A 47,569-nucleotide genomic window follows, 5' to 3' on the forward strand; every position below is an offset into this window, starting at 1 on the left:
CCGGACACCCGTCCCCACGTCCGCCACCAACACCCTGAGCACGGAACAGGCATCAGCGCGCCCGCGTTTCCTGTGATTTTCCGGCCAGAGGCCCTTCCGCCATGCCTCAACACCGCTCAACTCACCCGAGCCAGCTCCCTGTTCGAACCACACCGAGCACGCAGGCGGATAGAGAACGGGCAGTTAGACCTTGATGACGGTGATGCGAGAGCCGCACAGGGCGGTTAGATCCTCGGGGTCTGAGCTGAGAATCGTCGTCGGACCGGTGGCGGCGAGGGCGGTGGCGCCGAGCATAGCGTCGATGGCGTATTTGTGGCCGTGCAGACCGGCGTCCGCGAGGAGGGCGGCGGCGTGGCGGGCGATAGGTTCGGTGACCGGTTCGATGACGAGGCGGGAGAGGGTCCACTCCAGGGCCGGGCGGTTGATCCGAGGGTGGACCACTTCCACGAGGGTGGCTGCGGAAGTCATCACCCGCAGGTCGTCGGCGCGAGCGAGGGCGAGCCAGCCGGTGACGGTGCGGTCGCGAAGGATGGCCTTGGCCAGCCCTTCACTGTCGAGGACCAGAGTGCCGCCGGGGGTAGCGGGGGAGGGGCGGGTCACGCGGCGTTCGCCCCGCCTTGCGTCTGCTGGTGGCGGGCCTGCTGGAGCTGGTCGCGCAGGGCCTGGATCTCTTCGTCGATGACGGGCCCGTGCTCGGCCTCGGCGACCTGGATGAGCTCGTTGAGATTGTCCCGCTCGATCTGGCGCGCGACGGCGGCGGCGACATAGGCAGACAGGCCCGACGGGCCGCTGCGGGCCTTGGCGGCTTCGGCGATGTCGCGCGGCATGGTGATTGAGTACTTGCCGGTAGGGTCACTCATGCTACTCATCCTACCCCCGATCCTACCTGTGAGCGGGGGCGGCGCAGTGAACCGTCGAGTCGCTCGCTGCGCATGGCTGCATCCATGTCTGGGGCGCGCAGAGGGGACTGCGGCGCCGTCGTTGCTGGTGGGGCTTGACGTAGGCGTCCAGGACGTTCACCTGAACAGAAAGGCCGTGGACATCGTAAGGAATTCGCCATCTCAGGAGCGCGGCGTCCCCGGGAGGAGACGCGGCCGAAGGACCGTGGTTGGCCGACGTGCAGGGGGTGATACGGAAGTAAGGGCGCTGGCCGATGGCCTTGGTGCCGCGCTCCTCCGTGTTGCAAGCCGCCTACGGGGGCCAGCTGTGGTTCGCCGCGGGCGCGCGCGGCCGGGATCAGCTGGTACGCCTTTGCCCTGGAGCACACGGAGATGAGGTGGCCCCTGATCGCGGCGAAGACCCGGGACGAGATCAATGACGCACTGTGTGCGATCACCCGGGCGATGATCCGGGATGTGCGGGGCCATCCGAGCGATGAGCTGCTGCGACGGGCGATGCGGGGCTGGGCGTTCGTCGTCCCGCGCCCGGAGCCGCGTGAGATGCCGGCCGATGTCCGGTTGGCTCTGCGCTGGGCGGCCGGAACCTCACGCCCGTTGGCCGATCTGATGGATCCGGCCGCGATGCGGTCTGTGCTGACAGCCCTGCGGTTCAAGCAGAGTGGCGTGGTCGCAGCGGCCGAGACGCAGCGGCGCAAGCACAAGGTCCTGGTCAACGCAGTGCGGTACGCCGTCGAGCAGCACAGGTTGCCCGCCGACCCGCTTGCTCCCATCAAGTGGAGCGTGGCTGAGACTGTCGACCAAGTGGACCCGCGGGTGGTCGCCAACCCCAGTCCGGCGGGTTCCCTGCTGTGCGCGGTCTCCTACATTGGCGGTTTCCGGCGGGCGCGCGGACGGAGGCTGGTGGGCTGTTCGCCGGGATGTACTACGCCGGACTTCGGCGCGCCGAAGCGGTAGCGGTGGCCTTGCCCAACTGGGTGCTGCCTGCCGAGGGCTGGGGCCAGGTGACCCTGCACCGCACACTGCCGCAGGCGGGCAGGCGGTGGACCGACACCGGAAGAGCCCACGACGAGCGCGGTCTCAAGAGCCGTCCAGCCGACGACACCCGCCCCGTACCGTTGCCGCCCGAGCTAGTGTCGCTCTGGCGGGAGACCATCGACGCCTTCGGCACCGCGGACGACGGGCGGCTGTTCTTCAACGAGCGCGGCGGCATCGTCGGGTCTAGCGCCTACGATCGCGTCTGGCGCGAGGCCCGTGAACTTGCCCTCTCACCCGACCTGGTGCGCTCGCTGCTGGCAGGCCGTCCTTATGACCTGCGGCACTCGGCTTTGTCCACCTGGCTCAACGCCGGCGTCGATCCCACCGAGGTCGCCGAACGCGCAGGCAACAGCGTCGAGGTCCTTATGACCAGCTACGCCAAGTGCTTGTATGGACGCCAGGCGATCGCCAACCAGCGCATCGACAGGCTGTTGTGCGAGTACGAATAGGCCTGCAAGCCTGCTTCGGGTGGCATTTCGGATGTCGTCGGCGGTAGCGAAGTGCTTATGTGTCTTCGAACCGTGGGGTGCCGACGCATCCGACTTGCCGCAGAATTGGAGCCTGCAGGGTGTTCCATACTCAGTCAGGAGCCTGACCATCCGTCGCGAATCAGGCCCCTGACCTGCTATTTACCTAGTCGATTTCGGTGAAAAGTTCGACCTCGTAGGCCCGTTGAGCTGTCGGACGAACCGGCTTCCAAAGCCGACCGCCCGTTGTAGCCGAGGTCGGCTCGGGAGCGGGCTGTGGCGTCGGGCGGGGCCTCCGACGGCGGCGGGGTGGCACCGTTGCTTTGACCCTTTGCCTTGATGAGGGGCGGCTGGTGCCGCGCTGGCGGTGCGGCCGATGCGTGGACTTCATGGCTTTCTCCTGGGGTTTCGTTACCTAATGGGTCGTTTTACGCCCTTAGGGTGCCTTTGGGAATCGGGCTTCATCATGCCCTGCTGCACAAACCTCGAAGCATTCCGACGATCCATCGGAATGGCTGGGGAGGATGATTGCAGCGTGGCAGATCGGCCGAGCAATCGCCAAGCGGTATGCGTTAGTCGAACGTTAATGGGTGTCCGATGCTCCGTGGCATGCTTTCTCGTGTCGGCCGATGTGGCCGATCGTGGCGTGAGTCGTGGGGAAACAAGGGTTGACGATCATGGAATTTCGAGTACTGGGACCGGTGGTTGCGCTGCGGGCGGGGCTGCCGGTCAAGGTGAAGTCGGCGAAGGCTCTCGAACTCCTCGCTGTTCTACTCGTGGCGCCCGGTCATCGCGCCTCGCACGCTAGCGTTATGCGCCATCTGTGGCCGAGCGAGGAGGCGAACGCTAATCGAATTCGCCAGTGTTTTCATCAATTGCGGCAATCGTTGCCAGATATCGCCCAGCAGAACGAGCGAGGGTGCTGCCAGATTCAGGCTGATCCGTTGAGTGTCGACTACGTTCGCTTCCATGAATTCTGCCGCGCTGCAGATACCGCAGGGAGCGCGTCTGCACGTCTCGGGGCGCTCAGATCGGCTCTTGGCGAATGGCGGGGAACGCCCCTGGAAGACATGCCGGAAGAAGGATTTGGACGAAAGCGCGGCGAACTCATCACCGAGCTGAAGGAGGCGGTGGTTGCATGTGTCCTCGCCGAACTGGAGTGCGGTCAGGTGACTGCCGCGCTCGACCGGGCCAGCTCCGCGCTGACCCGCTGGCCGGAGAGCGAGACGCTACTCGAACTCAAGGTGCGTGCCCTGCGCACGCTTAGCAGGCATGACCAGATCGAGCCGCTGCTTGCCCGCTGGGAGCGCCAGTTTGGTCGGCCCACCGTTCACTTGCTGCTCGCTGGCGAGGCAGAAGAAGCAGGGTCGGCAGCGACTGGAAACCCATCGGCGTCGACCCGTGCGAAGCCCCGGCAGCTTCCGTCACAGCCAGTCGAACTGATCGGCCGTCAGCCTCAGATCGGCCGACTAACGGAGACTCTCCTGGGACATACGGCTGGGCGGAGCAAGGTCGTCGTGTGCACCGGCATGCCCGGTGTCGGGAAGACCTTCCTCGCTGTGCGGGCGGCCGCCCGGGTCGAGCAGAGCTTCCCGGACGGGATCCTCTACGTCGACCTCGGTGGATTCTCGCCAAGGGAGCCGGAGCGGCATGGCCCCGTCCTTGCCAGGCTCCTGAACGATCTTGGAGTGCGCCCCTCGACTCCGACGATGGACGGCATGGTCTCCGCTTACCGGACAGCCCTTGCGGACCGCGCAGTCCTGCTCATCCTGGACAACGCGCGTGATGAGGAGCATGTCCGCCTGCTGCTTCCCGGACTCGGGGCGAGCGCGGCGATCGTCACCAGTCGTCGTCACTTACATGGGCTGGCGATCCGGGAAGGAGCGGAACTGGTAGACCTCCCTCCGCTGGATCGGCAGGAAGCGACCGACCTGTTGAGGACACGGCTGGGTGAAGACCGGATGCGCATGGCCATCCCGTTCGTCGACGACCTGGTCGAGCACTGTGGCGGGGTGCCGCTGGCGCTCGGGATCATGGCCGCCCGAATCGCGCAACGCCCACCTGCGGCGCTCGCAGCCGTCGTCCGCGAATTGCGACAGGAGAGCACCAGACTGCGTTCCCTTGACATGGGCTCGGAGAACCTGAGTGTTCGCCTGTCGCTGGAAGCGTCCCACAGGCTGCTGCCAGCGCCGGCGGCCAGGCTCCTTTGGCAGATGGCGGTTCACCCGGGGCCGACGGTCAGTTGGGCGGCGCTGCGGGCGCTCGAATCGGACGACGCCGTCGGTGTCAGTAACGCCATGGATGACCTGATGCGGATGAGCCTTGTGACTGAGCCGACCTTTGAGCGCTACTTTCTGCACGACCTGGTCCGTGTCTATGCCGGCGAACTGGCGGATGGGCAGGACGAAGCCGAGCGAGCCCGGGTGGTGGAGCGAGTGCTGCACTTCCTGCTGCACAACGCCTGGGTTTGTGACCGGAAGCTGGATCCTGGCCGCCGACTTCCCATTGGCGAACCACGGGACGTCGAAGTCGTGGCTCCGACTTGCGCGGCGGATGCGATGTCCTGGTTCGAGACCGAGTACTCGACGCTGACTGCTGCGGTCAGGCTTGCCGAGAATCGTGGACTCGACCGCTACACATGGTTGCTGTCGATGGCCCTGGTGACCTTCCAGTGGCGCTCTGGGCGCAATTTGGACGCGCTCAAGTACCTGACTAGCGCTATCGAGGCTGCGAGGCGGGAGGCTGGTCCGGCGGATGTGGCTATGGTTCACCGGATGCTTGCCGGTACTTATCGCGGCCTCGGGAATTTAGCCCAGGCAACGCAAGAACTGCGCAGGGCGGTACGGGTGAGCGAGGACGACGGAGACGTCCCGGGTGTTGCCATGGGGCGTTATGTTCTAGGCGTTCTGCTGCGAGAGAACGGCGCACCGAGCGAGGCGCTGGAGCACTTCACGGCTGCCTTGTCAGCCTTCGAACGACTTGGCGATACCTTGGGTAGCGGAGCCGCCCTTAACGGCATTGGAAGTGCCCGCTACGACTTGGGCCAGTACGACGAGGGTGTCGAGTACTGCCTGCGATCACTGACTCTGCTGGACACTACGGATGACGTAAATGGTCGGGCACATGTGTTGTTCAGCCTGGGCCGGATCCGGGTGGCACTGGCGGAGTATGAGGTCGCCGTCATGGACTTCGAGCGTGCCCGCGACCTCTATCAGTCGCTGAATTATGGGAGTCGGGAGGCCAGGACGCTGGTCTGGCTCGCGGAAGCGCTCTGTGGTGCCGGTCGGCCTCCGGAGGCTGAGGAGGCGATCGAGCGGGCGCAGTTCCTGCTGGGAGAACTGGGTGAGAGTGACCTCGACACGGCTGTCGAGCAGTTGAGGTGCCTGCCGTGACAACGACTCCCCAAGGGGGGATCACGGTCCGGACAAGCCGAGCCGGTATGGGGCCGTTGGGTCGGGTCGCGTGGCCTTCGGGGACGCGAGGGAGCCACACTTGGGCAGCATTGGCCGTAGATAGCCCAACACCTCGGCCACGCCGCTCGGCCGCTCGAGCGGATCGACGGCGACCATGGCGAGCGCGAGGCTCCGGAGCCCTTCCGGCATCTCGGCACGGAAGTCGTTCGGAAAGGCCGGGGTCGTGCCGTCGGGCGGACTCTCCCAGCCGCTGTACGGCAACACTGACACCGTCATCGCGAACAACATTGCGCCGAGGGAGAAGACGTCGGCCTGCGCGGTGAGTACCGAGGTTGGGGCGTACTGCTCCGGGGCGGCGTATCCGGGAGTGCCGCGAGGATCGGCGTTCTCTTCTCCGATCGGGACAGAGATGCCCACGTCCAGCAGCCGGACCCGGCCGTCGGGTTGCATCATGACGTTGTTCGGTGTGACATCCCGATGGACATATCTCTCGGCGTGCACGCCATTCAGAATCTCGCAGAGCTGTGCGACAACCGACACGGCTGCAGAGGCCGGAACGGGATGGTGCTCGTTGATCCACGACGCGACCGTGATGCCCTCGATGAGTTCCATCACGATGTACCGGCGTGCGCTCCACCCATAGCGGCCGTCCCCCAACACCTTTGGGATCCCGCGCACGTTCGACATGAATCGAAGTCGTTCGAGCTCCCTTTCTAGGTGTTGGCCGAAATAGGAATAGTCGGTTGTCGACTCGAAGGTCCGGTGAAACTGAGATTTGACCGCCACGTCCTTGCGGAGGTGCTCGTCCCGGGCAACGAAGATCTCGCCTTCGCCGCCGTGACCGAGCGGTCGCAAAACTCGGTAACGGCCGTCCAGAAGAGTTCCAGGAAGCAAGGCGCACGCTCCGTACCCGAAAGAAAATTCCCGGCCGGCTCGATCGCATGCCCCGGGGCGCAGAGAAGTGAGGACATTATGACAGTGAGTTGGCCACCCGACGGCCTGGTTGGGGATTCCAGCGTCATCGAGGTACGCCTGGGTATGTTCGGTCCAGAGCGGTACCGATGCCCGGCATCCGATGCGCTGAAGGCTCGCGGACTGCGGCCGCGCGAGCGGGCCGCTTGGAAGCCCGAGGTGCTGAACCCGTTTCCGAACGGCCCCTTCATGGACGAGGCTGACAAACTCGAATGGCCGGCGGACGAGCCTCCGCCGAGCACGTCTCGCGGCAGTCGGCGGCGTCCGCTGCACGACGGCGTTCGGCAGTGGACCGAGCATGCGCTCCGGATGTACCAGGAGGCGTTCTCTGCGGATCTGGACCTCCGACTCACCCGTCGGCCTTGGGTATACAGGCACCATCGCCCAAGCAGCGAAGGGCGGGGCACTGTGGAGTACCAGATCACAGCATGGGGACTGTGCTTCGAGTCCGACGACGTCCGCTTGCGTGAGCTACGCCTACCGGTCAACCGGCTTCGTAAGCGCAGCGAGGCGGAGTGCGCTGTGGCCGCCCTGGTTGTGGCGGAGGGGAATCTCGATCCCCGGCTCGAATGGGTCAGGGTTGTCCAGTTCGCGCTGTCCGACGGTCGAACGGACACGATCTTCGATGGCACTCGGGACGAGGCGTTGGCCTTGTACCGGGCCGACGGGGCGCCCGCGGTCCGCGCACTGCTCGACAGCCAGGAGTACCGGCCCGGTACTGCCTGTACTTCGTGTGCCGTTGCGCCGGTCTGTCCGGCGCTTCCGCGGGCTGAGGGGCTCCTTGGGGTAGCCGATCGGAGTCGGCCGCGACGCAGTTGGTCCTCGACCACCGGCCGGGGGCACCGGAGTTGTCCGGCCCGTGGTTATCTGCGCGGCCTTCGGCTCCCAGCCGATGACACCGTCGAGCGGGGGGCAGCCGTCGAGCGTGGTCGGGCGGTCCACGCGTTCCTCGCCGAGCGGCATGGCCAGTGGTCGGGTACGCCGTGTACCCCCGAGATCCCAGCGGACTGGGTGCCTGAGGGCTACCGGCTCCCCGACAAGGAGCGGCAGCTCGGGGCCGAGTTATTGCGTCATCACGCCGAGGTGTGCCCACTCCCTACGGCTGAACCGCGATCGGAGATCCGCACTGAGCCCCGGCTCGTGTTCGACGACACCGCGGCCGACTTGCTGGTCTTGGCAGAGCCCGACCTGCTGTACCGGGAAGCGGGCTCCTGGATCTGGCGGGAGACCAAGACCTCCGCCAGTGACCGCCCGCGCCGCAACATACTGGCCACCTATCCTCAACTGGCCTTGGGCATCCGTGTCATTGCTGGTGGCGTGCTGCCCAGACCGCAGGCCGGAGGACGGGTCGAACTGGAACTGTTGCACCCCCGAGGCGTCGATCTGCGGATCCTCGACCCGTTTGCTCCGGAGACCCAGGCCACCGCCGAGGCGGTACTGCGCGAGCAAGTTTCGGGCTGGCACGCCGAGACGCTCTTCGAGGCCGTCCCTGGTGCCGAGTGTGCCACCTGCGAGGTGGCCAGATGGTGCTCTGCCCGGCGGCTGCAGGGGCACGGAACGGGGACAAGCCGGTGAATGGGGATGAACGAACGGATGTTGACCTCCTCTCGGAGGTGGCCCGGGGCGTGATCGAACTAACCTCAGTGGGCCGATCGTCGACATTCCGGCTGCCTTATCCGTCGAGCCTCCAGTTGGCGCTGGACCGTGTGGTGCTGTTAGGGCTGATGCATGGTCAACCGGTGCCCGTCGGAGTGCCAGAGCTGCTGCTTTGGTGCAGGGAGCGCGGGCCGTCGGGATGGCCACTGGCGTTGCCAAGCGGTTTCCTGACCGACGATGCCCGCTTGATCGATCCCGCGGCTGGCGAACCGACCCGGACCTGCGCTGAACTGGCCTCCCTTGGCCCACGCGGCACGCTGGAGCAGGAGGCCGAGGCCCGGCTCGCTGAACTTGCTGACACCTGCGGCACCGTGGAGCGCTTCGCACTTTGCCGCGACTTCATCATCCGGCGGCCCATCATCCTCCGGTTCGACCCGATGGAGATGCTCCAGCCGACTGTGGCTCAGACCTGGAAGCTGGTAAAAGACCTATACGCCCCCGTGCCGGACGCATTCACTATCGACGGACTGGTACACCGCTGCAAAAGCTGTCTGCTGTTTGCCAAACCCGTGACGACGGCCGGTCCCTGGTGCGAGGGCGGTTGTCCACCGGGGGACCGTGAATTCGAATCGTCGCACCAACTCGGGCGCGCCCTGGCTCTGCCGTTCGGGCTCAGGATCTTCCTGGCGCTACCAGGCCGCACCGAACATACCGTCCGTTCTCGCCTCACGTCGCAGGCCCAGTTGCTCCCGCTGGGTCTGGGTGTCCATCGCGCCGTCGGCCACGACGGGACACTCCACACCTTTCAGGTCCACAACCGGGAACAGGCTGTCCCAGCCGCCCTGCGGGCAGCGGATATCGCTGCTCGGCTCGGCGGACCTCTGGACGTCGTAGTCCCGGACGAGCGCGTGGCGTACCCCGGGTACCGGCAGGACTTCGACCGTGCGCTGCCCGCCGGCGCACGGGTGCGTCTGTTGTCCGCGAGCGAGTTCACCACACCGGAGCCAACCGTCCGAGCGAGGAGGAATCATGCGTAGCACCGCACAGGCGCTGGGTGAGGTGGTCAGCTGTCTGTTGAAAGCCGCACCGCAGCTGAAGAGGGCCCGGTTGGTCTCCCTTTGTGAGATCGAGGTTGGTCTCGTCCTTCAGGAGCGATTTGCTGCTGGCGCGCCGGCAGCGGATGCCTGGACGCTTTTCAGCGGGTACCCGTTCGCGCGGGCCTGGGAAGCCGTAGATGCGGCCGGGCAACGAACCCTCCGCACGGCCCGGCACACGCTATGGACCTGGGGCCGTCGTCTGGCCTGGACCGAGGCGCTTGAGGAGTACCAACGGCTTGACCGCCAGCTCCGTGCCTATGAGGTCGCCGATCCGGGCCTTCCGGCCGTCAGGCGCTCCTCGTTGTCGGTGGCGCCGGACCGTTGGGAGACGTACGAGCTGTTGCTGCGCGAGGCACCGATGTTCGCCGGACGCCCCTTGACGTTCGCGAAGGCCGGCCGACATGCCTTCCCGATCGGTCGGCATCTGACCACCGTCCAGCTCCCCGAGCACACCCTGCCGCCACCGGTCGGCCACGACCTTGCGGCACCCCCGGCGAACGGGGGTGAGCCGCTGACCTTCCGATGGGACGACCTGGTGAAGACTGCGGAATTCATGGACTCGGTCAAATCTGAGAATTGGACCGGACGGCTGGATGCGATCCACCTCTTCACCCGCCAGGCCGGGCAGTTCAAATATGCGGACACTTTTGAGGTAGCGGGGATCCAGCATCTGCTGGGCATCGTCGGCGCCGGCAAGAGCACTCTGCGGGACGTGCTGGCGGTACACCTGGCCAGACGGGACCTTCGGGCGACCGTTGTGGTTGGGGACGTCGCCGAGCAGCTCAAACTGGTTCAGCTGTACAACACGTACGTCCCCGGTTCGGCCGCCCCGGTGCTCGGAGCGACGGGCCGTCAGCAGCACGCCGAACGGCTACACCGGCGGCTGGTCGGCCGTGGCGCGCGCAATCTGCTTACCCACGACGACGCTGGGTTCGCTTACCTGAGCACGTCCTGTGCCCTGAACGCGATGCGGCACGCGGAGGGGCAACTCGCCGACGACCTGCTCGGTTTCGGCGAGGCACCGTGCACCAGGCTGCAACCGCCCGGTAGTCGCGGCGACTACGCGGACGACCTGTGGATACGGCGCCGGGTGGCCTGCCCGTTCTGGTCGGGCTGCCCCCGCCATCACGGTGCCCGCGAACTGGTCGATGCGGCTGTCTGGGTCGCCACACCGCCCAGCCTGATCGACTCGGCCGTGCCGCACCCGCAGAATCATGAGCGCATCCGCTACCTCGAACTCGCCTGCAGGCGCAGCGACCTGGTGATCGTCGACGAAGCAGACCGGGTCCAGATGCAACTCGATCGGATGTTCGCGCCCGGCATCCCGCTGATTGGCGGCGGTCCCGACACCCGGTCTTTTCTTGACGATGTCAACCAGCATCGTATCCGCGAGTTGGCCGGTGCTGGGCGGATCCAGCTGTCGGACCGGGACGTCGAGAACTGGTCGGCTGCTGTCAACACCACACAGACCGCAGCGGACCGTCTGGTCGCCATGTTGGTGAGTGACGTCGGCCTGCGCGATTGGGTCAGGACCGGTTATTTCAGCGCCTGGACGCTCCAGCTCCGCCTGTTGGAGGAGCGTTACCCGCTGCCGGAAGATCACGACGGCACTCAGGCCGAGGCGGCGGAGCCCGACGCCGAGCGTTCTCTTCGGGCGCCGCGCCGCCGACTGACCGAAATCCTTGACGGCTTCCGGGAGAATCCGTATGGCGACCGGCGTCCGATCCCCGAGGACGGCGTTGCACTCACCGGCCTGCTGAGCGAACTACTACACACCAACTACCGTGAGAACACTCGCAGTCGGTTGGAGAAGGTGCTCCGCGACCTCTTCGACCTCGATCCCCTCCTGGAGCCGAATATCGAGGGCCGGGAGCGTTACCAGGAGCTGCGTGCCCGCGCCAATGGTGAGTGGGAGCGGAAACCTGCGCAGCGTGTGGCGAGCCGCAGGAGGGCCAAGCGCCGGAGGAAGGACTGTCTGCCGGAGAATCCGGAACAATGGCTGGGCCTGCTGATGACCCGCTTTGAGTTCACCTTGCTGCTCAGCGCGCTGGAGCCGAAACTCGCCCTGATCAACGCCATGTGGCCGCGCGTCGCGGCGGCACTCAACCTGGGCTTCAACGAGATGTACCGCAGGCCGCTCGACTACGGCCCGATGGTGCCCGAGGCGCCAATGGGCAATGTGATCGGCTTTCAGTTCCTGATGGAAGGCCCGGACCTCGGCGGAGCGCGTACCGGAGAGTTGCGCTTCTTCCGCTGTAGCGGGCTCGGCCGGGAACTGCTCCGTGCGATGCCTGACCTGCCGACGGTGGACGGTCGACCCGGCACCAACGTCCTGCTGATGTCGGGCAGCAGCTGGGCCGGGAGCTCTAGCCGTTACCACATCCCGGTGCCTATCGGCGTGATCATTGAGCCGGATCCGAATGAACTGGAACGAATCGTTGAACAGAGCGAGTTCCGCTTTGAGTTCGTCCGCGACGACTGTCTGTGCCGTGTGGCTTGCGAGTGCCAGGTACCCAATGAGGCAGAGCGGCTCTCGGGTGAGCCACTCGACCAGCGAGCCGCCATCCTGCGCCGAATGGCCATCGCCCTTGGTAAGGACGACACCGGAATCAGCCGTCTCCAGGAGGAGCTGAGGCTCCTCCCGGAGAGCCGCCGCCACATCCTCCTGCTTGTCGGCAGTTATGAGGAAGCCAAGCTTGTGGCGGACACCTTGCACACCCTAAACAAGCGCTGGCGGGGCAGAGTCCGTCGGCTGGTGTCCGACGACGACCCCGACGCTGGCACATGGTCGGATGACGACGAACACCACGCCCCCGTTCTGCGCCGCGGCGACGTGGAGACGCTAGCCAACACCAATGCCGAGATCTTGGTGGCGCCTCTACTGGCAGTGGAACGCGGACACAACATCCTCGACCTCGACCGCCGGCACGCCGCAATCGGGTCGATCTACTTCCTCGCTCGGCCCAACCCACGTCCCGACGACCTCGGCCTCGCGGTGCACGCGATCAACGACTGGATCGTGCGGGCCATCGACGGTGGGAAGTTCACCGACTGGGTCAGGGGCGAGCTCACCTTGGGCCTGGGCGCCCGCAAGGTCAGGGACCTGGCCCGTTCTCAGTGGTACCGGGTATTGGCCAGGAGCATGGCCTGGAGCCGTCTGAGCGATGACGACCGGAAGCAGGTCACCTGGGATCTACTCGTGCTGATCTGGCAGGTGATCGGCCGCTCCGTGCGCGGCGCGGTACCCACCCGGGTCGCCTTCGTTGACGCAGCCTTCGCGCCCAACCTGGCCACCGGCCAGTCGCCAGGTCAGCCGGACACCCCGAAGACCAGTCTCCTGCACAGCATCCATGCCGTGCTCAAGCCCTACTTCACCCCGGACACTCCTGTGCCCGCGGCCGACCGGTACATCGTCCAGGCGCTCTACCGGCCGATGTGGACTGCCCTCGACCGCTGCCTCATCCAGTTCGCCGACGAAGGGAACACCGCATGCACCGCCTGATCAGCACCACCGCCTATGAACCGGACCCGCAGGCCGGATCCTGGACCGGGCAATATCGCGTGATCAGTTTTCCAGAGGAATGGCGAACCGAGTTCATGGACCTCTACCGGCGACGGTGGCGTCGCCGGGAACAACCGGTGGGACTGCCGATCAGCAAGCTCAACGACCTGCTTCGGGCCACAGCCCCGGGCCTGGTGGCCACCGGGCGGGGAGCCGGAAACAGCGCCGAGTCTCCCTGGTTCTACGCGTCCGAGGAGATGCCGGCCGAACTGATCGCTCCGTTGCTGGTCTCGTGGGTGATGACCCTGCCGCCCAGCACCGATTCCGATACCGAGCGTGCGGCCGACCACCAAGCGGCTCTTGATCGGGCACTGGCTTTGATCGACCAGCACACCCCACAGTGGCGGCACGAGTCAATGGACCTCACCGCAGCGGAGCCCTCCCCGGGAGGTACGGCCCAACCCGACCGGAGGCTCTACCACCTGCTGCCTGAGTGGATCGGCGCCAGGCTCGCCGCCCGCCCTCTCCACCTCAATGGCGTCGACCTCTCCTTCCGACTGGTCACCCGCGACCAGGGCGTCGAGCTGGTCAGCTGGCCGCCACGGACATACACCCGGGGGAAAACCACCTGGTATTACTCGGGTCTGGTGACCATCAGCGTCCAGACTGTGCCGTTCGCCGCGAGATTCAGGGCGCACGTTTCCTACGGGATCCGCCGCTGGGCCACCGGATCGCCCGTCCGGCTGCCGGAGGGCCGAGGCGCGACTGCGCTGCTCGACGCACCTCTGCCCTGGTCTGAGGCCGACGGTTCGCGCCGACGGCTGACTGCCAACTCCCTGGCCTTCGACCGTGGCCTGGGCATGCTGTCCTGGAGCCGGCATAGCCTGGTCGGCCTGCTGCCCGAACTCGACGTGCTTCGGGCCTACCCCAAGCCGACCGAGTTGATCGCCGAACCCGTGAACTGGATCGAGGGCCGCGACGGAGTTGCCGCAGGCATCTTGCACAGCACGGCGATGGGCCGGCACGGCGTCGGCACCGGACTTATGCCGCTGGAACGTTCGCTCCTCGATCAGTGGTTTGAGGAGAGTCTCCACCCAGTCCTGCGTCGAGTGCCCGACCTGGAACGCGCGCATCGGAAGGCCAAGCCCGCCCTGCTGCCCACCTCTGCGACGAAGGATCTGGAGAAGCAGGAGGTGCGCTCCCGACAGCGCGTGCAAGCCCGGCGCGACGCGGTGCGCGCGGCACTCGGCGGGCAGCCGCTGCTGATAGACGTGCTCTGGCAGACCGAGGAAACCCGCGACGAGTTGGTCGCGATGCTTCGTGAGTGGTTGGGACTTCCGACCGGCTCCGGCGGAGCGGAAGGCGACTACGAGTGGCAGGCAGGAGACCTGCACGTTGTGCTCCGTGCTCGGCCGCTTGGGGCCCTGGGCGCCCCGCTGATGGTCGTCCGGAAATCCGGCCGGTCACGAGCCCAGGCACTGGCCGAGGCCGTGCGGGAGCGGGCCGACCTGACAGCTGCCCAGCTTGGTCCCCGAACCAGTCCGGTGGGGCTGGCGATCGTAGAGACGCTGGGCCCCGATCGGTTCTCAGTACAGGACTCCGACCCCAAGTCGGCACTGCGGCATGGCTGCGCCGCAGCCCGGCGGGTCAGCCAGTTCATCGTCGTACCGGAGGACTCCGACGGGGCTGTGGCTCTGCGCGCCCGGTCCGCCCTGGCTGACGGGATGCGCCAGCTCGGGGCCGTGGTCCCGCCGGATCAGCGGCTGGACGAGGCACTGGCAAACGACCTCCAATACCTTGCGCTCTGGCAGGTCCGGCGAAAGGCCAACGGACCGACGCGGCAGGCTGGACAGCGCTTGGTCGCTCTCCGGATCCGCCCACACGATCCGGTGCACCCCGTACGAGGGTGGGACGACGCCCGCAAGAAATGGGTATCTTACGCCCAACTGCTGCTCACCCTTGCCACCGATGGCGCCGTGGCGGATGCCACCGCAACGCGCACCCGATCAGGCCGATTCGCCTCGACTACCGAGGAGCGGCGCGACGAGGCCGAGCGCCAGATCAGGTCGCTGCTCTACCAGGTGCGCGACCGGCCGACCCTACTGCTGGCGAACAGCGGCAACCTGCGTGAGGCTTGGCCCGGCCTTAACAACGGTCAGTTGCGCAGAGACATGGTTACGTTCCATGGCGAGCCGCCCGCCCGGCTCGCGCTCTTCGGAAGGGACCTGCGGATGGTGCTGCTTCGGGACGCCAACAGCCGTGGCGAGACACCCCAGTGGTACGCACCTGCCGAGACCGATGAGGAGACGCCAGGGTTCTCCGCCGGTCTGTGGGCGGCACAGGGCGCGGGCCCGGACGATCGGGTGTTCATCAGTACCGTCGGCAAGCCGCCCACTGCGGGCACGGTGCGGAATGACCTGCGCAAGCTGGTGCCCCACAAGGACTGGCCGCACGGCCCCGCAGCCACCGCCTGGAACCCGCAGGCTCTGGAACTTACCGTGCTCGGCTGCCTGTCCGAGTCGGCTCTGGCGGCCGCAGGGCGCGCCGGTATAGCTCCGGACCGGCCCGCCGTGATTGCAGCGGCCGCCCATCAGCTGCGCTTCCACGATGAGTACCACCCGCTCTCCCGCCCCCTCCCGCTACACCTCGCGAAGCAGGCTGAGGAGTACTTCCTGCCTCTTGCCGTGGACCCGCCTCCGGTAGCCGAGCAGGACTCTCAGTAGTCGTTTACGACTCGGTATAGGCAGTTCCGCGGTTTGCTCGAGCTGTGGAGCGTTAGGCGGGAAAGCCCCTGGCCAGCAGGAGCTTTCCGCTGGTGCCGAGGAGCGCGGCGCTCCACTAGATCTGACGCACGTGTGGTTCCCGGTTCCAGGCTTTGATCCCTCGGCTCAGGAAAGTGGAACGGCCTGCTCAGGCGTCTGCCTTGTTCGCTTCCCTGACCGCAAACATGCAGCTCACAAGCGGGTTGCGGTTCCAGGAACCCCGAGTTGGACGACTCCGTCCCGCGCATATCCCGCACGGAGCCATGGCGCGGGATCGAACAATTGCGATTTCAGCCGACCGGTGCGCCAAAATCCCAGGTCGGAATACGTAGGCTGGCGAGTGCACATGCTTCTTGGCCGTTGCTGTTTTGGCATGCACAAGAAAGGCCCTGACCGGCGTTTCCGCTGATCAGGGCCTCTAACCGGAGTGCCCCCGGCGGGGGACACAGAACATGGGAACGGGGGAAACCGCTGGTCCAGGGCGGTCAGCTGGTGATCGAGACGGTTGTACGGCTGAATCGGTAGATCGTCGGGCCCTGGCTGCAGGTTCGAGTCCCGGCGGAAGCGTAAATCGTGGTGGCATCAGTGTTCCGAAGCGGAAGCGGCAGGCTTTCACGACGGGTGTGCAGGCGCTGTTGGACGATCCATTGCCCCTTCATTCGGTGACTTGGCGGCCTGCCGCGAAGACGTGTTTGATCCGGCGGAGGGCTTCCAGTTCGGTCAAGGGGTTGCCATCGATGACGATGACGTCGGCGCGCATACCGGGGGCCAGGACACCGGTGTCGGTCAGTCCCAGGGCACGCGCGGGGTTGACGGTGGCCATGTCGAGGATCTCGGCATGGCTGAAGCCGAGCGAGGCGAAGAATTCGAGCATGCCGACGTAGTCGCCGAACCGCGCTCCCGGCACCCCCGCGTCGGTGCCGGCGATGAACCGGACACCGGCTTCGCGCATTTCCTGGATGGCCTCGATCATCGCCTTGGCGCGTTCGGGCCCCATTTGATCGAGGAACAGTTGCCAGTCCCCGGAGACGCAGCGGCAGACGGCCACGTTGGTGTCGACGATACGGCGGGTGATCTCGGGGTCGTAGACGATGCCTTCTGCAGTGCGCCAGGAACAGTGCTCGATTGTCCGGACGCCGGCAGCCACACAATCTGCAATGGTGTCGGTGCCGTGTGCGTGAGCCGCCACCCCCAGGCCATGGCGTGCGGCTTCCTCGACGATCAGTCGTAGTTGCCCAGGGGTGAACTGCGCCTCCCACATGCGCGGTCCGCTCGGAGTGAGAGCGCCACCAGAGGCCATTACCTTGATCAGGTCGGCTCCGGCTGCCGCGTTACGGGCGATCTGGTTCCGGATGTCGTCATCCGTTGTCACTTCACCGCCGAGGAAGCCGCAATGACCGCCATGGGAGGTCAATGGTGCGGTTGCCGCAACGATACGTGGCCCGATCGTGGTCCCGGATCCGATGGATTCACGCAATGAGACGGTCAGTCCGTCGCGGTCACCGAGATCCCGCACGGTCGTCACCCCGGCGGCCAACATCTGTGCGGCACGGTCAGCCATGGCGACGGCCAGCTCGTCCGGTTCGGCCTCGGCTACCGCACGGATCGGGTCCGGACCTGCATCGAAGGCGAGGTGGACATGGCAGTCCGTCATGCCGGGCATCACCGTCGTCCCAGGGCATCGCAACCGTGGTACCTCCGCATCGACCGACACCTCCAAGTCGGCAGCGGCACCGACCGCGGCGATGACGCCGGATTCGATGAGTACGGCGCCGTCGACGGTCACCTGGCCGGCGGGTCCGGCGATGATGCGGTCGGCGGTGATCAGGACCTTGTTCACGATGTCCTCTCGCGTAGGGCTTCGGATATTGCGATGAGCTCACGTGCGTCGGCGTCCAGACTGTTGCCGACGGGAGACGCGATGCGAGCGGCGGGCAATTCGGTGTCCGGGGAATGCGGTGTCGCCTTGAGCCGCAGTGCCTCGGCGATGTGTTGTGCGAGTTGATCAGCTGGGCCGAGGGCGAGATCAGCGTCGGGTGCCACTCGTGTCAGATAGGGGCTCAGGCGCACCAGTCCGTCCCGGCATTCGATGAGCCGCCGATAGAGCCGTTGCTCATAGGTATGGCGTCGGCGAAGGCGATGCCAGGGGGAACCGGTCGGAGCCGGGAGCAGGACGAACTCCGGGTAGGCGGTGGCCAGGGCCGTCCACAAGGAGGTGAGCTCGTGGTACATGCGGCGGTGACGCACAACCGACTTCCAGCGGGTGATCAGATGTACCCCGGCCGAGTAGCAGATGCCGCTGAGTACGATGCCCATGGCCCAGTTGGACAGGGACCAGTTCACGGTATTGAACGCTTCGTGGGACCCAGGCGCGTTGATACGTAGAACCACCAGGATCATCCGGTTGACCGAGGTGACCATGAGCCCGATGAGTCCCAGAGCCATCATCCGCAGACCAAGTCCGACGTGCCGGGACGCCCTGCGCGTGAAGCGAAGAGCCCACAGTCCCGAAGCCAGATAGGCGTAGATGAAGTAGGCGTTGCCGACCAGATAGAACGAGGCGATGGTTGGCTTCGCCATGTCCGGAGTGCTCAGTGAATGACCGCGCATCGCCGCAGGCGTGGCGATCATGGTGAGGGTCAGAGCGATCAGGACGCAGGCGAACAGGCCGCTGTCGATCAGCTGGTGCCGACGGTATTCGGCACTCGCGCCCCGTGCGCAGGAGGCGAAGAACAGAATGAGTGCACACAGGCCGAACATGTAGACCCCGTTGAACGCGACCTTGCCGACACCGACGGCCGTGGCCTCGTCGATCGTACTGTTCACCTTGGGGAAGCTGAGGATTTCGCCCGTCATCAGCGTGAGCAGGCAGATGACAAGGAGGCGCAGTGCCCGATCGTGTGGGGCGTGTGCAAGGTCGATGCCCTTCCATAACGCCCCGATGCCTAACAGGATGATCAGAGGCACTTGGAACATCGCGCGCACCCCCTGCGCAGGGCGAGCGCGGAACGCTGTGGGGCGAGAGCCGGAGCCTTGCAGGGGCGGGGGCCGTGGCCGATGTACACGGCCAACCCTTGAACGATCGTCGACATCAGTTTGGCCTCGCGTTCGTGGTCTTCGATGTGACGAGTGCGGTGAAAGCCTCGTGTGATCGGATCGCGAGGCGAGCCCGTACGAAGATCGGGGAGGTAGTCACCTGTGTCACTATCGTCCTGGTGGTTGAGCCTCTTCAGGCCGTTGGTTTCGGCGTCTGTCCTCAGAACTCGCTGTTCTGGAAGCCGTCTTGGCCGTCCATCCCGCCGCTCTTGGCCGCCGGGGACTGCCGCCTGCTGAACGAGGTGGACGCCGAATGTGACCGGCGAGGCGACGAGGGCGCGGACTGCAGTCGCACGAGGGGCGACGATTGCGCTCCACCGATCAAGGCCCAGCCCGGATGCGAACTTCCGCACAGACGCAATCGGTTCAACGAGAGCCATGTTCGTTCAAGAGGACGCTCTTTCGGTGATCGCCATGAGTCTCATCCCAGCACCCTTGATCTACGCGCGTCCAGATCGGTTTGAGCCACCTCGACAACTGGCGACACTGTGTCGATCAAGCCCGGCTGGAGCGGGCTTCAGTCGTCCGGATCGGACGGTTCCGTGGGGAGCCCTTCGAGTTCGCGCACCCGCTCGATCACTTCGCCGATCGACTTCAGGCTCTTTGTCGAGAGTCCTGCGGTGCGCAGTGCGATCTGCTGCACCTGTGTGTCCCGCAGGGCGGTGAGCAGAGAGAGCTCGGCGTTCACCATCTCTGTGACCTGGTCGTCGAAGAAATACGCTGGAGGTACACCGAAGAACTTGGCCAGCCCTTCCAGGTGCCGGAGAGTCGGGTTGTCGCGCTGCCCCCGGCGCAGAAGCCAGATGTAGCTTCCTGAGATTGAGATCCCGGCAGCGCTGATGGCGCGCGCTACTTCCTCAACGGTGTACGGGGTGCGGTCAGCAGTCGTCATGTTGACGAACAGGTGATTGAGCTTGTCGGCCAGGCTGTTGCCGGGCACGCGCTCGTCGTCGGACATCGCGTGGCCTCCCTCGTTGGGGCATACCTTAACCTCGGACTGAGGTGTAAGCCGACCCTTCCTTCATCCAACATCGGTTGACCGGCCGGATGGCAGGGCTTACCGTTGGCCAGCGGTTCAACTGATGTGCCTGACTCCTAACATTTCATCCAACACGAGTGTAGGTGGTGGGGGTCTGTCGAGTCGGGCCGGCTGATTGCTGCGGGGGGCGAGGCTGTGCAAAGAATCCACTTCACGGGTGCTGACCTGGCGCGTGTCCGTCTACAGAGCGAGTTGTCGCCCCTTGTGGAAGGGGTCTTTGCTCTCGCGGTACTTCACGGGCCGCAGAGGAACGACACCTATGCCAGATGGCGCGTCGACTTACGGAACACGATCAGGGAGAGTGGTCGCCCCAGCGCCCGGATGGCGACGCGTTCCCCTGAGTTGCTTGACGATCTTCTGGCTCTGCTGAAACGTTCAAACACCGGACGGGTCCGGGTGGAGTTCACGGTGAAGCACGCTGAGGCCACCCAGGCCGCGCTAGACGCATGGAAGTTGGGGGTCTCTCCGTACTGGGAGCGGATCCGGGAGCGTTTGGAAGCCGTGTGCGACTCGCACGGGCGGCTGGCAGCTGTGGGAGGCGTGGAACGCCTCTTGTCCACGCTGCATCCCCGCATCATCTGGAATCCCCCGGTACTTGAGATCCATGACGGTCCCGACCAGGACATTGCCCTGAACGGACGGGGCCTGATCCTCAAGCCGTCGGTCTTCCTCCCCGCCAAGGCGGGGAGGATCGTCGAACTGGAAAAGCCCGCGTTGGTCTTCGCTGCTTCACAGAGCATCGTCAGCGGGTGGGACGAGGCTCCGGTGCCAGGATCGGCCCAGGATCACCGTTCTCTCGGTGCCCTCGTCGGGAACACCAGAGCCGCTGTGCTGCGAGCACTGATTGACACATCCACGACCTCGCAACTCGCCGCACGCCTGGGGATCTCACAGGGCACAGCGAGCCAACACGCGGCAGTGCTGAGGGAGTCGGGGCTCATCACGACTCGACGAGTGCGCACCAGCGCGTTGCATACGGTGACGCCCCTGGGCATGGCACTGCTCGCAGGCCAGTTGCGCACCTTCGCGGAGGGGAGCGAGCAGCCGGAGCTGGGCCGCCTGCCGTCACAGAGGCACGGCAGCCGCGCACGGGGAACCGCACGGCTGCCGTAGGCGAACCCGCATGTCTTACGAGTAGAGGAAGCGGTCCACGCAAAGGAACCGCAAGGCGAAGACCAGGGACAGCGCGATGGCTGTGGCCGGTACGGGGGTGAGGCCCATCCCGGCCACGAGGAGCACCATCAGCGGGATGCGGACCACCAGATCGGCGTTGGCCAGGGCGATGAAACTCAGCATCCTTGTGTGCGTGCGGAAGCGCTTGCGGTCGCGGTACAGCACCCTGTCGACGAACACGAAGTTCCAGAGCAGCCCAGCCTGGTTCGCGATGACCTCAGCGGCCGTGTAGTGGAGTCCGGTTCTGTGAGTCAGGACCCATAGAACCGCGAGGTTCGGCAGAAACCCTGACAGGCCGATCGCCCCGAAGGCGAGTGCACGAATGGGGGTACCGCTGGTGCGCAGGCGCAGGAGGTGCCGTAGGAATCGCAGCCCCTCCCGGATGGTTGACTTGGACTCGCCGGCGTGGCGTACGCCGAAGTCGTAGGCCATTTCGGCGGTGGCGCGGGGGCGGCAGCGCACGATCAGTTCCAGCAGGATCTTGTAGCCCAGCGGTCGCAGGGCCCCGGTGTGTCCGGCCCGGTCGACCAGGTGGCGGCGGATGGCGAAGTACCCGCTCATCGGGTCGCTGACCTCGCGCAGCAACTTCGGGAAGAGGCTCTTGGCCAGAGCGGTCGACGCCCCGGAGACCAGGACCCGGTACCTGTTGCCGAGGCCGCCGTGGCTGCCGCCGCCGGTGTAGCGGCTGGCGACCACGAGTTCCGCGCCGGTCCGCTCGCCCGTGGCGATCAGTTCGGGCAGCAGGGCGGGCGGATGCTGGAGATCCGCGTCCATCACCACGATCCACCGGGAGTCACTGCGGGCGATGCCCTCCATGACGGCGCCGCCCAGACCGCCTGCCGGAGTGGCCCGGTGATGCACGGAGACCTTGAACGGCAGACGCGTGGCCTCCTTCTCGATCACCTCGGGGGTGTCGTCGGTCGAATCGTCGACGAAGAGCACAGAGGTCTCCTCGCATGGCGGCACGGCCGTGGATATGCGGCGCAATAACTCGGTTATATTCGCGGCTTCGTTGAATGTCGGAATCACGATGGTGACCCCGCGCTCTGCGGTCGAGTTCGTTGCTCCCTCCGCCTCGGGGGCGTTGGGGTCAAGCCGGGACTCCGAAGATGGCGAACTGGCGGTCATCATTCCTCCCGGAGTTTGTTAGTCCTGTCGAGCCACGAGTTTCCGGGGGAGCGGTCGCACACGGCCTCCTGTTTCGCTGACAAGTCAAGTTGGTGGTGCCGTAAGGAGGCGGTCCCGAAGAATTTCCGGTGACCGTGCGACTTTCCAACCGGACCCATCGAGGGGGCCAGTGCCGTGTTGCCGATGACCGCCGAGCAACTGAGAACGCAGTCCAGGACTTCCCTGGCCGTACGGCTGCACCGACGTCCCGTGGGTGCCGTGGCGGTGGTGCTCGCCGTTGTCCTGCTCGCCTTCGCCAACGAGTACGGCTACCACCCGGACGAGATGTACTTCCGGATGCTGGGCGAACACGACCTGGAGTGGGGGTACGTGGACCAGCCTCCGCTGCTGCCGCTGCTCGTCCACGCCTGCACCCTTGTGTTCGGCGACAGCCTGTGGGCGATCCGGGTGCCGGGGGCTCTGTCGGCGGCCGCGATCGTGGTGCTGGGCGCGTCCATCGCGGCCGAACTCGGCGGTCGGCGCAGGGCGCAGGTGATGACGGCGTGCGGGCTCGCGACCTCGGCGATGGTGCTGGGCTTCGGGCACTGGATCCTTACCAGCACGATCGACACCGTCGCCTGGTGCGCCGTCCTGCTGTTCATGCTGCGGGCCGTGCTGCGAGGTGACGGACGCTGGTGGCTGGCCGCCGGAGCCACGATCGGCGTCGCTCTGTACGCGAAGTTCATCATCCTGCTGCTGCCGGTCAGCCTGCTGGCCGGACTGCTGCTGGTCGGGCCGCGGTCCGTGTTCCGTGATCGTCGGCTGTACCAGGGGATGGCGCTGGCCCTGGTCATCGGATCCCCGAACCTGATCTTCCAGATCGCCAACGACTTCCCCCAGCTGAAGATGGCGGAGGGGCTGGCGAAGGCGGACGGCTCGGTCAACCGCCAGGTGTTCTTCATAAACCTGGTCTTCCTGTTCGGCCCCGCCCAGGCCTTCTTCTGGGTCACCGGCCTCATCAAAGTCTTCCGGGAGCGGCGCTGGCGGAAGGTGCGGGCGCTGGGTGCCGGATACCTGGTGGCCACCGCCGCCGCGCTGATGATCGAGGGCGGGCGTTCGGACTACACGGGCGGCTTCCTGATGGGGCTGTTCGCCGCGGGGTGTGTCGTTGCCGAGCGCTGGACGGCGCACCGCAAAGGGAGGCTGGCCCTGGTGGCGGGCGGACTCGCGGTGGGCGGCGCGCTCCAGGTGGTGCTGGCCCTGCCTGTCGTGCCGGAACGCGACCTGTCCGACTTCCAGTACTTCTCCCTCTCCCTCGAGAGCGTCGGCTGGCCGCACGTTGTGGGCCAGATCACCGACGCCTACCAGGATCTGCCGGCGGCCGAGAAGGACCGGGCCGTCGTGCTGACGGACAACTTCGGCGAGGCCGGCGCGCTCGACAGGTTCGGCTCGCCCGCTCGGCTGCCGGCCGTCTACAGCGGGCACAACCAGCTCTACTGGTGGGGCCCGCCCCCGGAGTCGGCGGACGTCGTGGTGGCCGTGGGAATCGACCGCGCCCTGCTCGACCGTGAATTCAGGAGCTGCTCGGTCGTCGCCGAACTCGACAACGATCTCGGGGTGACCAACCCGGAGAAGGGCAAGAAAATCACCGTCTGCCGTGAGCCGCGCAGGCCTTGGGTGAAGATGTGGCCTGATTTCCGGCACTACAACGGATATATGTAACGGGCGGCCGGTCAACACTAGAAAAAGGGGCGGGAATTCTCGGCCCAGACGTCAGGTAATCGAGATCGGGTCATGCGGAAGGGTCGAGGGGAAAAACGATGTTTGACGGGGAAAACCGGCTGCTGGACGAGCTGTTCGCCGAGCAGGCGACCAAGACACCGGACGCGACGGCCGTCGTCTTCCAGGACAGGTCGCTCACCTACGCGGAGCTGGACGCTGGGTCGGACCGGCTCGCCCGCCTGCTGGCCAGCCGGGGCGCGGGGCCCGAGCGTCTGGTGGCACTCGTCCTGCCCCGCTCGGAGCGGATGGTTGTGGCGATCCTGGCGGTGCTCAAGACGGGCGCTGGCTATGTGCCAGTCGACCCGGAATATCCCGCCGAGCGCATCGGGTACGTGCTGGAGGACTCCCGTCCCGTCCTGGTCCTCACCGAGCGGGAGGTCGCGGAGCGGGTGTCCGGACCGGCCGAGGACACCCCGATGCTGCTCCTCGACGACCCGGACCTGCACCACCCGCCGACGGCGCCCGCCGAGGCACCGGGCCACGGCATCCGGTCGCCGCGGAACCCCGCGTACGTCATCTACACTTCCGGCTCCACCGGCCGCCCCAAGGGCGCGGTCATCCCGCACAGCAACGCCGTACGCCTGCTGAGCTCCACCGCCGCCTGGTACGAGTTCGGTGGGCATGATGTCTGGCCGCTCTTCCACTCCTTCGCCTTTGACGTGTCGGTGTGGGAGCTGTGGGGCGCCCTCTTGTACGGCGGCAGGCTCGTCGTGGTGCCGCAGGCTGTCACCCGGTCGCCCCGCGACTTCCTGCGACTGCTCGTGGACGAGCGGGTCACCGTGCTCAACCAGACCCCCTCGGCCTTCTACCAGCTGCTGGCTGCCGAACGCGAGGAACCGGAACTCGGCGGCAAGCTCGCCCTGCGTCGGATCGTGTTCGCCGGCGAGGCGCTCGACCTCGGCAGGCTCGGCGAGTGGTACGAGCGCCACGCGGACGACGCTCCGGTCCTGGTGAACATGTACGGGATCACCGAGACCACTGTGCACGCCTCTTACATCGCGCTCACCCGTGAACTCGCCGCGCAGGCCTCGGGCAGTGCGATAGGTATGGCCATTCCCGACCTCTCCTTCCATGTACTCGACGAGGGCCTGCGCCCGGTCGCTTCCGGTGAGCAGGGCGAGCTGTACGTCAGCGGCCCCGGACTGGCCCGCAACTACGCCAACCGCCCCGACCTGACCGCCGAGCGCTTCGTGGCCTGCCCGTTCGGGGAACCGGGGGAGCGGATGTACCGCTCAGGCGACCTCGTCCGCCGCACCGAAGACGGCGAGGGGCTGGAGTACGTGGGTCGGGCCGACGACCAGGTGAAGCTGCGCGGCTTCCGCGTCGAACTCGGCGAGATCGAGGCCGCGCTGACCCGCGAGCCCGCTATCGAGCAGGCCGCCGCCGTGGTGCGCGACGACCTGGCCGACGAACGACGCCTGGTGGTCTATCTGCTGCCCGCCCAGGGGAGGCGGGTGCCCGCGCCGTCCCGCCTGCGCGCGCTGCTGACCGCCCGCCTGCCGTCGTACATGATCCCCGCGGCCTTCGTCGTCCTGGACGCCTTCCCGCTCACCACGAACGGCAAGCTCGACCGCCGCTCCCTGCCCGCACCGACGCGCGAGGACAGCGTGGACGCCCAGCTCGTCGCCCCACGCACCGCACGGGAGCAGGCGCTGTCCGCCGTATGGGGCGAAGTACTCGGGCTGGACGAGATCGGGGTCAAGGACGACTTCTTCGCGCTCGGCGGCGACTCGCTGTCCGCGGTGCGGGTGCTGACGCGCGTCGCCGTGGCCACCGGGGTCGAGTTGCCCCCACGGGCACTCTTCGAGGCACCCACGGTCGAACTGCTCGCCGCCCGGCCCGAATTGGCCGGCGCCCCCGACGGCGACCCCGAGGCCGGGGCCATCCCCGCGGTGTGCGCGGGCGACGAGGCGCCCCTCTCCTTCACCCAGCGGCGGTTCTGGATCCACCATGCGTCCGACCCGGGCGAGGTGGAGTACAACGTCCACTCCGCCCTGCGGCTCCAGGGGCCGCTCGACACCGGGGCGCTGCGCACGGCGCTGCGTGAACTCGCCGTACGGCACGAGCCGTTGCGCACCACGTACGACGCGGCGAACGGACAACCCGTCGCCCGCATCGCCTCGGCCGCGGATGCTGACGTTCCGCTGACGCTCGCGGACCTGTCCGCACTCCCGCATGACGACCTCGTCCGGGAGCAGGAGCGGGTGCTGAGCACGGAGGCGGACCGGCCCTTCGACCTGGTCCAAGGACCGGTGTTCCGCGCCTTGTTGGTGCGCCGTGGTGAACGCGACCACGTTCTCGTGCTCGGCGTCCACCACATCGCCACCGATGGCTGGAGCGCCGAGCTGATCACGGACGAGCTGAGCGCCCTGTACTCGGCTGCCCGGCAGGGCACCGAGGGCGGCCTCGCCCCGCTGCCAGTGAGGTACGCGGACTACGCCGCCTGGCAGCGCGCCACCTTCGCCCCCGCCAGGCTCGCACCCCAGCTCGCCTACTGGCGCGGCCAGCTGGAGAACTCCGTACCGCTGGACCTGCCCACCGACCGGCCGCGCCCGGCCGTGCGTCACGGAGCCGGAGCGGCCTACCGGTGCACGTTCGACAGGCAGCTCACCGACGAGCTCAAGCAGCTGTCGTCGCAGGCTGGGACCACGCTGTTCATGACGCTGGTGGCTGCCTGCCAGCTGCTGCTGTCCCGGTACAGCGGCCAGCGGGACATCGTGGTGGGCACCGCCGTCTCCGGACGCGACCATCCCGCGTTGGAGAGCCTCGTCGGTTCCTTCATCAACACCCTGGCCCTGCGCACTGACGTGGACGGCGCCCTTCCCGCCACCGAACTCCTCGGCCGCGTCCGGGAGAGCGTGCTCGGCGCCTTCTCCCACCGCGAACTGCCCTTCGACCGGCTGGTGGAGGAACTGGCCCCGGACCGTGACCCCAGCCGCACCCCGCTCGTCCAGGCGATGGTGCTGCTCCAGAACGCGCCGGCCGCGCCGGATGGCTTCGGCGGGCTGCGCACCGAACGCGTTCCTCTGCCGCGCACCGCGTCGATCTTCGACCTCACCTTCGAGTTCACCGAACGGGCTGGGCAGCTCGACGTCATGGTCGAGTACGACACCGCGCTCTTCGACGAGTCGACGATCGCCCGCACGGTCGCTCATCTGCGCACGCTCGCCGCGGCGATGGCGGCCGACCCCGGCTGGCCCGTGGGCGATCTGCCCCTGCTCGACGCGGATGAGCGCCGTAGCGTGCTGCGGGAGTGGAACGACACGGCCGCCGTGCTGCCCACCGAACTGCCGGTCCACCGTCAGTTCGCGGAGCATGCCCGCCGCACGCCAGACGCCGTCGCAGTCTCCTCGGACCGCGCCACGCTCACCTACGCGGAACTCGACGAGCGCTCCGGCCGCCTCGCCCACCACCTCGCCCGGCTCGGCGTGGACCGCGGGGTGCCGGTGGTGCTGTGCCTGGGGCGCGACCCCGAGCTGCTCGTCGCGATGCTCGGCGTACTCAAGGCCGGCGGCGCCTACGTCCCGCTCGCCCCGGACGTGCCGGCCGGTCGGCTTCGGCACATCGTGGCCGAGACGGGGACGCCCGTCCTGCTCACCGGCGGGGATGTCGCCGCCCGGCTCGACGCGGAGGACGATCCGGTCGGAGCTCGGGTGATCGACCTGGGACGGGACTGGCCCGTGATAGCCGGGCAGCCCGCCGACGCGCCGTCCGCCGCCGTGGACCTGGACGACCCGGCCTACCTCGTCTACACCTCGGGCTCCACGGGGCGGCCCAAGGGCGTGGTGATCCCGCACCGGGCCCTCGTCGACTACTGCGCCTGGCAGATCCGTGCCTACGGCATCGGCTCCGAGGACCGGTCGGCCTCCGTCGTCGGCATCGGCTTCGACGTGGCGATCGCCGAGCTGTGGCCCTTCCTGTGTGTGGGCGGCCGTCTCGACCAGCCCTCCCAGGAGGTCCTCGACGATCCCGGCGCGCTGGTCGACTGGTACGTCCGCCGGGGTACCACCGTGACCTTCCTGCCCACGCCGCGCGTGGAGTCGGTCCTGGACGAGCCCGCCCTGTCGGACACCCGGCTGCGCCTGATGGTCGTCGCCGGTGACGTGCTCCGCCGTCGGCCACGACCGGGACTGCCGTTCACCATGGTCAACGGCTACGGCCCGTCCGAGGCGACCGTGCTCGCCACCACCTGCGTCGTCCCACCTCAGGAGGAGACGGCCGACACCGGCCTGCCCCCGATCGGCCGCCCTGTCGACAACCTCGCCGCCTACGTCCTGGACCCGCGCGGCAACCTCGTCCCGGCGGGCGTGCCCGGCGAGCTGCACCTTGCCGGGCTCGGGCTGGCCCAGGGCTACCACAACCGGCCCGACCTGACCGCGGAACGGTTCGTGGCCTGCCCGTTCGGCGAACCAGGCTCGCGCATGTACCGGACCGGCGACCTGGTACGCCGCCGTCCCGACGGGACGCTGGACTTCCTCGGCCGGATCGACAACCAGGTCAAGATCCGCGGTGTCCGCATCGAACTCGGCGAGATCGAGAGCCTGATCGCGGCCCGCGAGGAGGTCGCCGAGGTCCTGATGACCGCGCAGGAGACCGGGGCGGGATCCCGAAGGCTGGTGGCGTACATGGTCGCCGAGAAGGGGCACGAGATCGCCGCCGACCGGATGTCCGCCGCGCTCGCAGAGCAACTGCCCGCGGTGATGGTGCCCTCGGCGTTCGTAGTACTCGACCGGATGCCACTCACCCCCAACGGGAAGATCGACCGGCGCGCCCTGCCCGAGTCCGCCCCGGCCGAACCCCCCGACGCGTCCTATCGGGCACCCGGCACGGAGGTGGAACGGGTCCTGACCGACGTCTGGGCCGAGGTGCTCGGCACCGAACGGGTCGGACTCGACGACAACTTCTTCAGCCTCGGCGGCGACTCCATCCTCAGCCTCAGCGTCGTCGCCCGGGTCCGCCGTGCAGGCCTGCACCTCACCTCCAAGGACCTGTTCCGCCGGCAGACCATCGCCGAACTCGCCCCGCTCGTCCGCCGACTCGCCCGCGCCGACGACGCCGACGAGACCGGCCCCGCCCCCCTCACCCCCATCCAGCACTGGTTCCTCGACGTCCGCGACGGGTCGGAGCTCTTCCACCAGACGGTTACTGCCGACCTCGGTGAGGACATCGACGTACCGGCGCTGCGCGCCGCTCTGACAGCGTTACCGACTCAACACCCTGCCCTGCGCACGCGCTTCGCGCGGGCGGCCGACGGCGGGTGGGCCCAGCGGATCGTCGACGCCGAACACGGGGAGACTGTCCGCGTCGCCGCAAGTCCCGCGGCCGCGGGCGCGGATCTGGCCTGGCTGACCGGCGCGATGGACCTCGAAAGCGGGCCGCTCTTCCGTGCCGTCGTCGTCTCCGGGGAGGCCGGCCGGCCTCCCCGGCTGCACCTTGCCGCCCACCACCTGGTCGTGGACGGGGTGTCCTGGCGCATCCTGCTGGAGGACCTACGGACCGCCTACGGGCAGATCCGGGCCGGCGAGCCCATCCGCCTCGGCCCGCCCTCCAGCTCCGTGCCCCAGTGGTCCCGGCGACTCGACGCCCTGGTACGGGACGGTGGTTTCGCCGGTGAACTCAGTCACTGGGCCCAGGCGCTGGGCGGGGATGACCCGCATCTGCCCGTCGACAGCGACGGTCCGGACACGGTTGCCGGGACCCGCTCGGTCACAGTCCGGCTCGACGAGGAGACCACCAGGGCGCTGCTGACCGACGTGCCGGACGTCTACCTCACCGAGATCAACGACGTCCTGCTCACCGCGCTCGCCCGGACCCTGACCGACTGGACGGACCAGGACCGCGTGGTGCTCGCCGTGGAGGGCCACGGCCGCGAGGAACTCTTCGACGACCTTGACCTCAGCCGGACCGTCGGCTGGTTCACCTCCTACTTTCCCGTAGCCCTCACCGTCGCCCACCGCGACGGAGGCTGGGACGAACTGCTGAAGTCCGTCAAGTCCCAGCTGCGCCAGGTACCCGGACGCGGCATCGGCTACGGCGCGCTGCGCTACCTCGGCGCTGCCGGAGAACTCGCCGGGGACCCGCTGCCACAAGTGGCGTTCAACTACCTCGGTCAGTTCGACGGGCTGCTGCGCCGCACGGACGGCGACCCGCTCTACCGTGCCATATCGCCCATCGGGCTGGCTGAGGAGCCCTTGGCCCACCGTCTGCATGCCCTCGACATCGTGGGTCAAGTGGGTGGCGGCAGGCTGGAGTTCACCTGGTCCTACTCCGCGGGGCGGCACGACCAGCAGACCGTGGAGGCGCTCGCGTCCGCGTTCCTCGCCCATCTCGCCGCGATCGTTGAGCACTGTGCCCGGCGCGGCGCGGGTGGCCGGGTGCCGTCGGACTTCCCGCTCAGCGGCCTCGACCAGGCCGCGCTGGACCGCCTCGTGGGCGACGGCAGGTCGGTGCGCGACATCTACCCGCTCACCCCCATGCAGAGCGGGATGCTCTTCCACCACCTGATGGACACCGGGCACGGCGTCTACCTGGAGCAGACGACCTTCGACCTGGCCGGCGTCGACCGGCCCAAACTGCTCGCCGAGGCCTGGCAGCGAACAGCCGACGACACCGCCGTCCTGCGGACGTCCATCCGCTGGGACGGCCTGCCCGAACCTCTCCAGCTGGTGCACGACCGGGTGACGCTGCCGGTCACCTGCCTCGACTGGAGCGGTCTCGACGAGGATGCCCGGCGCCGCGCCCACGAGGAGTACCTCAGAGCTGACCGGGACCGCGGGATCGACCTCGGCGCCCCGCCGCTCTTCCGTGCCGCCGTGGCCGACCTGGGCGGCGGACACGTGCGCATGATCTGGACCTTCCACCACGCCCTGCTGGACGGCTGGAGCGTCATGCGGGTGGTGCACGACATGCTGAGTCACTACGCCGAACTGGCTGGAGAACGGGCGCCCGAGCGCCGGACGAGCCGGCCGTTCGGGGACTACGTGCGCTGGCTGAACGAGCAGGACACGGCCGCAGCCGAGGCGTACTGGCAGCGGCTGCTGGCCGGACACGAGGCACGCACCCCGTTGCCTTACGACCGTCCGCTTTCGACGGACGGCACGGCCCCCGTCGCCACGCACGACACATCCGCCGAACTACGGCTGAGGCTTACCCGACGGACGACGGAGAGCCTGTACGAGACCGCCCGCCGGGCCCGCGTCACGGTCAACACCCTGATCCAGGGCGCGTGGGCGCTGCTGCTGTCCCGCTGGAGTGGGGAGCGCGACGTAGTCTTCGGCGCCACGGTCGCCGGCCGCCCGGCCGAGCTGGAGGCCGCCGAGTCAATGGCCGGCCTGTTCATCAACACGCTGCCAGTGCGGGCGGACGTCGATGGCGACGCCCCGCTCGGGGACTGGCTGCGCCGCCTCCAGAACGAGCAGGCCGAGGCACGCCAGCACGAGCTGGCGCCGCTGCACCGCATGCGTGTCGGCGAGGGGCGCGCCGAACTCTTCGACAGCGTCGTGGTGTTCGAGAACTACCCGGTGGACCCGTCCTTGGACGACGGCCCGCGCATCGTCGGCGTCGAGTCGAGCAACAGCACCCACTATCCGCTCAACGCCGTCGTCTATGCCGAGGAACGGCTGTCGCTGCTGCTGCACTACGACACCGGGCTGTTCGACACCGCCACGATGGAGCGGATGAGTGGCCATCTGCGGATGCTGCTGGAGTCCGTCGCCGCCGGGCCCCTCGACCGGTGTGTGGCCGATCTGCCGCTGATCGGTGAGGACGAGTACCGCACCCTGGTGACGGACTGGGCCGTGGGACGCGGCGACCCCGTCGTGCCCCGCCGGGTCGAGGAGCTGATCGACCTGCACGCGCACCGGGCTCCCGACGCGCTCGCGATCATCCAAGGGGCGCGACGGGTGACCTATGGCGAACTGGAGCGCCGCACCAATCAGTTCGCGCACCACCTCACCGCTCTGGGGGTCGGCCCGGAGACCGTCGTGGGCCTGGCCGCCGAGCGGGGGATCGATGGCCTGGTCGGCCTGCTCGGCATCCTCAAGGCCGGCGGCACCTATCTGCCGCTGGACCCGGCCTTCCCCGAGGACCGGCTGCGCACGATGCTCGACGACACCCGCCCGCCCGTGCTGGTGACCCAGGCGCACCTTGCCGACCGGTTCGCGGACCGGGACACCACCCTGGTGTTGCTCGACGCCGACCGGTCCGCGATCGACGGATACCCCGTCGCCACCCCGGTCCGCTCCAGTCGGGGGCCCCTCGGCGAACTCGCCTACGTGATGTACACGTCGGGCTCCACCGGCCGCCCCAAGGGAGTGATGATCCAGCACCGGGGCCTGACCAACATCGCGCAGCAGTCGACCCGCGCTTTCCGCATCACCCCGGACAGCAGGGTCTTGCAGTTCTACACGATGAGTTTCGACGGCGGCGTGATGGAGGTCTTCATGACGCTAACGGCGGGCGCGGCCCTCGTCATCCCGGACGCCGACGCACAGCGCAGCCCGGCTGTGCTGGCCCGGCACCTGCGCGAAGACCGGGTCACCACAATGATGGTGCCGCCCGCGGTACTGCTGTCCCTGGACCCGGACGGCTTCCCGGAGCTCGCCGTGGTGGCCTCGGCGGGCGACGTGCTGCCACCGCAGACAGCGCGCCGGTGGAGCCGGGGCCGCACCCTGCTCAACGCCTACGGCCCGACGGAGATCAGCATCGCGGCCGCCTTCCACATCGTGGAGCCCGAGACGGTCGGCCGGACAGTGCCGATCGGGCCCCCGGTCGGCGGTTCCCACGCCCATGTCCTCGACGAGCGGCTGCGCCCGGTGCCCACCGGGGTGACGGGCGAGCTGTACATCGGCGGCACCGGGGTCGGCCGCGGCTACCTGGGTCGTCCGGACCTGACGGCGGAACGGTTCGTCGCCGACCCGTTCGGGTCGCCCGGGGCCCGGCTGTACCGTTCCGGCGACATGGTGCGGTGGACCGCGGACGGACTGCTGGAGTTCGCCGGTCGCGCCGACCATCAGGTCAAGATCCGTGGCTACCGGGTCGAGCTGGAAGAAGTCGAGAACGCCCTGCTGAAACTGGACGAGGTGGCCGAGGCCGTGGTCGTGGCCCGCGCCGAGGACGGCGGCACCAAGCGCCTGGTCGCCTATGTCGTCCCGGCCGACAAAAGGACCCGGCCGGACCTTACGGCACTGCGCGCCGCGCTCGCCGCGGAACTGCCCGCCTACATGGTGCCCTCGGCGCTCCTGGTGCTTGCGGAGCTGCCGCTGGGCGCCAGCGGAAAAGTGGATCGCAAGGGACTGCCCGCGCCCACCCGCGAGGACACCGTGTCCGCGGCCTATGTCGCCCCCCGCGATCCCACAGAGCAGGCTCTGGCCGACATCTGGGCGCAGGTGCTGCCGCCCGGCCGGATCGGCGTCCAGGACAGCTTCTTCGACCTCGGTGGCGACTCCATCGCGAGCCTGCGGCTGATGTCCCGTCTCGGCCACGCCTTCGGCGTCGAGATCTCGCCGCGGGACTTCTTCGACGCACCGACCATTGCCGCGCTCGCCGCGCTCCTCCAGCAGAAGATCCTCGCCGACCTGGAACAGGACGTCGCACACTCATGACCTCAGGGGAACACGTGGAAACTCCTTCGACGCCCATGTCCGCCGCGGACCGCGTGGCTGCGCTGCCCGAACGGCTCCAGGAGGAGCTGCGCCGCCGACTGGCCGGCCGGGCGGGCGCTGCGGCATCGGCGGGTGACGACGCCATCCCGCGCATCGGCCGTGAGGGTCCGCTCGACCTGTCCGCGGCCCAGCAGCGACTGTGGTACCTGCACGAGGTCGACCCGGACAGCATCGAGTACAACACCCTGCGCGCCCTGCGCCTGACCGGCGAACTCGACGCCGCCGCCCTGGAGTCGGCCGTGTCCCGCCTGGCAGAGCGGCACGAGGCGCTGCGCACGACGTTCGCCACCGTCGACGGCGTCGGCCGCCAGTTCGTCCATCCACAGGTCGAGGTGTCCCTGCCGTACGAGGAACTCTCCACCCTGCCGAACACCGCGGCCGTCCTGGACGAGCGGCTGCGTGACGAGGCCCGCACCCCCTTCGACCTGCGGCACGGGCCGGTCTTCAGGCCGCGGCTGCTCAAGGTCGCCCCGCGGGAGCACGTGCTGCTGCTGAGCCTGCACCACATTGTCACCGACGGTTGGTCGTTCGGGATCCTGGCCGACGACCTCGCCGCCCTCTACACGGCCGAGCTGAGCGGCGAGCGCTCGGAGCTGGCCGAGCTGAGCGTCGGTCAGGCGGATGTCGCCGCATGGGAGAACCGGCGTCTGGATGCTTCCGGCGAGGCCGGTCGGCTGGAGTACTGGCGCGAACGGCTGGCCGGTCTCGAGCCTCTCGACCTGCCGACCGACCGTCCCCGCCCGCCGGTGCGCAGCGCGGAGGGCGCCGTCCACACCTTCGATGTCTCCGCCGAGGTGACGGGGCGGCTCCGCGAGCTCGGCCGGTCCCAGGGGGCCACGCTGTTCATGGTCCTGGCGGCGGCCGTGGACATCGTCCTGGCCCGCTGGACCGGCCGGAGTGACATCGCCGTCGCCACCGCGGTCAGCGGGCGCGGACACGTCGAAACCGAGCGGCTGGTGGGCTGCTTCGTGAACACCCTGGTGCTGCGCACCGAGGTCGACGAGGACCTGCCGTTCTCCGGTCTGCTCGCCCGGGTCAGGGCCGGACTGCTGGACGCTTTCGCCCACCAGGAAGCGCCCTTCCAGCGGGTCGTCGAGGTGCTGCGGTCCGAACGGGATCCGAGCCGGCCACCGCTGGCCGAAGTGGCGGTCAACCTGCACAACGAGCAGGTCGTGCCGCGCGAGCCGCTCGGTCTGCGGGTCAAGGATATGCCGGTCCCGCTGACCACCGCCACCGTGGACATGGCATTCGACTTCTACGAGCGTGATGGTGCGCTCGAAGGCCATCTCACTTATGCCACCGCCCTGTTCACCGAAGAAACGGCCGAGCGGATGGCCGGGCACTTGCGGACCCTGCTCGCAGCCCTCGCGAATGAGACGGATGCCCCGATCGCCCTGCTCCCCGTCCTGGACGCCGCGGAGCGCCGCCGGCTGCTCGCCCGGTGGCCGGACAACGGACCGGGCGCGACGCCGCGCACCGTCCCCGACCTGTTCGCCGACGCGGTCGCCCTCGACCCGTCGGCCCTCGCCCTGATCACGGACGAGGAGCAACTCGACTACGCGGAACTGGACCGCCGTGCCAACCGGCTGGCCCGGCTGCTGACCGCCCGGGGAGCCGGGCCCGAGGACATCGTGGCCGTGGCGGTGCCCCGCGGCGCGGACATGGTCGTGGCGGTGCTGGGCGTTCTCAAGGCGGGCGCCGCCTATCTCCCGCTGGACCCGGACCAGCCCGACGAACGGCTGCGGCTGATCCTGGAGGACGCCGAACCCGTGCTGACCGTGACCACTGGAGCGCTCGCCGACCGATTCCCTGCCCGCTCGGGCCAGATCGTGCTGGACGACCCCCGGACCACGGCCCTGCTCCGCGGCCTGCCCGCCACCGCGGTCACCGACGCCGAGCGCACCGCCCCGCTGCTGACCGCCCATCCCGCCTACGTGATCTACACGTCCGGCTCCACCGGACACCCCAAGGGCGTCGTCGTCACCCACGCCGGAGCGCACGGCCTCGTCGCGGCCCAGGGCGCCCACTTCCGCACCGGCCCGGACTCGCGCGTCCTCCAGTTCGCCTCGCTCGGCTTCGACGCGGCCTTCTCCGAGCTCGGCATGGCGCTGCTGCGCGGCGGCGCGGTGGTCATAGTACCGAAGGAGCGCATGCTGCCCGGGCAGCCGCTGGCTGCGACCCTGCACCGGCACCGCGTCACCCATGTCACCCTGCCGCCCAGCACGCTGTCCGCGCTCGCCCCGGCCGACGTGCCCGAGGGGCTGACGCTCGTCGTCGCCGGCGAGGCCTGCCCACCCGAGGCGGCCCGGACCTGGTCGTCTGGACGGCGGATGATCAACGCGTACGGTCCCACCGAGGCCACGGTGTGCGCCACCATGAGCGACCCGCTCACTCCCTCCGCCATCGGCGTCAGCGTGCCCATCGGGCGGCCGCTGCCCGGGGTGCGGGTGCGGATCCTCGACACCCGGTTGCGTCCCGTACCGCAGGGCGTCCCAGGTGAGGTCTACCTCTCCGGGGACGCCCTCGCCCGCGGCTACCTGGGCCGCCGGGATCTGACGGCGGAGCGGTTCGTCGCCGACCCGTATGGGAAGGCGGGCGACCGGATGTACCGGACCGGGGACCGGGCACTGTGGCACTCCGACGGGGTCGTCGAGTATCTCGGCCGCGGCGACGACCAGGTCAAGCTGCGCGGCTTCCGGATCGAACTCGGCGAGGTGGAGGCCGTCCTCGAACGCCACGAGGAGGTGCCCGGTGTCGCCGTCGCGGTGCGACAGGACTCGCGGGGCACCCGCCGGCTCGTCGCGTACGTCGTGACCGCCCCCGGCCGGGCGGCGGACCCGGCGGCGCTGCGCGGGTACGCGCGCGAGTATCTGCCGGAACACATGGTGCCCTCGGTCGTCGTCCCGCTGGAGCGGCTGCCGCTGAACGCCAACGGCAAGGTGGACCGCCGGGCTCTGCCCGAGCCCGACCTGGCGGCGCCCGCAGCCGGCCGCGTCGCCCCGCGCAACGACGCGGAGCGGACGCTGGCCCGCATCTGGGCGGAGCTGCTCGGAATCCCAGAGATAGGCGTCGACGACAACTTCTTCGACCTGGGCGGCGACTCCATCCTCGGCCTCCAGGTCGTCTCCCGGGCGCGCGACGCCGGGCTGCGGCTCACCGCCAAGCACACCTTCCTGCGGCAGACCGTCGCCGAACTCGCCGCCGAGGCGCTGTCCGCAGCCGATGAGGAACCCCGGGCCGCCGTGGTACAGGGGCAGGCCGCCGAAGGCGACATACCCCTGCTCCCCATCCACCACTGGTTCTTCGAGACCCTCGGCGCCAGCCTGGACCGCTTCAACCAGCACCTCCTGCTGGAGCTGGCCCCTGACACCGACCCCGGCGCGCTGCGGTCCGCGTTGGCCGCCGTCGTACGGCAGCACGACGCGCTGCGGCTGCGCGCCCGCCGTGAGCCATACGGCTGGCGACTGCACCACACGCCCGCCGAACCGACCCCTGACGTGCTGCGGGTGACCGACCTGGCGGGCGCGGCGGACGAGCAGCAATTGGCGACAGCCACGGAGGAGGCGACCCTCGCCGCCCAGACAGGGTTCGACTTGGCCAACGGGCCGCTGTTGCGGGCCGAGCTGCTCACGGGCGTGGGGCGCGCGCCACGCGTGTTCCTCGCGGCCCACCATCTGGTCGTCGACGGGGTGTCCTGGCACATCCTGCTCTCCGACCTGGAGAAGGCCTACGGTCAGGTGCGCGACGGCCGATCGGTCGACCTCGGGCCGCGCACCACGTCCCTGGGTGCGTGGGCGGCCCGGCTCGCCGCCCATACCGCCGACAGCAGCCCGGTCGGCCAACTCGCTTACTGGCAGGGCGTGCAGCAGGCCGTCGCCGAGGCAGGATGTCTGCCTCTGGACAGCGCCGAATCCGGCGCGAACACGGTGGCCGCCGCCGACACCGTGGTGGTCCGACTCGGTGAACGCAGCACGGACGCCCTGCTGCGCCACGTCCCGCGCGCCTACCGCACCCAGGTCAACGATGTCCTGCTTGCCGCACTCGGCCGGGTACTGGCCGACTGGACGGGCTCGGGCACGGTCCCCGTCGCTTTGGAGGGCCACGGCCGCGAGGGCTTGTTCACGGACGTCGACCTCTCGCGCACGGTCGGCTGGTTCACCTCCGTCCACCCGGTCGCCCTCGTTCTGCCTGCCGAGCGCGACTGGGGCACCGTACTCAAGAGCGTCAAGGAGCAGTTGCGCGCGGTCCCCGACCACGGGCTCGGTCACGGACTGCTGCGGTACCTCGCCGATGGCCCGGCGGCGCTGCCCGCGGGCCCCGAGCCTCAGGTCAGCTTCAACTACCTGGGCCGGCAGGGCGTGCCTGGCGACGGCACCGGCCTGCTGCGCGGCATGCATCCCGTAGTGGGCGCCGAGCGCGCCCCCGGGCAGGAGCGCAGCCACCTGATCGAGATCAACGGCGAAGTCCGCGACGGGCAGCTGGAGTTCCACTGGGAGTACGCCACCGGGGCCCACCGCCGCACGACCGTCGAACGGCTCGCGGGGACCTTCACCGCGGCGCTTGAGGCGATCGTCGAGCACTGTGCCCAGCCTGGCGCCGGAGGTTTCACTCCGTCCGACTTCCCGCTCGCGGACCTCGACCAGGCCGCCGTGGACCGGATCACCACCGACGGCCCCGCCGTCGAGGACGTGTACCCGTTGTCCCCGGCGCAGAGCGGCATGCTCTTCCACTCCCTGACCGCCCTCGCGGACGGCGATCGCGACCCCTACACCGGCCACTTCTCCGTCCGGGTGGATGGGGTGGATGAACCGGAGACCTTCGGCCGGGCCTGGCAGCACGTGGCGGACGCGACCCCGGCCCTGCGTTCCTCGGTGTGCTGGGACGACCTCGCCGAACCCGTGCAGATCGTCCACACCGGCGTACGGCTTTCGGTCGACCATCTCGATTGCCGGGACCTGGACGGCGCCGGGCAGGAGACGGCGCTTGCGGCGCTGTGGGAGGAACGCGAGCGGCGTGCCCTCGCCCTGGACCGGGCGCCGCTGTTCAGACTGCTCGTGGTCCGCCTGTCCGACAGTGACGTGCAGTTGTTCTGGTCCGCCCACCACCTGGTGGTCGACGGGTGGAGCTTCTCCTCCGTCCTCGCCGACGTCTTCGCGGAGTACGCCCGCCTCACGGGTCGGCATCCCGCCCGCCGCCCGGTCGCCCGCCGCCCGTACCGGGACTACGTCGACTGGCTTGCCGGGCAGGATCCGACGGCCGCCGAACAGCACTGGCGGCAGATGCTGGCCGGGCTCGCAGCCCCGACCCCCCTGCCCTACGACCGGGCCCCGGTGCGCGCCCACGCGGCCCGCTCCTCGCTGGAGGTACAGCTGCGGCTGTCGGCCGAGCGCTCGCGACGGCTCTACGACGGCGCCCGCGCCGCCCGGCTCACGATGAGCACCCTGGTCCAGGGCGCCTGGGCCCTGCTGCTGTCGCGGTACGCGGGGGAGACGGATGTCTGTTTCGGCGCGACGGTCTCGGGGCGACCCGCTGACCTGCCCGGCGCCGAGGACATGGTCGGCCTGTTCATCAACACCGTCCCGGTACGTGTCCGGGTCGACGCCGGCCGGGAGACCGGCGCCTGGCTGCGCGACCTCCAGGAGGCCGCCGCCGAGTCACGCGGCCACGAGCACGCGGCGCTTGCCGACATCCGGCGCTGGAGCGAACTACCCCCGACGGGCCAGCTGTTCGACAGCATCGTCGTCTTCGAGAACTACCCCTACGACAGCGAGGCCGCCGCCCGGTCGGGCCTGAAGGTCGGCGCATATCTCGGCGACGAGCACACCAACTACGCGCTCACGCTCACTGCGCACGCCGCCGACGAGCTGTACCTCGCGATCGGCTACGACCCTGCCCTGTTCGACACCGACACCGTCGAGCGCATGGTCAGCCACCTGGACACGCTGCTCGACGCGCTCGGCCCGGCCCTCGACACAGCCTCGGAGACAGTCGTCGGGGACCTGCCCGTGCTCAGCGAGGCCGAGGCACACACCCTGCTCGTCGAGTGGAACGACACCGCCGTCGAGGCACCCGAACCCCGCCTGATCCACGAACTGTTCGCCGAACAGGCTGCCCGTACCCCCGATGCCCCAGCCCTGACCGACCCCGCGCACACGTTGACGTACGCCGAACTGGACGGCCGAGCCAACCGGCTCGCCCACCATCTGACCGGCCTCGGCCTCGGCCTCGGCGCGGTCGTCGGCGTGCTCCTCGAACGCGGCGCCGAGGCCGTGGTGGTCATGCTCGCGGTACTCAAGGCCGGCGGCGCGTTCGTGCCGCTTGACCCGCAGTACCCGGCGGCCCGGCTGGGCATGATGTTGGAGGACGCCGAGGCGCCCGTGGTCGTCACCCGGGAACCGCTGTGCCACTTGGTCGCCGACCACCGCGGCACGGTCGTGGACCTGGACCGCGATGCCGAGGTCATCACCGCATGGCCCGCCACGCCGCCCCGTACCGACGTCACCTCCGACGACCTGGCGTACGTCGTGTACACCTCGGGCACCACTGGGCGTCCCAAGGGCGTCATGGTCGAGCACCGGCAGGCTCACCACATGACCCGGGCCTGGGACCTGCGCCACGGGCTCACCGACCTGGGCCCACGGGTCCTGTCCGTCTCCAGCCTCTCCGTGGACCTGTTCTTCGCGGACTTCCTGCTCTCCGCCCTCTTCGGCGGCACGATGACCATCTGTCCACAGGAGGCTGTCGCCGATCCGGTGGCACTCGCCGACCTGCTGCTCAGCAGCGAGGCCCAACTGCTGGTCACCGTCCCGTCGCTGGCGCACGCCCTGGCCGCCGAATTCACCTGGCGCGGCTGTCGGCCCGAGGCGCTGCGGCTGCTCATGGTCGGCTCCGAGGGCTGGTCCGTTCCCGCGGCCGCCGAGGTGTGGCAGGCGCTGTCGCGGACCACCGTGGTGGTCAACGCCTACGGCTCCACGGAGACCACCGTCGACTCCACTCACTTCGAACTGGGCCGCGACCCCTTGGGGGAGGGCGCCTACGCCCCCGTTGGCCGCCCGCTCGCCAACACCTCCGTCTATGTGCTGGACGAGGCGCTGCGCCCGGTACCCGTCGGCGTCGCCGGCGAGTGCTACATCGGCGGCGACGGCGTCTCCCGCGGCTACCTCGGCCGCCCCGACCTGACGGCTGCGCGCTTCCTGCACGACCCGTTCACCGAGCGGGCCGGCGCCCGTATGTACCGCACGGGCGACCGGGCGCGCTGGCGGGCCGACGGAAACCTGGAGATCCTCGGACGGGTCGACGACCAGGTCAAGATCCGGGGCTTCCGCGTCGAACTCGGCGAGGTGGAGACCGCCCTGGCCCGGCACCCGCAGGTCGCCGAAGCGGCCGTCCGCGCCTGGCAGGACGACAGCGGCCGTGGCCGACTCGCCGCCTACGCCGTGCCCACGTCCGGCGCCACCCTCGACCCAGCCGCCCTGCGCGTCTTCCTCGCCGACGTGCTGCCCGAGGCCGCAGTGCCCGCCGCCGTCGTGCTCCTGGACGCGCTGCCTGTGCAGCTGAGCGGCACGGTCGACCGGCGCGCGCTGCCGCTGCCGGAGGAATTGGACGAACAGGAACGCCCGTACACCGCCCCGCGCAGCGATACCGAGCGGTTGCTCGCCGAGATCTGGGCGGAGGTCCTCGGCGTCCCCCGCGTCGGCGTCGATGACCGGTTCTTCGACCTGGGCGGCGATTCGATTCTCAGCATCCGCGTCATCTCCCGAATCCGCACTTGGCTGGGCCGGCACGTCTCGCCCCGCCAGTTGTTCGACGCCCCGACCGTGGCCGGGCTCGCGAGCGCGCTGGACGCCGAGGGCAGCCCGGTCGGCGGCCGGACGGGGCCGGTGCGCGCCGAGCGGAGCGGCCCACTGCCGCTTTCCTCGGCTCAGCAACGGCTCTGGTTCCTCCACGAGTTCGAGCCGGCGAACGTCGAGTACAACCTCGTCACCGCGTTGCGGCTGCGCGGCCCACTTGACGAGGACGCCCTGCGTGCCGCGCTGGCCCAGGTGGTGGAGCGGCACGAGCCGCTGCGCACCGTCTACGCCACCGTCGAAGGGCGGGCCGTCCAGGTCGTCCAACCGGTCGCGGTGGCGGCCGAGGGCCTGCTCGACGTCGTGGACCTGGTCCCGGCGGACGAGGCCGGCCTGCACGAGCGGATGAGACAGGAGGCCGCCCGGCCGTTCGATCTGCGCACCGGACCGGTCCTGCGAGCCACCCTCTTCCACAGCGGACCGGACGATCACACCCTGCTGCTGGTCATCCACCACATCGCCACCGACGGCTGGTCCATGCGGATCCTCGCCGACGAACTCGGCGCCTGCTACGCCGCCCGGCTCGTCGGCACCGAGGCCGATCTGCCGGCACTGCCGGTGCGCTACCAGGACTACGCGGCCTGGCAACGCGAGGCCCTCGCCGCCGACGGTATGGATCGCCACCTGGCGTACTGGCGCGGTCGGCTTCAGGGCATCACCCCGTTGGAGCTGCCGGCCGACCGACCGCGCCCGGCCGTGCGCGACTCCGCCGGACGTGCCCACCTCTTCGCCTTCGAACCCGAACTGGCCAGGGAACTCAACGCGTTGGCACGCTGCCACGACGTCACCCTGTTCATGGTGCTGACAGCCGCCGTGACCCTGCTCCTCGCACGCCTGACCGGCCAGGACGACATCGTCGTGGGCACGCCCGTCTCCGGCCGCGAGAGCCAGGAGACCGAGCCACTCGTCGGGCTCTTCGTCAACACGGTGGTGCTGCGCTCGACCGTCGACACCGACCGGCCCTTCGGCGAGTTCCTCGCTGACGTCCGCACCACGCTGCTGGACGCCTTCGTGCACGAGAGCACGCCGTTCGACCGGATCGTCGAGGCGCTCCAGACCGAGCGAGACCCCAGCCGCAACGCCGTCGTGGAGGTCATGGTCAACCTGGAGCGTGAGCGCCCGGAGGCGCTCACGCTGGCCGGCCTGGAATCCGAGGAGATCCCGCTGACCAGCGACGCTGTCAGCCATGATCTGAGCTTCCACTTCAACGATCGCGGCGGCCGGCTCACCGCCGCCATCGGCTACGCCACCGCGCTGTTCGACCCCGGCACCGTCGAGCGGATGGCCGGCCATCTGCAGGTGCTGCTGCACGGCATCGCCGCCGCCCCGCACACCCGGATCGCCGCCCTGCCCCTGCTGACCCCCGCCGAGGAACGGGTGGCCCTGGAACAGTCCGGACATGTCGGACCCGTCGTACCGAGCGGCGCGAACGGCCCCACCCTGCCCGACCTGTTCGCGGCCCAGGCCGCGCGCACGCCGACGGCGCGGGCGTTGACCGCTGGGGATGAGCATCTGACCTACGCCGAACTCGACGCGCGGGCGGACCGGCTCGCACACCGGCTCACCGCGCACGGCGTGGGCCCCGAGTGTCTCGTAGCAGTCGCCCTGCCGCGCGGCCTCCACCTGGTGGTGGCGCTGCTGGCCGTGCTGAAGGCGGGCGGCGCGTACGTGCCCCTCGACCCCGATTACCCGGCCGACCGAGTGGCGTACATCCTGTCCGACGCCCGCCCCGCGGTCCTGCTCACCGACAGTGCCGTACGGCAGAAGCTGCCCCCGGCGGACCTGCCTTGGCTGCTCGTGGACGAGCCGGACGATCCTTCCGCTCCCGGGGTGGCCGTGGCGGCACTGGGCCGCCCGGCGCTGCGCCCCGCCCACCCCGCCTACGTCATCTACACGTCCGGCTCCACGGGCCGCCCCAAGGGCGTGGTCGTCTCGCACCGCAACGTGGTGCGGCTGTTCAGCGAGACCGCGCACTGGTTCGACTTCGGCGCTGACGACGTGTGGACGCTGTTCCACTCCTTCGCCTTCGACTTCTCCGTCTGGGAGCTGTGGGGGCCGCTGCTGCACGGCGGCCGTCTCGTCGTCGTCGACTACGACACGTCGCGCTCGCCTGAGGACTTCCTGGCGTTGCTCGCCCGGGAGCGGGTCACTGTGCTCAATCAGACCCCGTCGGCCTTCTACCAGCTCGCCCAGGCGGACGAGCGAGCGAGCGCTGGTAATGGTGGGGCCCCCGATTTGCGGGCGCTGCGCCGCGTCGTTTTCGGCGGTGAGGCTCTCGACCCGACCCGCCTCACCGCCTGGTACGACCGGCATGCCCAGGGCGCGCCGACGCTGGTGAACATGTACGGCATCACCGAGACGACCGTGCACGTCACGCATCTCCCGCTGGACAGCGGCTCGACGGACCGCTACGGCGGGCGCAGCATGATCGGCGATCCCATCCCCGACCTGTCCGCCCGCGTCCTCGACAGCTGTCTGCGGCCGGTGCCCCTGGGCATCATCGGGGAGCTGTACGTGTCTGGTGAGGGCTTGGCGCGTGGCTACCTCGGGCGCCCCGGGCTGACCGCCGAACGGTTCGTCGCCGACCCTTGGGGGCCGCCCGGCTCCCGGATGTACCGCACGGGCGACCTCGCACGGCGCCGCCCGGAGGGCGGGCTCGAATACGTCGGTCGTTCCGACCACCAGGTCAAGATCCGGGGCTTCCGGATCGAGCTGGGCGAGATCGAGGCCGCGCTCGGTGCCTATCCCGCCGTCGCCCGCGCCCATGTGGCCGTCCGGGACGACCGGACCGGCGCGCAGCAGCTGGTGGCCTATGTGGTCGGCGCCCCGGACACCGAGGTGAGCACCGCGGACCTGCGCGAGGCCGTACAGCGTGTGCTGCCGACCTACATGGTCCCCGGAGCCTTCGTCGTGCTGGACGCGCTGCCGCTGACCGCCAACGGCAAGGTCGACCGGCGCGCTCTGCCGGCCCCGGAAGCCGAAGCCCGCTCCGCGGACGGGCACCGGGCCCCCCGGACGCCGGCCGAGGAGAAGCTGGCCGCCGTCTGGGCGGAGGTGCTCGGCGTGGAACACGTCGGGGTGGATGACAACTTCTTCGAGCTCGGCGGCGATTCCATCCTCAGCATCCAGGCGGTGTACCGCATCCGACAGGCTGGTCTGCGGGTGACGGCGAAGGACCTGTTCACCCACCCGACTGTCGCATCCCTGGTTACCGTCGCCGAGGAGCAGGAGGTCGGAGCGGCCGGGCCGACGGAGCCGCCGGAGACCGGCGAGGCGCCCCTGACACCCATTCAGCGGCACTTCCTGAACCACGGGGATCCCGCCCCGCACCACTACAACCAGTCCGTCACCGTCGAACTGGCGCTCTCCTGGGCCGAGTTGGACGAGGACGCGCTGAGGACCGCGCTGGCAGCGCTGCCGGTCGCGCATCCGGCCCTGCGCACCCTGCTGACCTCAGCGGGGGACGGGCAGCGCATGGACGTCCGCCCGCGCGGAGAAGCCGCCCGCACCGCGGTCCCGCTGGTGCGGCACGACCTGTCGGACGCACCTGTCGGGGAGCGGCACGAGGCCGCCGACCGGCTCGCGGCTGAGGCGGACGCCGCCCTCGACCCGACTGCCGGGCCCGTCATGCGGTCCCTGTTGTTCACCTTCGGGGCCGGCGAACGGCCGTGGCTGTTCCTCACGGTCCACCACCTGGTGATAGACGCGGTGTCGTGGCGCATCCTGCTGGACGACCTCACCACCGGGTACAGGCAGGCTCACGCCGGCCGACCGGTCGAGCCCGGCACCCGGACCACATCCTTTGGGGACTGGGCGGCACGGCTCGCCGCGCACACCGCCGACGGCGGCTTCGATGACGAGGTGAGCCACTGGTCCGTGCTGCCCGAAGGCGCCGGGATGCTGCCGGTCGACGGCGATGGCCCCAACACGGTCGGCTCCCGCGACCACGTCGAGGTGGTCCTGGATGCCGACGACAGCGACGTACTGCTGCGCAAGGTGCCCGGAGCCCTGCGCACCGGGACCGGCGACGTGCTCCTCGGCGCGCTGGCCGTGGCCCTCGGCCGGTGGTCCGGCCGAACGGACGTGGTCGTGGACGTCGAGGGCCACGGGCGTGAGGACCTCTTCGCGGACGTCGACCTGTCCCGGACCGTCGGCTGGTTCACCACGCTGTACCCGGTCACCCTGGACCTCCCCGCGGACGGGGGTGAGGACATCGCCGCTCTGGTGCGGTCGGTGCGCCGCCGACTGCGCGCCGTGCCCGGGAAGGGACTCGGCTACGGCGCGCTGCGCACCCTGGGCCGGACCGACGAGCCGGGCGGGGTGCTGGCCGGGCGGCGGGATTCCGACGTGGTCTTCAACTACCACGGGCAGGTGGACGCCGGGACGGGCGAGGGTGCGCTGGTGCGCGCCTTCCTGCCCGCGCTCGGTGCCGATCAAAGCCCTCAGAACACGGCCTGGCACCTGCTGGATGTGGTCGGGGCTATGAGCGAGGGACGCTTCCGGTTCACCTGGTACTACTCCAGGAACGTCCACCACCGCGCGACCGTCGAGCGTGTGGCGCGTGACTTCACGGCCGTACTGAAGGCCGTCGTGGCCGAGGTGAGGGGCCGGTGACCGCCCTGGACGCCGCCGCGCTGCGCGGGGAGCTGGGCCGGCTGTGCGAGCGGCACCGGGTGCCCGGGGCCCAACTGGCCGTCCGTCGCACCGACTCCACGGTTGCGGTGGAGTACGGAGTGCGGTCCCTGGACGGTGGCGCTCCCGTCACATCCGCCACCGCCTTCCCGGCCGGATCCGTGACCAAGGCGTTCACTGCGGCCCTCGCGCTGGTGCTCGTCGAGGACGGTGATCTCGCTGTCGACGAACCGCTGACCGAGGACATACCTGAGTTCGGCGCCGGCAAGCGGGTCACCCTGCGCCACCTCCTCACCCATACCGCCGGGCTGGCGTCGGCCGTGTCCGAGCCGGACCCCGGCGGCGGGTACACCCGGGCGCGCTGGGTGCGTGAGAACACCGGGGAGGGAGATCTGGTGCATCCACCGGGAACGGTCTTCTCGTACTCCAATGCCGGATACGTCGTCGCGGGCGCACTCGTGGAGGCGGTGACGGGCATGGACTGGCGCGAAGCCGTCGGCGCGATCCTGCTGGATCCGCTGGGCATCACCCCGTCCTTCGTCACCGGCCCTCCCGCACGGTCCGGGCGGGAGATCGCGGCCGGGCACACCGTACGGCACGGCCGGGACCGGACAGTCGTCGTCCCGGAACAGACGCTGCACGCCGTCGAGGACCCCGACGGTGGCCTGAACGCGAGCGCCGCCGACCTGGTCGCATTCGCGGGCCTCTTCACCGACGGCGGCGGCGCAGGTGGACCGCTCGGCCGGGCTATGAGAGCGGCCATGTGCCGCGACCAGCTAGACGGCATCCTCTCCGGACCGGTCGGCATGGCCGACGGATGGGGGCTGGGCCTGGCCCGGTACAGGGACGGCCGAGGACGCGACATACACGGCCACGACGGCAGTCTCGACGGCGTCTCCTGCCATCTGCGCGTCGACCCGGCCGACGGCAGCGCGGTGGCCCTCACCACCAACGCCAACACCGGCCAGCAGCTGTGGGACGAGCTGTCCGGACTGCTGGAGGCCGTCGGTCTTCCGGCGGGCAACGGCTCGGGCACAGCGGCGATCTACGCGGCCGCCGAGGCCCCGCCGCCGCCCGACTGCACGGGCACCTACACGAACGGACCCACCGTGCTCACCGTGGAGCGAGCCCCGGACGGACCGCTGCGGCTCGCCTCCGAGGGGCGTCCCGCCTACGCCCTGACCTGCCGTGTGGGAGATGCCTTCAGCCTGCACGACCTCGAGGGCGAACCACCGTTGTTCGCGGGCCGCTTCCTGCGGGACGCGGACACAGGCCGCACGGACGGCCTCCTGTTCTCGGGACGCCTGGCGCGCCGGGTGCGACAGGGAGACGGATAGACACCTCATGGCTACGACCCGATCCCAGGGGAGCGGGGGGGGGGGGGCCCCCCCCCCCCCCCCCCGACCCCCCCCACCAAAAAAGAAAAAAAAAAAAAAAAAAAAGAACGCCCGCGACAAGGGGAGGGGGGGGGGGGGGGAAGGGGGAAAA

General features: G+C 69.1%; 19 protein-coding genes. 12 read left to right on the forward strand and 7 right to left on the reverse strand.

The annotated features are described in order from the left end of the window. Nucleotides 1-183: 183 nt before the first annotated feature. Both AB0D85_RS49610 and AB0D85_RS49615 read right to left on the reverse strand, forming a co-directional pair. The gene (locus AB0D85_RS49610; protein ID WP_362337380.1) at nucleotides 184-600 is read right to left on the reverse strand and encodes a PIN domain-containing protein; all 417 of its coding nucleotides are present in this window, start codon (nucleotides 598-600) and stop codon (nucleotides 184-186) included. Then, nucleotides 597-860 (reverse strand): CopG family transcriptional regulator, encoded by a 264-nt coding sequence (locus AB0D85_RS49615; RefSeq protein WP_362337383.1) that lies wholly within the window; start codon nucleotides 858-860, stop codon nucleotides 597-599. Before AB0D85_RS49615 ends, AB0D85_RS49610 begins: the two co-directional genes overlap by 4 nt. 411 nt (nucleotides 861-1,271) lie before the next feature. On the opposite strand from AB0D85_RS49615, the gene AB0D85_RS49620 reads away from it, so the two are divergent. The 3 genes from AB0D85_RS49620 to AB0D85_RS49630 all read left to right on the forward strand — a co-directional run bounded on the left by AB0D85_RS49620 (nucleotide 1,272) and on the right by AB0D85_RS49630 (nucleotide 5,793). Beyond that, nucleotides 1,272-1,853: a hypothetical protein gene (locus AB0D85_RS49620; protein WP_362337385.1), complete on the forward strand. Its 582-nt coding sequence runs from the start codon at nucleotides 1,272-1,274 to the stop codon at nucleotides 1,851-1,853. Continuing rightward, nucleotides 1,817-2,383 (forward strand): hypothetical protein, encoded by a 567-nt coding sequence (locus AB0D85_RS49625; protein ID WP_362337388.1) that lies wholly within the window; start codon nucleotides 1,817-1,819, stop codon nucleotides 2,381-2,383. Before AB0D85_RS49620 ends, AB0D85_RS49625 begins: the two co-directional genes overlap by 37 nt. Before the next feature lie 695 nt (nucleotides 2,384-3,078). Then, nucleotides 3,079-5,793, forward strand: a complete 2,715-nt coding sequence (locus AB0D85_RS49630; protein ID WP_362337425.1) for a tetratricopeptide repeat protein — start codon at nucleotides 3,079-3,081, stop codon at nucleotides 5,791-5,793. Nucleotides 5,794-5,814: 21 nt separating this feature from the next. Here AB0D85_RS49630 and AB0D85_RS49635 read toward each other — a convergent pair whose 3' ends face one another. Beyond that, nucleotides 5,815-6,708 (reverse strand): serine/threonine-protein kinase, encoded by an 894-nt coding sequence (locus AB0D85_RS49635; RefSeq protein WP_362337391.1) that lies wholly within the window; start codon nucleotides 6,706-6,708, stop codon nucleotides 5,815-5,817. A 387-nt stretch (nucleotides 6,709-7,095) separates the two neighbouring features. Between AB0D85_RS49635 and AB0D85_RS49640 the strand changes: the two genes are divergently transcribed. From AB0D85_RS49640 to AB0D85_RS49655, 4 genes are read left to right on the forward strand one after another with little or no spacing between them, the layout of a single operon-like run. Continuing rightward, a complete protein-coding gene (locus tag AB0D85_RS49640) occupies nucleotides 7,096-8,361 on the forward strand; it encodes a PD-(D/E)XK nuclease family protein (protein ID WP_362337428.1) in 1,266 nt (421 codons plus the stop codon). Next, nucleotides 8,310-9,419 carry a hypothetical protein gene (locus tag AB0D85_RS49645; RefSeq protein ID WP_362337394.1) on the forward strand — a complete coding sequence of 370 codons (1,110 nt, stop codon included), beginning with the start codon at nucleotides 8,310-8,312 and terminating at the stop codon, nucleotides 9,417-9,419. The genes AB0D85_RS49640 and AB0D85_RS49645 overlap by 52 nt, the downstream gene beginning before the upstream one ends. After that, nucleotides 9,412-12,981: a hypothetical protein gene (locus AB0D85_RS49650; RefSeq protein ID WP_362337397.1), complete on the forward strand. Its 3,570-nt coding sequence runs from the start codon at nucleotides 9,412-9,414 to the stop codon at nucleotides 12,979-12,981. Before AB0D85_RS49645 ends, AB0D85_RS49650 begins: the two co-directional genes overlap by 8 nt. Beyond that, on the forward strand, nucleotides 12,969-15,704 hold the full coding sequence (locus AB0D85_RS49655) for a DUF3962 domain-containing protein (protein ID WP_362337400.1): 2,736 nt from the start codon (nucleotides 12,969-12,971) through the stop codon (nucleotides 15,702-15,704). The genes AB0D85_RS49650 and AB0D85_RS49655 overlap by 13 nt, the downstream gene beginning before the upstream one ends. Nucleotides 15,705-16,398: 694 nt before the next feature. Here the strand turns inward: AB0D85_RS49655 and AB0D85_RS49660 are convergent. From AB0D85_RS49660 to AB0D85_RS49670, 3 genes are all read right to left on the reverse strand, one after another. Further along, nucleotides 16,399-17,583 (reverse strand): amidohydrolase family protein, encoded by a 1,185-nt coding sequence (locus tag AB0D85_RS49660; protein ID WP_362337402.1) that lies wholly within the window; start codon nucleotides 17,581-17,583, stop codon nucleotides 16,399-16,401. Continuing rightward, nucleotides 17,580-18,710 carry an MAB_1171c family putative transporter gene (locus AB0D85_RS49665; protein WP_362337405.1) on the reverse strand — a complete coding sequence of 377 codons (1,131 nt, stop codon included), beginning with the start codon at nucleotides 18,708-18,710 and terminating at the stop codon, nucleotides 17,580-17,582. The genes AB0D85_RS49660 and AB0D85_RS49665 overlap by 4 nt, the downstream gene beginning before the upstream one ends. A 646-nt stretch (nucleotides 18,711-19,356) precedes the next feature. Beyond that, nucleotides 19,357-19,797, reverse strand: a complete 441-nt coding sequence (locus AB0D85_RS49670) for a helix-turn-helix domain-containing protein (RefSeq protein WP_362337408.1) — start codon at nucleotides 19,795-19,797, stop codon at nucleotides 19,357-19,359. Between the two features lie 402 nt (nucleotides 19,798-20,199). On the opposite strand from AB0D85_RS49670, the gene AB0D85_RS49675 reads away from it, so the two are divergent. After that, nucleotides 20,200-20,991: a winged helix-turn-helix domain-containing protein gene (locus AB0D85_RS49675; RefSeq protein WP_362337411.1), complete on the forward strand. Its 792-nt coding sequence runs from the start codon at nucleotides 20,200-20,202 to the stop codon at nucleotides 20,989-20,991. A 15-nt stretch (nucleotides 20,992-21,006) separates the two neighbouring features. Here the strand turns inward: AB0D85_RS49675 and AB0D85_RS49680 are convergent, their stop codons facing one another. Beyond that, on the reverse strand, nucleotides 21,007-22,083 hold the full coding sequence (locus tag AB0D85_RS49680) for a glycosyltransferase (RefSeq protein ID WP_362337431.1): 1,077 nt from the start codon (nucleotides 22,081-22,083) through the stop codon (nucleotides 21,007-21,009). A gap of 279 nt (nucleotides 22,084-22,362) precedes the next feature. Here AB0D85_RS49680 and AB0D85_RS49685 point away from each other — a divergent pair, with 279 nt between their 5' ends. From AB0D85_RS49685 to AB0D85_RS49700, 4 genes are all read left to right on the forward strand, one after another. After that, a complete protein-coding gene (locus tag AB0D85_RS49685; protein ID WP_362337414.1) occupies nucleotides 22,363-23,880 on the forward strand; it encodes a glycosyltransferase family 39 protein in 1,518 nt (505 codons plus the stop codon). A 98-nt stretch (nucleotides 23,881-23,978) separates the two neighbouring features. Then, nucleotides 23,979-33,542 (forward strand): amino acid adenylation domain-containing protein, encoded by a 9,564-nt coding sequence (locus tag AB0D85_RS49690; RefSeq protein WP_362337417.1) that lies wholly within the window; start codon nucleotides 23,979-23,981, stop codon nucleotides 33,540-33,542. Between the two features lie 14 nt (nucleotides 33,543-33,556). Further along, entirely contained in the window at nucleotides 33,557-46,063 is a 12,507-nt protein-coding gene (locus AB0D85_RS49695; protein ID WP_362337420.1) for an amino acid adenylation domain-containing protein, read from the forward strand. Further along, a complete protein-coding gene (locus tag AB0D85_RS49700) occupies nucleotides 46,060-47,418 on the forward strand; it encodes a serine hydrolase domain-containing protein (protein WP_362337422.1) in 1,359 nt (452 codons plus the stop codon). Before AB0D85_RS49695 ends, AB0D85_RS49700 begins: the two co-directional genes overlap by 4 nt. Nucleotides 47,419-47,569 lie beyond the last annotated feature (151 nt).

Source organism: Streptomyces sp. NPDC048277 (assembly GCF_040652235.1).
Classification (GTDB): Bacteria; Actinomycetota; Actinomycetes; order Streptomycetales; family Streptomycetaceae; genus Streptomyces.

Coding starts and splice junctions, on each gene's coding strand:
- AB0D85_RS49650 (WP_362337397.1), top strand. CDS start 9,412: ATGCGTAGCACCGCACAGGCGCTGGGTGAGGTGGTCAGCTGTCTGTTG.
- AB0D85_RS49615 (WP_362337383.1), bottom strand. CDS start 860: ATGAGTGACCCTACCGGCAAGTACTCAATCACCATGCCGCGCGACATC.
- AB0D85_RS49625 (WP_362337388.1), top strand. CDS start 1,817: ATGTACTACGCCGGACTTCGGCGCGCCGAAGCGGTAGCGGTGGCCTTG.
- AB0D85_RS49675 (WP_362337411.1), top strand. CDS start 20,200: ATGGCGACGCGTTCCCCTGAGTTGCTTGACGATCTTCTGGCTCTGCTG.
- AB0D85_RS49645 (WP_362337394.1), top strand. CDS start 8,310: ATGGTGCTCTGCCCGGCGGCTGCAGGGGCACGGAACGGGGACAAGCCG.
- AB0D85_RS49690 (WP_362337417.1), top strand. CDS start 23,979: ATGTTTGACGGGGAAAACCGGCTGCTGGACGAGCTGTTCGCCGAGCAG.
- AB0D85_RS49630 (WP_362337425.1), top strand. CDS start 3,079: ATGGAATTTCGAGTACTGGGACCGGTGGTTGCGCTGCGGGCGGGGCTG.
- AB0D85_RS49640 (WP_362337428.1), top strand. CDS start 7,096: ATGTACCAGGAGGCGTTCTCTGCGGATCTGGACCTCCGACTCACCCGT.
- AB0D85_RS49620 (WP_362337385.1), top strand. CDS start 1,272: ATGAGGTGGCCCCTGATCGCGGCGAAGACCCGGGACGAGATCAATGAC.
- AB0D85_RS49655 (WP_362337400.1), top strand. CDS start 12,969: ATGCACCGCCTGATCAGCACCACCGCCTATGAACCGGACCCGCAGGCC.
- AB0D85_RS49670 (WP_362337408.1), bottom strand. CDS start 19,797: ATGTCCGACGACGAGCGCGTGCCCGGCAACAGCCTGGCCGACAAGCTC.
- AB0D85_RS49685 (WP_362337414.1), top strand. CDS start 22,363: ATGACCGCCGAGCAACTGAGAACGCAGTCCAGGACTTCCCTGGCCGTA.